A 57,671-nucleotide genomic window follows, 5' to 3' on the forward strand; every position below is an offset into this window, starting at 1 on the left:
AAAGTTCTATAAAAGATTTAATTGTTAAGAATATGGCACAACTAGCACAACGCGTTTACCTAAAGTAAATTTAGCTGGTAATAGCTATACATGGAAGAATCCGTTTATTGGCAAACTGCCACAAGGGGTAGATTACGATCAGACTAAAATTTCTATGTACCCCAGTGAATTTACTCCTTCTCTTGACCTTGATGGCACTAGTTTTCAAGCATTCTTTTATAATGGTGATGTGCCCCTTTATAGTTCAGGAAATTTTGTTTTTAATAATTTGACTAAACAAGTTATTCCCGGACCAACAACGGCAACAATTGATGGTCAAGTACAAAGACTTGTACAAAACCCGTATAAATATTACATGAACTTAAACTATAAAGTAGCAAAACAGATGACATTTGTTTTCTTTTTACCATACCAAGACAATGTCCAAACTATAGCCTATAAAATTATTCCGTACGACAGAGCAACAGGCAAGCCAATTCCAAATTACACGCCTGAAGAAAAGTCGGGAATGCCGGGAGATAAAGTGGATGTTCCAACAATTTCTGGATATACACCAGAAACAAATCAGGTCACAATTCCTGCCGCTGGTGGTGATATCATCGCTTACTATACCAAAACCCCTGCCAGTGAAAGTAAAATTACGGTTCATTATGAAGATGAAGCTGGTCATTCAATTCAGGATGCCACGACGACATCGGGTAAAATAGGTGATCCATATAATGCCAGTCATCCAGCGACGATTACTAAAGACGGCACGGTTTATGAATACGTTGGGGTTAAGGATAATAGAGTATTACCAACCAAGTATGCTGAAACGGATCAAACGATTACGTACCTTTATAAGAAATCATCAAGTGGTGGTACCGGTGGCGGCGGAACGCCAACCACGCCCATTCAGCCTTCAACGCCAACGACTCCAGCAACACCAATCATCCCTGCAACGCCGATTACACCATCAACACCAGTCACCCCAACTAACCCCGATGAACCGGGTGGCGGTCTGATTGCGGCAAAAAGTGCGGCCGTTTATTCAGTTAAACCAATCTATCTGTACCAAGGTAAAAACTTCAAGAAGTCACAACGAATTGCGTTCTACACGAAGAAGCCGCGAATCAATCGGCCAATGTTTGTTGTCACTGGCTATGCCCGTTCCAATACGGGGAAGTTGCGTTATCAGGTTCGTGACGTTAACCATCGCGCTAAAACAGCGGGTAAACGGGGCTATATTACGGCAAGTACCAAATATGTTTTGCCGGTTTATTACCAGAGTAATCATAAGACGTTAACTGTAATTAACCCGCGAGGTGTCAATGAATATCGCCAAAAGAACTTGACCGGTAAAGTTAAGAATTATCGGCAAGGGACAGTCTTGAAAGTTAAAGGATTCGTCCGTCATAACTTAACAACCCGATATCAATTGAGCAATGGCCACTACATTACCGGGAACCGTAAGTTAGTGATTTCCGGTCAGTACAAGCAACCTAAACGAGTTATTGTTAAGCATCGGATTAACCGCTATCAAACTGCCAACTTGACGAAACGTAATGGATCTTATAAACGCGGTCAACGGATGACAATCAAGCATTACACGTTTAGTCACGCGACTAACAAACAGAAACGTGGCACGATGAGATTTGCTGTCAAAGGTGGCTACATCACCGCCAATCAAAAATTTGTCCGAGTTAATCGATAACCTAAGGCTTTGAAATCGATAATTTTGCCTTAGCGATAGTTTTTTTGAAAACTGTTGGATTTATCATGATGAACTGAAAGATGAGGAGATATCAGGCAATTGAATTTTGCCTGATATCTCCTCATCTTTTTTTACATAATTATTATCATGGTAAAAATAAATTTTTAAAATGATTTTGTCACATTACTTCACCAATATTTCACCCTTTATTAATATGAATATGCAGTTCCTTGAATATTTCGGAAGTCGACTGAGTTATTAACTTGGCATTGAGCTGCTTGAATTTATTTTGAGAAAAGTTGGCTTTCTGTTGATCACTTGCAGTTAAGTAATTTTGCAACGCGGTGGTACTTGCCAGTTGTTCGGCAACCTGATCACTTTGGTTTAGAGCCCTTTGCATATGGCTTTCTACGGCTTCTTGAATTGGTTTAATATACTGGGTTGTAAAACTTGTTGGATAAGGTTGAACCAAGGTGCTGGTTAACTTGTAGGTCCAGAATGCTGAATTCGGGTCGTAATGGTCTGTGCCAATCTGGTAGCTTTGCGGTGTCGCGTTGATGTTTGTGTAAAACGGGACATAAACACTAGTATCCGGAGAGGCCATTGCCAACCATTGAATGCCGGCAATGGTTTTAGGAACTGTTTTTCTGATTTGAAGTATATGCGATTCATCATTCATTGGCATGTTAATTGGGCGGTATTTACCAACCCAGCGGCCCTTAGAATCATATTTTGTGCCACTAAAATGGCTGGATAAAACATCACTGACCTTATTAATTGTCACTTTTTTATCAGGTTTCATCAGGAGTGGAAGATGTCTTGATTGAATATTTTGTTTTCTACTTGGGGTTAAGAGTCGTTGACCATCCCAGATTCGTGGCGTATTATCTGTCGCGTCCTGTTTATTGTTGGTTCCAAATGCCCGAGCAAAATTGGCTTCACGCATTTTATACCCAGATAAGTGATGTCTTTTTATAAAAGTGATAAGCCCCTTTGAGATGAGACACTTTTTCGAATTATTCAAGACTAACTTACCAATGCTCAGTTGGTTGGGGATGATTGCATAATAGTTAGCCGGAATTTGGATAGCGGCCCATTGATGTCCAGCACCGATTTCCATATACCAAATTTCATTTTTATCCGAAAAAACAATCCCGTCTGATTCGGCAGCACCAAATTTGCTAATCATCTTACCTAATCTTTGAACACCTTGGCGGGCAGAATGGATAAATGGTAGGGTGACATCTAGCATGGCATCCTCACTAATTCCCTTCTTGATAAATGGATCGGCTTGGGTTGCCCGCTTGTTTGAGTTGGTGGATTCCGTTGCACTCATCGCAACATTTGATTCATTGATACCGTCTTCACCGTATGTGCCATGTTTCGAGGTCCAGTCAGGAGTTGCAGTATATCTCTGCTGCTTTGGGGATAATGTTATTGTGAAACCATTTCCCTTTGAAAGATAGTGGGTTGGCCCTTGACTGGTCTGATTATGAACCACAAAGTGTTTGGCCCAATTTGTTGCATTGTCTTCATTTCGAGCGATAATCGTTGAACCGTCTTTTGTGGCATGATTGCCGATCACCAGTGTTGTGCAGGCTGAAGCTTGAGTTGCTCCGGCGAAAATCACAATGATCGCTAAACCAGCTAGAACGACTTTTTGATATAATTTCATATTTATTCTCCTTATTTTCCAACGTCGATTGACCGAGATTGGTCGTCGATCACAAAGTTAACGTCAACTAATTTAAAAATTGAAATTAATCTTTCCTTGATTGTCCGGATTGATTTGTACAACCCAAACACTGAAAAGCTTTCTTTGGGAACACAATAAATATCAACTTGAAGATGCATGCCTTTCTTAAATGCCAAAATATTGTTAAATTTCCAGCCATCAGGGATGTTGTCTGTCACAATCTTTTTGATTTGGTGCTGGATGGCATTAGATGAAATTGTGCCGTCTAATATTTCCCTAATGGCCTGTTTCATGTAACCAATTGGTTGATTAATAAACAGAATAACCAAGGTAACGGTAATAAAGAAATCGCCAGTGTATAAGAGAAAGGAGAGTGGTGAGCGCGCTGAAATAAACATTAAGCCAATTGCGACGACACCGATTCCAGCAGACAGGGCAACATCAATAAAACTATTCTTTGATTCGACTGATAATAATTCGCTGGTGCCATTTGTATTGGCATTTCCATGGCGATAGACTTTTAAGAGACAAAAACCCAGGATGACCATTGCAATCGAGTAGGCTAAAACGGGGACAGCACTGATTCTGGTTCCTTCACCTGTGGCAAAATAATGGTAGGCCCTAAGACTGACGTTCCATGTTGTAAGTCCCATTAATGTGATCACCAGTATTGATTTTAAGAAGATATAAATTGGCTCTAGATTAAACAATCCTTTGGGAAACCCTCTGATTTTGTTCTGACTGACTTTGGAAATCGTGATGGCAATGATGCCGGAAATAACTTCGATTAAAACAAATGAGGCATCTAAAAACAGTGCTTGGAGGTGAGTCACCGAAAAGATGGCTAGCCCGGTAATACTCATCAGTAAATTAATGATTATTCCGATAGTTAAAGTTCGCTGCTCGGTATTTTTGACTTTCATGTTGGGTGTGCCTCCTTTGAAAGTACCACTTGTTATTTTTGAAAAGAATTGGCATACTGATCTAATAATAGACATCTGTTTATTAATGAATATGTGTTCATTATAAAGAAATTCATTTTTGTGAGAAGATCAGTTTGATACAGACTGTCTGGTAATGGACATAATCAACAGAATTGACCATTAGGAGGAAATCATGGGACTTGATAGACGTCAAAGAAAAACCCAACAGGCCATTGAGCGCGAATTCATTCGTTTGCTTCAGGCCAAGCCGTTAAATAAGATATCAGTTGCAGAAATCGTGAGTGGAGCTGATATTTCGAGAAGTACCTTTTATCTGCACTACACTGATATTTATGAGTTGTATGATCAAATCAACAATGGTTTTTTAGACGGATTGGTTAGCAGTTTTGAAGCTTACTATCCTGCTGTCACTGAGAGTTATTTTGGACTTGCCCAACGATTAATCGATTATATTGTAAAGAATAAGAAACTATCAAAAATCTTTATTAACGAAAATAATGTGTCACTGATTGATAAGCTCTCTAAGATATTTATTGACAAAGTCTTGGCATTTGAAAAAATTGATTCTAATAACTATGAGGAATATTATCTGGTTGTCTGGTCAGTTAGAGGAATGATTGGTGCGATTATTAATTGGATTAATGAAGGAATGGATCCCGCAGAAGGAATATTCGTTGACGTTATGAGAAAAATTCTGGATAGACTTTAGGAGCTATCCAGAATTAAGCAGAATGTGGATCGTTAGTGATAAGTAAAGACAATCAAATTGCTGATCAAAAGTTTGTGAAAGTTAATTAATAGTTTCTCATTTTTAAAAAATATCAAATATTGTCCATATTTTTTAAAAATGTATAAAATGTAATTAGACTGGTCGAAGGATAACAATAAGATTTTTAAAGTGATTAGTTGCCGGAGACTTGTGGTGACTAGGCACGATAAACCTGATGACACATGAGTTTGCCTAGAATTTTCACCTAAATCTATTAATATTTTTTGCCGTTATTCTGAATTTTTGCATAATTTTCCATAAGAAATGTGTTAAAATACTAAGCAATTAGTGTGATTGACATGTGAAATGTAAACAGGAGGATTCTATGCAAAAGTTTATACCTCGTTTTCAATGTAAAAATTTAATTGAGCAGTCATTTGATTTAGCCAGTGAGCATCATTTTAACGCTAATTTAGTTGATGCTTATTCTCGTAATCAAATGAAGTTGCAGGCGATTGATGATTTTGCAATGATTGGTGTCGGCTTCCAAATGGTGAACCTGCCGAATAGCGTTGCAGCAATCGGCGAAGGCGCTTTTGCACGCAATCATCTCAATCGGTTTGATGCTCCTGCGCACTTACAGCGGATTGATAATCGGGCCTTTTGGTATAACCACATTCGCACAATCGATTTTAATTCAGGCATGCAAGTTGCTGACAATGCTTTTGATCATCAAGAAATTGCTTATTCAGATTTTGATTTGTATGGCAGGCTGCATCCTTTCAAACCAGATGAACTGATTAGTATCTATGTCGATCATAAGTTGCTGGGTCCGGATGATGTTCGGGCAGAAATTGACTCGTCAATGATTGATTTTGATTGTATTCAATCGGGCCGCCGGGGTGTGCCATCGTTTCGTGTTGTCGATGATGGGCGATTAATTAAACCAATTCGCGGCGTTAATATGGGCGATTCTGGCTTCTTGAAGATTGCTGGTTATTTTAATCTAAAAATATTACCATTGGATCTAACCATTCACCATGTCTATTTGAGTGTTTAGTGAAAATTTGGGATGATATGGAAAAGAAAGTCACGTGAAGGATACCGTGGCTTTCTTTTTTTGTGGATTTCTGAATAATTGTGAGGGGGATATCGATGGCCTGTATTTGACTATCAAGAAGCCTAAATTGAAGATCATTGTTTAGATGATATTGGAGCCCACTTTATATGATTAACTAGGTAAACTATGTTAAACTGTTAAACAGCTGATCTGTCGTGCCGAATAGAAACTGGAGGACGACTATGGAACAATTTGTACCTCGTTTTCAATATAAGAACTTAAGTAATCACCGGTTAAAGTTAACCAATGTCGACGATTTTTATGGTAATTCGCTGGAAGTTCATACGCCAAAGGGACTTCATTTAGCGGAAATTGGTGATTTTGCTCTAACCGGGCTTGGTTTTCAAAGCGTTAACCTGCCGGATACAGTGACAACGATTGGGGAAGCGGCTTTTGCTCGAAATAATCTGGCTGCTTTCCGATCACCGAAAAAACTTGTTAGGATTGATAATCGAGCTTTTTGGTATAATCATTTACGGTCGATTGAGTTTCCCCAAGACGTGAAAATTGCGGGCAATTCATTTGATTATCAAGAAATTTGGTATTCTGATTTTAAAACACCACATCAGCTTCAATCTTTTAAACCAACCGAAATGATCACGATTTATGTGGCTGGAAGGCAATTAACCGCTGATGATGTTCGCGCAGAATTGGATCCAACGATGGTTGACTTTGAGAAAATTGAGGCTGGTCAACGAGGCGTTCCGTCATTTGAAATTGTGGATGGTGGGCGATTGATTAAGCCGATTGCCGGTGTTGATATCAATGATGGCGGCTTCTTAAAAATCGGTGGTTACTTTAACTTAAAGGTGTTGCCGTTGAATTTTACTATCCGACATATTTATTTAAACTTCGAAGCAGAGTAATCTCAGTCCCTTAACCCCACTAAAAAGGGTCGTGGGAAGGGAATTTGTTATATTTAAGGATTGAATGGCTTTCTGACAGCCATTATTTTTATGAGAATTATTGAAAGCGGTTGCAAATTAAATGATGCCGTTTTATAATGAGGGCATTAAATTACATGTGAAAAAGTTATCGAAATGGAGGCAGTCACTATGGTAGAAAAAGATAGTCAGAAAGTCGAAAAGATGTTGGTTGTACTGGCAGTGGGTCTATTTTTCATCGTTGGTATTGCTGCAAGTTTTGTCCTTTAAAATAAAAAGTACCTACTTTCTATCAGATTATTGGCTGCCTTTAAATCAAAATTTCTATTATAATAGAACCGTTAAAAACAGAAAGGCTGGGACAAAAGTAATTTATCCCAGCCTCTGTTCGTGTAAACACGATTGTTACCGAGCGAAAACGCGGGACAAAAGGCAACTGCCGGCCATGTCACCGAATTATCCAACGGTTCATACTCGGAATATCTCATTGAACTTTTTACTTAGTAAAAAACGTGGACCAACAAGCAAGCACCGGCATAAAAGTCCCCTAACTTAATATTCCAAAATCGGGAATATCGAATTAGGGGACTTATATGTTGGGGCCTAACCGCTTGCTGACCCCCGTTGTTCTTGCTGGCGCTACTTTGCGAAGTAATCGTTAAGCATTGGGATTGCTTCTCCAGTTAATGCTGAGACTTTAAAAATTTGTTGAATGCCGGCTTCACGTAATTGTCCGACCGCGTAGTCAATTTCTGCGGGAGTGGCAATATCGATCTTGTTAATAATCCCAATTGCTTGGGGTTGAAACATCGTGACAAAGCCAGGCGGAAAGATTGGTCGGTTATCAGTGGCACTTTGAATGACTGCAATTATTTTGGCGTTCACCGACGTGGTAATTAACGGCGTGTAAAAATGTCGATTTTCAGTGTACTCTCCCGGAGTATCAATCATGTCGTCGCAGAATTCGATGGACTGAGTTTCACTAGACTGAATCTTTTGATGATGTAATCGCTGAATGAGGGTTGTCTTGCCAGAATTGTGGGCACCGACAAACATTGCTTTTCGCATAACATCGCTCCTATTTATTATTCGCACGATCAGATACTTAACGCCTATTATTTTAACATGATTGGGTTAGCTGATAGTGAGAAATTTCGAAGAATCAATCGCGGCTTTGCAAAAAATCAGATAAAAATATGCAAATGATTAGTCGCCCCATGACAGATTGTGTCACAATGCAAGTAGGGGACTGATGTCGTTGGACAAAAAATAACAACCACGGTCATCCGACAGCGTGGTTGTTATTTAGTCATTATGGATTTATGGGTGGCAAAGGAATTGAACCTTGTCTCCGGAATGATTATTCCGTTGCTCTACCAACTAAGCTAACTTCCCAAAATCATTTAGTGGTTATAAGATAACATAACTAAAATGACGCTTCAACGATATATTTGTTACAAATGTTGTAATAAATACATTGTGAATTAATCATTAAGAGATATCAGCGGTTATTGGGATAAGTAATTGAAACTTTTTTTGAAACTGAATTTAATTAGATTGCTTATCTTTCAGTAAAGAAAGCGGTTAATGAATAGTGAGATGATTATGGCAACCAAGTTAGAATTGAACTGATTTTTATTTTACTTCGTGATATTGATATCAAAATGATATATAATAAAGTTATATTGTGGTATGCAACTTTGGAATTTGAGAGGAAATGGGGTTGTCAATGACAGTTAAAAGTCGAACCGCCCATTTGATGGGTACTGTGATTAAAGTTCAAATTGAACATGATGATCCCGAACCAATCCTTGATGAAGTGGTTCGGCGATTAAAATCTTACGAACAACGGTTTAGTGCTAATGATCGTCGTTCAGAATTAATGCAAATTTCTCAAAAAGCTGGATTCGAGCCTGTCAAAGTTGATCCAGAACTATATCAGCTAATTAAAATTGGAAAACAGATCAGTGTTTATCAAAATGATAATTTGAACATTGCTATCGGGCCACTGGTGAGAACTTGGCGAATTGGGTTCAATGATGCGCGGGTCCCGACCAAGTCAGAAATAAATTCCGCACTTGCTAAAACCAACCCAAACGATATTGAATTGGATGATACGCACCAGACAGTTTTTCTGCGGCGATTAGGGATGGCGATTGATTTAGGATCGCTCGCAAAGGGCTACTTTGCTGATTTGATTGCGGCTTATTTAAAGCAGCAGGACGTTGCCTCGGGATTAATTAATTTAGGTGGTAATGTTGTTGTCTTTGGCCCAAATTTTAAAACAACCTCTGGAAATTGGCGAATTGGGATTCAGGCACCTGGACAGCCCCGTGGCACCCATCGGTTGATCTTGAATCTGCAGGATAAATCGATTGTGACATCCGGAATTTACGAACGACATTTAGAACAAGCTGGTCATGACTACCATCATATTCTTGATCGACGGACCGGATACCCGGTGAAAACAGATCTTGCCAGTCTGACCATTATTTCGGATCGTTCGATAGATGGTGAAATCTGGACCGGGCGACTGTTTGGTCTATCTCAGAATGTGATCATCGCAAAGCTGGCAGTCATGGATGGGATTGATGGTGTCTTAATTAATAAGGATGGCAGTGTCATTTCTACGCTGCCAAAGCAAGCAACAGTTATTTTATAAACTAGATCAGAGTCGTGAATTGCGGCTGAAAATGTGATATTAAAATGGGGGATGACGATAAATGAATAAATATATTGGAATTGTTGGAACAAATACACAGCGATCGACCAACCGTCAACTATTACAGTTTATGGAACGCCATTATCAGGACCAGGCTGAAATTGAATTAGTCGAAGTGGCTGGTTTACCGATGTTTAACAAGCCCGCCGATCGAGTGATTCCAGATCGGGCAGCTGAGATTGGTAAGAAAATTGATGAAAGCGATGGTGTGATTATTAGTACACCGGAATATGATCATGCGGTTCCGGCTGTTTTAATGAATGCCTTAGAGTGGTTATCATATGGGATTCATCCGTTCTTAGATAAACCGGTCATGATTATCGGGGCATCATTTGGGTCACTTGGGACATCCCGGGCGCAGGCTCATTTGCGGCAGATGCTTGATGCACCTGAACTTGGTGCTCGAATTATGCCAAGTTCAGAATATTTGCTTGGCCACGTTTTGGAAGCCTTTGATAAGGATGGCAATTTGAATGATCAGGGTCGAATTGACCGGCTTGATGCTTTATTTGCCGACTTTGAAGAGTTTGTCAAAATTTCCAAGGAACTTTGGCACACGACTGAATACGATAAGCAAGAAATCTCTAAGCTGGATAAAACTGACTTTGGTTCAAATTAGCCAAGTCGGTTTAACTGTGAATTAAGGAAACATAAAGGAGACGCAAAATGATGAAATTAGTTGGAATTGCCGGAACTGTTGAGGACAAGTCATACAACCGGATGCTGCTTGAATTTATTGCAAACCATTTCAGTGGGCTAGTGGATATTGAAATTCTAAGTATTGACGATTTACCAATGTTTGATCAAGATAACGATGTTACAAACAGTGGCGCAGTTCAGTATCTGAATCGGAAAATCAGCAACGCTGACGGTGTGATCATCGCTACTCCGGAACATAATCATACAATTACGGCTGCGTTAAAGAGTGCTCTGGAATGGTTATCATTTAAGGTTCATCCGTTTTCAGACAAACCAGTCATGATTGTTGGTGCGTCCTATTATGAGCAGGGATCTTCACGGGCACAATTGAATTTACGTCAGATATTGGAAGCTCCCGGGGTTAACGCAATTGTTTTCCCAGGAAATGAATTTTTACTGGCCAATGTGAAGGAAGCCTTTGATGACGATGGTAATTTGAAAGACGAAAAGACGGTTGCTTTCCTGCAATCCAATTTGCAAAAATTCAAGAAGTTCGTCAAAGTGATTAATTCGATGAACAAAGCAGCTGGTGGGACTGATGAAGCAGCTCAGGCTGAAGATTTGGATGCGACTGGTAAGATTTCGACCACGGTTGAAGGCGTTGATATGACTGCCGATGACTGGGTTGAACAAGCTGCTAAAAAAGTCAACGCTGTTGATGGTAAGACATACGTTAAGTTAGATCGCGGTCTTTTGACAGTTGATCAATTAAACTATTTCTTAAATTCGATGCCAATTGAGTTGACTTATGCTGATAGTAATAATCAATTTATTTATTACAACAAGATGGGTGGCAAAATGTTGGCACCACGGACACCGGGCCAAGTTGGCGATCCATTGTCAAAAGTTCATCCCAAGCGAGCTATTCGTGGCGTCAAGAGCGTTATTCACGCATTACGAACGGGTAAAACGGATATGGTTAGTATGCCGGTTCCTGGTAATGGTCCTGACAAATATATCATGCATTATTATAAGGCAATGCATGATGAAAAGGGCGAGTACGTGGGAATCAATGAGTTTGTCTTGGATTTGATTCCAATTATTAAGTGGTACTTGAAGAAGACCGGTCAGAAATTGACGGCGGATCCAAACAACAAGGTCGATGCGGACGCGAGTGCTTCGACCAAGGATGATTCATCAACGGATGCGGATGCCAGCGCGTCAGTGGATGATGATGCCGCTGATACCAGTGCTAATGTCGATACGGATGCAAGTGCATCAGTCGACGAGAACGACGAATCAACCACAACCAATGATTCAAAAGGTAAGGATGATGGTGGTTCGGATGCAACGGCAAGCGCGTCGGTGGAGGACTGGGACTAGAACCAGAGTGTGAAAAGTCGCGGTTAGCTTCCAGAATATAACCCCTCTAAGCCAATATTCCTGATTCTGGAATATTGGCTTAGAGGGGTTATATGGCCGGAAGCTGCGACTTTTCACACGTTTCAGCCAAGTAAAATTGGAGACTAACCAAAAGACAAGTCGGGGTTTATATGGCCGGGATCTGCTTGGCTTTGCACGTTTCGGCCAAGTAAAATTGGAGATGAACCAAAAGAATAGTGAGGGGTTATATGGCCGGGATCTGCGACTTTTCACACGTTTCAGCCAAGTAAAATTGGTGATTAACTGACCTACTTTGCCTTATATGGCCGGGATCCACTACGCTCTCAAAATATCACATCAAAGTTGTCCCATTCCAATCAAAATAGGTAGTAAAAGCATGAAACGGCCCGCCAACCAGCGGCCGCTTCATGCTTTTATTATGCTATCGGATTTGGTGATATACTAAATGTAGAATTAAAAAAAGGGCTTTTAGTAATCTGATTTCATTCCGATATTGACATTGGTAAAACCTTAACGGATAATAAAATAATCACTATTTGGATGAAAGGGTTGTTTATTTGATGTTAAATTGGATTGAGCTTGCGGATGACATTATTCACGCAGGTGTTGTGCCGGGTCCACCACATCATTGGTACCAAAATTCGGTCTGGGTGGGAACAAAAGAAATGATTTCACTACTAACGTTACTAGGGGTATTGATTGCCATTGCAACGTTTTATCGAAATTCCAGAGTTAGAAAATTTGATATTACGCTTCAAGCAATTGATTTTTACAATCATGAAATCCGGGATGCAATTAACGATTTTTCGGATTCGTTCAATGAATCTTTGGTTGATAATAAATTTCAAGGGAAAGATATTAATACAGCGATGATAATTGTTGCTAAGAATTTGGATATTCGAAAAGTAATCCATTTATTAGATGAGTTGGGATTCTATTTTACTAATCGAAATATTAACTCTTTTCAGGTTAAAGCGGTCATCAGTTCAGAACTGATAGCCTTTTTGAGAGATAGGAAATATCGTAAGTTGATTAATCATTTTGTTAGTCAGTCTAATTTAATTGGTATCCAAAATTTGTATGAGAATATCGGATTAGAAAATGGAAGTGATCAAAATGGCTCAAAAGATACCCACATATGAAAATCCAAAGGTAATTAAAGCAAAGAAAGAGGCACAGAAAGTTATTCAAGAGATTGATGATGGCAAGATAACGAGGGAAAAGGCTGAACTTGATGCTGTAAATAGCGTTTTAGAGGAATTGGGTCAACCTAAAGTCACCAACTTGAGTGACAAAAAATCAGTTGGATGGCGTAAACGTTCAAAAAGGATTCAAAGAAAGATTGCAATTCAGGATTTTTTAAATGTAATCACCTTTGGCCTTTACCAAGGTAAAGGTCCATACTGAACTTAAAAGTTCGTGACTATTTTTGGAAAAGATTTGTTGATAAAATAAAGAAACGTTGGTGACAGTGAAAATATACTGTCTCCAGCGTTTCCTTTGATACACCAACCATGTTGATTTATTAGCAACGCAATCTGTTCAGGGCGACTTTCAAGTCAACATCATTAAAACAATCGTTAACATGTCTCAAAAGGGATAAACTGGCAAGAATAATCATTTGCAACTAACGGCTGATTTTTGCGATGAAGTAATCGTATAATGAAACTAATCATGCTTGGATTATCTGGAATTTGAAGATAGGCCATCATTAAATTGGAGGCTTTTTATGAAAATCAATCAATTTGGTTACGTGCCAACTCAACACCAACAAATCATTGATGAGTTGCGTGATATTCGGTTTTTAGATTTGGAGAACATTAAAATAAAATCACCATTACACTTATTTCGAAGTTTGTTGCTTAAATCCTTTTCTGTTCATCAGGGTGAAACGACTCGAATCGCAAAAATTGCCAGTATGATGGCAACCGAGACAGTTGATGCTGACAGTTATACTAACGGTTCGGGGACTTTGAGTAAGTCGGCCTTTTATAATGTTGGTCTGCAACTATTAGGCTTCACGGTTGATCTGGATTTTTCACTGACCAACCCATTAAAGATGATGACCGAAGTTGGCCTGCCAATCGCCGAGGTGACTGACCCGCTGACCCGCGATGATGTAATCGATGCCTGGTACCGATTGTTGAATACCCGGACCAAATTTGGTCAATTGTTGATTGATAAACTTGCTGGGGAGGGGTATTATCACCAATTTTTAGCTGATGAGACCTTTAAACGGCCATTAATCTTTAATGGCAAAGCGCAAGCTGTTTTTGACACGGATCATCTGGTTCGTGAAGTTGTTTACGTTGAGTCACCATTAGATATTGATCACGATGGTCGGCGAGATCTTTTGAAAGTGAAACTGATTCGACCGGCTGAAACTGATCGTGGCTTGACCGTCCCAGTTGTCTACACCGCTAATCCATATGGCGAGGGGACGAATGACAAGTGGTCTGAAAGTTGGTCACACGATAATAATCGACCGTTAAAACGTAAACAACCAAACAATTTTACATATAGAGATGTTCAAGATACATATGATCATTCAAAAGTGCCGGTGCCAAGAACGATCAACGGTCATACAAAACAGGCCGAGGAAACATTTACGATGACTTGGATCTATTCTTTAAATGATTACTTTTTGGCTCGCGGATTCGCCGTTGTCTATTCGGCCGGGATTGGCACCAAAGATTCAGATGGTTTCCGAACGACCGGGACGAGGGATGAAACGATCAGTGCCATTTCCGTTATTGAATGGTTACATGGTGATCGGACCGCCTTTACCAATCGGGTTGATCAAATTGCAATTTCGGCCTGGTGGGCAACCGGCAACGTCGGAATGACCGGTCGCTCATATCTTGGGACGTTATCGATCGCCTCGGAATTAACCGGGGTTGGCGGACTTAAAACGGCCGTTGTTGAAGCGGGCATTTCTAATTATTATGACTATTATCGGGAGAATGGCTTAATGGTGTCCCCGGATGGCGACGATGCTGACGTCTTAGCGGAGTTTACGTTTAGCCGCCAGCAATCCGCGGCCGATTATGCCCAAATCAAGGAGCCGTGGCTTGCCCACCTGAAACAGATCAAGCGGGATCAGGATCATGATAGTGGCAGTTATAATCGTTTTGGGGATGCCCGAAATTTATTGAAAGAAAATCACGCGAAGGCCGATATTCTATTGGTTCACGGATTGAATGACGGGAACGTTAAACCAGCTCAAGTTTGGAATCTACGCAAGGCGTTAAAATCGAAATCCTTAACCCAAAAGTTAATTTTGCATCAAGGGCAACATGAGTATTTAAACAATTTCCGGTCATTTGATTTTACCGATATTGTCAATTTATGGCTGACCAATAAGCTGCTGAATGTGGCCAATCAAGCCAACCAAGTGTTACCCAACGTGATTGTGCAGGATAATGCTCACGCTGAAACTTGGCATGGCTATCAGGACTGGGGTGGCCAGGAGGCTAGTATCCAAATTTATCAGTTGGGTGACGATCAGATGATCAATCCAGGGGGTCACACATCGTTTTCGGATCATTTAGATAAGTCGCAGTTCGAGACCTATACGAAAGATATTAATAAGTGGCGCGATGATCTCTATTCACGGGATGGCTCGCCAATGGACGGTCACTGCATCCGGATATTGACACCACCGCTGGTAAACGATCTGGTTATCAACGGTCGGCCGTCGTTGGCATTAACTGTCAAGAGCAGTCAAATGGTTGGAATGATCAGCGTGGCGTTGATGGATTATGGTAAAGCGAATCGATTGACCGCTGATCCACAAGTGCTGGCATCCCAGCAAATTCTAACCGGCTATCATTGGCGAAAAGATGATTTAAAAGAATTTCTGCCAAAGAAAAAGGCGAATGATGTTAAACGGGTGGTTCAGGGACATATCAACATGCAAAACCGGGAAAATGCCTACAAAGTTGATGACCTAGAACCCAATACTGAGTATCAGTTAAACTTGGTTTTGCAGCCAACATTTTGGCGCTTCTTAAAGGGGCATCAAATTGGAATTGTGATTTATGCCACTGATATGGCCTATACTGTTCGGGGAAATCAGGATATTCGATATCAGGTAAATTTGGCGTCTTCAACGTTAAGATTACCAGAGCTAAAATAGTATCAATAATAGCTATACGGCAAGGGTATTCCAGTACGACTGGTTGGTACTGGTACCAGAACCTTTTACTTGAACGTGGCACCGACAGGGTGATCTTTAGGTCATGATATAATAAAACCTAACCGTAAGCGATTTTGCATTTACAGAATGGAGGATTGGTTTAGCAATGGCATCCCAAGAAGAACGCATGTTGGCCGGCAAATTATACAATGTTTATGACAAGGATCTGGCCAAAAAATATGAACGAAAAGATAATCTGCTTCACCGAATTAATTTCCCACAAGAAGGGGTGGATCCACAAGCTGAGTTAAAACGGCTGATCGGGAAAATGGGTAAAAATTCTTATATTGAACCGCCATTTTTCTGTGACTTCGGTGAAAATATTACGGTTGGTGATGATTTTTATTGTAATACCAACGCTATTTTTCTCGATTCCGGTAAAATCACCATCGGCAGTCGAGTATTAATTGGGCCTCGGGTGAGCTTATTTGCGGCTGGCCATCCAATCGACGCGGATGTTCGAAATAAATGGCTGGGATTTGGTAAACCGGTTACCATTGGTGATGATGTCTGGATTGGTGGCAGTACAGTTGTTAATCCAGGGGTTACGATCGGCAGTAATGTGGTGATTGGGTCAGGCTCAGTTGTGACTCACGATATTCCTGACAATGTGGTAGCAGTCGGCAATCCGTGTCATGTCCTTAGGAAGATTACTGAAGATGATAAGCAGGAATGGCAGGCACAATATCGGGACTATCAGGCAGATCAATCATAGACGGTTAGTTAGTATAAATGGTTTCACAAAAAAGTATTCCCAGATCATCATAATCGAGATATAATAATATTCGTGCTGTAATTAAGGAAAGTATGGCGGCTGCTAAAGTCGTTGGCTACTTTCCTATTAATTTGTTTATGAAATGAGGGGTTATGATGAAGAAGGTTTCAAAATTGATTGTGAGTGGGCTTGTCGCAGTGACATTTGGGGGTGCTGTGCTAAGCAGCAATGCAAGTGATGTCTCAGCTAAAGTCAGGTCAGCAAAGGTTCTTGGTTATAACGGCTTATCAAAGACTGCTTACAATGTTAATGGTGGTTATTTGTACAGTAATGCCAAGTTAACTAAGAAAGTCCATAATGCTAAAAGTTTTTTGAACACAACTTTTTATGCGACCAAATCAGCAACTGTCAAACGCACTAATGGTAGCCGAGCAACGTATTATTATATTGCTAACGGTTCAAAATCGGTTAGAGGCTGGATTTGGCAGGGAAACTTGAGCAAAGCAAAATCGTATGCCAAACAAAAGGCTGACATTAAAGCGATGATGGCAATTGTGCGAACAATGAATCCAAGTTCACAAGATGATATTTTGGCTGATTTTAAGGACATGTCACCCAAGGAAGCCTATAGTGCTGGAGAGTACCAAAGCAACGATCTATCTGCTGTCGTTGGTGATATCGGTCAAGCTGCATGGCAGGATGACGCAGCCCCTAGTGATATTCAGGCAGTTGGCCAGGCTTATAATTTGTTTAACGGCCGATTTAGCTCAATGACAAATTCAAAATTAGCAACGTTATATGATCGTTTCAAACAAGCGCAAGATACAGACGGTGCGCCAGATGCTGCCCATAATTTAGCTGATACATTGGCTGACGCGGTGGCGACCTTACAATAATAAAAAGGATCTCCAAAATTTCGTCCTTCGTGGATGTGAAATTTGGGAGATCTTTTTTTATGATGGTTATCTGGAACATCATTCTTTGGATAAAAGTCAAGTTGTCTATCATTATTTAAAAAAACGACTGTTAATTTTCCCATGTTAGTTGAGAAAATTCAGCAGTCGTTTTTCTGCTAATTCGAAATTGATTTGGCAAGGATAGCATGTAGATCAGTTTGTCTGAATTAGTGGCTGATCCGCTCCGCCTCCACACACTTCTGTAAGGTTTGTCGAATACTTTTAACAACATCATGGTCCTTAATGCCTAAGACATCCTTTGTGTCATTGGGATCAAGATACAGATCTTCCGTTTGCATTTCCGCGCTAATTACCATGTGAATGCCGTGTTCCTTTCCCTCGGCTTCAGCTTGTTGATCAAGTTGCTCATAAGTGGGTTTCATTTGTTCGAATGGGACAACCGGTACCTGTGTTTTGTCGGTTTGACCGAGTGCCTCGACGATCATTTGATAAAATTCCTGATATTTCATATTTTTGGCGCTAATTGCGTAAGTCCCACGATGCTTGCCATGAGCCATTGCACCGACCGCTGCCTCGGCCACTTGTTCAACGGTTACCATGGCAGTACCGCCGCGCAGGGCAGGGAAGACCGGTTGATTACGAGCTTGGTCAACAAACATTTTCCATAATGGCATTCTACCGGGCATTGTCCCAAAAATATAAGGTAAGCGCAATGATGAAACTTTCATTGAACCCTCGCCCTCTGCGAATGCGATTTGTTCCTGCAATAATCTTGTGTTGGGATAAGCTTGATCTCTTAAATGATATTGGGGAAGTCGTTCAGCAAATTCAGCGAAGTATGAGCCAAAGACAACAAAGTTTTTAACCCCGGCTTGTTTTGCCAATCGGGCAAGTCGTTGAGTGGGTAGGACGTTAGCTTCATAATAAAATTTCATGGCTGGTTTAGCGGGTACGACCCGTTCGTCTTTGCCGGCCGCATAAATAAACCCATCACAATCTGAAAGCAACGTGATAATGTCTGGATCACTCATTTGGTTGATATCACCCAGCTGAACGTCAACTTCGTGAGGTAAAAGATTATCTGCCGGCATTGGTGGTAATGCCACCGTTTTTACCTGATATCCTTGCGATAATAGTTCCTTAATCGTGTAATAGCCCAAAAATCCAGTGCCACCTAGAACAAATACTTTTGTCATAATAACAGCCTCCTTGTTTGTATCTTCACAAATAAGTATAATAGAGACAAACTTAAAACAATCATCAAAAATCGTTTAAATACTAACTTTTGCGAAGAGGTGGCATGCATGGTTAACCATTTTCCATATATCAGCTCAGATTATTTATCCGAGGCCTTCAAACCAGCGGAACTGGCAATTCGTCAGATCACGATGGCGCAATCAGAACGGGCACACTATCGAAATGAAATTGAATTTATTTTGATCATTAAGGGTCAAGCAAGCATTGAGATTAATCAATTACAATTTGACCTGCAACCGGGCAATCTTATCCAATTAATGCCATATCACGTTCATCGATTCATCATTGAACAAGGCCAATCTCTGGCAATCATTCAGATTCGCTTTTCAATTGGACTATTATTATTAACATCAACTAATCGGCAAACCTATTTAAAATCGATCAAAGAGTTGGATACCAACGTGCCAATCATTAAATTACCTCACCATGCATTTAGCCAATTGCGAGTGCTTTGCCAGGAAGTCATTTACGAGAAACAGGAAGCGGCTGCTACCAATTTTGAAGCGTTGCACATTTCTCTGATTTCATTTATCAGTTATTTATACATGAAATATCAAAAGCAATCTCAAGTGATGCAGTTAAATCCGGCTTGGCGGGTCCTTCAATATGTTCAGGTCCATCATCAGGAAAATTTGACGCCAATTAACGTTGCCCAACGGCTTGGTTTGGCGGCTGCTGAAGTGAAATCGTTAATCCGCCAATTAACCGGTCAATCCTTTAATCAAATTCTCAACCAGGTGCGAATTCGGAATGCCACGGCGCTACTGCAGTTTGAAGAATTATCGGCAAATCAGATTGGCACCATTTGTGGCTATCAAACCCAGGCAAATTTCTATAAGCAGTTTAAATTAATTCATGACATGTCACCGGAAATCTACCGGGAAACCAACTTGGCAGTTAACCAAGCGTCCGGCTCAATCGACGCCTGGTCAATTATTATGGTCATTTTAGAAAACTGTACTCAGGCATTCTCTTTAAATCAGCTGACAACAATGACGCATCTTTCGAGTAGTAAGATTGAGTCATTGCTTAAAAACAGTGTTCTGATGACATTTAAACAATTACTAAATCGCTTTAGGGTTCAAATCGGCCACAATTTGTTAATGGCGCTTGATTTATCAGTGGCGGAAGTTGCGGGCAAAACAGGTTTCACAGATAGCAGTGCGTTTATTCGAAATTATCGAAAGGTTTATGGGGATACACCGGGGAAACAAGTGGTTTAAAAAGGGGACGAGTGAATGCAAAAGCAAAATGATCAACAGAGGCGATTGCCACGCCGGGGGAAACCATTAATTCCCAAAATGGTTGTTCTATTAATGGTTATGTACATTGTCGATGTTAGTCTTGGGTTGCCGGACTCTTTATTGGGATCGGGCTGGCCGAAAATGCATCTGGATTTAAATGTCCCGTTGTCCTATGCGGGATTTGTTACGATGATCATTGCACTGAATACGATTTTTTCAAGCTTAAGTTCTAACATGGTGACCACCAAATTTGGGGCTGGGGTTGTCACTCTGGTGAGTATTTTACTGACTACGGTGGGAATGCTGGGATTTTCGATATCAAGCCAGTTCTGGATGCTTTGCTTATGGGCGATTCCATATGGGCTCGGAGCTGGGGCCATTGATGCCGCAACCAATAATTTTGTGGCGTTAAATTATGATTCACGTCAATTGAACTGGCTGAACAGTTTTTATAGCGTTGGGACAATTATCAGTCCCTATATTATGGGCTCCTGTCTAAGTACCAGTGCTGGGTGGCACTTGGGTTACATTATTGCCGGCTCAATCCAAATGACGATTGCATTGATTGTATTTGCAAGTTTACCCTTATGGAAAAATACTCGGCAAGTCAAACCGATTAATCACCAAACAAAACGACGACTGACTAATTGGCAAATGATGAAAATCCCGGGGATGAGAACGGCACTGATCACGTTTTTTGCCTATTCAACGGTTGAACAAACGGCGGGGCTATGGGCAAGTACATATATGGTGAGAGTCCACGGCATTTCGTTGGCAACTGCCGCAAAATTTGGGTCGTTATTTTATATTGGCATTACCCTTGGTCGATTTTTCGCGGGTGTGATTTCAGATCGAATTGGTGACCAGTGGCTGGTTCGAACCGGCTGTATTGTGATCTTTATTGGAATCGCTATGATTTCGTTGCCAATTTCAAATGACCATTTCGCCATCATTGGCCTGATTACGATTGGGTTAGGCTGTGCGCCAATTTGGCCGGCAATCTTACACGCAACGCCAATCAATTTTGGTGCCGATAAATCGCAGATCGTGATTGGCATTCAAATGGCTGCTGCCTACACTGGGACAACAACGATGCCACCATTATTTGGCTGGTTGGCCAGCCACTTTGGGATGAAACTATTTCCGGTCTTCTTGTTGGGGTTTGCTGTTGCGGTGTTGATTGCTAGTGAACGGCTGGCACGTGTGGCGGGTAGTTAAAGTAAAAAATTCATAAAGAGGGATTACATGAGAACCAATGTTATTAAGGTTGGAACAAATATGTACAATTGTGATTTTTTGAACAAAAGGGTATAATAAAGATACGAATAAAGGGGATTAGTATAACACGTTAGAGGGCTTCATCTATTTGGGGGATTGATTTCCATGAAAATTAATAAGTTTTTAAAAGTATTGTGTAATAAATTACTTGTGTCACAGGTGATTGGAAATAGTCATTTTTTCATAGGGATGGATAAAAATAATCAATCAATAATTCGAGATATTGACGCACTCGTTAAGGTTCAACAAACAGGGGATTTTCAAGCTGCTGAAGCCAACTCTCTTAAGAATAAATGACAGTACACAGTACTAAGTACAGTAACAAATACCCATCATGTAATTATAAAAGCAATATAGCAAGAATGCGCTTCTGCATTACTTGTTATATTGCTTTTAGATTTTATTATTTAGAAAAAGATTTTAATGAATCAATTATCTGCTGTGCAAATAGTTCTCTTTCAATATCAAATAAGACAAATGCATTTTTATTTTTTTTAGTTAAATCATAATAGTCAATGATTGTTTCGCCAGTCGTGAACTCACCCTTTGTTTCAATATCAACGTGGCATTCTTTTCCTGAAAAAATACTTGGATTCATTAACCAGGAGATACAACATGGATCATAGATTGGAATACCCTTGAACGGCCGTGTTCCCTGATCAAATTGAATGCCATAGTTATTTAATAGATCCACAACTGCACGTGAGACTTTATTTTTTATTTTAGACATTTTTTTCATATCCTCATCCAATAGTTGAGCTTTAAATGCAACATTAAGTGGAAAAAGGACAATTTTTATGCCTGATTCAATTACAATTTTTGCTGACTCGGGATCTTCAAGCATGTTAAATTCTGTCGTGGGCATTTTATTTCCAACACCCATACCACCACCTAAAATAACAATTTCTTTAATTTTATATTTCAGTTCAGTGTGTAATGAAAGGAAAAATGCAATATTTGTACAAGGCCCGGTGACGACAATTGTTACGGGGTCTTTTGATGTTTTTACTTTAGTAGCCAAAAGATCGATCGCCGATCCACTATATACAGGGAAATCAGGTTCTGGAAGATCAGCACCGTCTAAACCAGTTAGTCCGTGCATTGCGACATCAGTTTCAAGTTTTCGTAGTAAAGGTTTCTTTAAACCAGGGGCTACAGGGATTTCTGTTTGCCCCAGTAATGTCAAAATACGCATAGCGTTGTTTAGTGTTTTAGCGGGCATTTGATTCCCAGCGGATGTTGTTACTCCCATTAAGTCAATATTACTTGCTGCAACTGCTAGGATGAGAGCAATTGCATCATCATGACCAGGATCGCAGTCTAAGATAATCGGTGTTTTCATAGAAATACTCCTCGTGTTATATATTTAATTGATTACAATTCAATTAGTATTATATCGCCAAAAGCAAAAAGTTCTTTTTGTTTGTCTTTAACATTATGAAATGCTTAGACATATACAAAAAGAACCTTTTATTTAGCAAGCTCAAATTATTAAATTATTAGCCATGTGGTATTAAATTTTTGAGCTACCTGTATATGATTTGTCATATTTTGCACGGAAGAACGTTTCTACATCTTCCAGCTCAACACCTTTTGTTTCAGGAACTCGAGCATGAACAAAGAAGATTCCTAGAATACAACAAGCTGCAAAAATATAGAATGAATTTGCCAATCCTAATCCTGCAAGCATAACAGGGAAGAAGAGACCAACCAAGAAATTAGCAAACCAGAGAACAAAGATTGTTATACCTGTTCCTAATCCACGATATTTTGATGGGAAAATCTCAGAGTTAATCAACCATGTAACAGGTCCCAATGAACCTTGGAAGAACAAAATATAAACAAGGACTAGAATCATAACGGCTGTACCTGTCCATCCTGCACCACCGCCAAAAGTACTAATTAATCCAACGGCAATTAGGCAGGTAGCACACACAACTAGGCCGCTGTACTCTAATTTTTTACGTCCTAATCTATCGACGGTGTACATACCAATAATAGCGCCAATACAAGAAAATAAACCGTTAGCAACGTTGGAAATCAAAGCTGCTCTTTCTCCAAATCCACTTGCTTGTAAAATTTTGGTTCCATAATACATAATTGAGTTAATACCTGCAAATTGTTGAATGACTCCAAGTGTTGCGCCTGTTATTACAATTTGAAGGACCCAGGGTTGTTTTAAATCTTGCCAAGATGATTGTTTTTTTGAACCTTCCTGATCTTTTTTTACAGAGGCTTCAATTTCTTTAATTTCAGAATTGGCTTGAGCTTCACTTCGTATTTTTTTCAAAGAAACAAGAGCTTCACCAAATTTTCCTCTAGATGCTAACCAACGAGGAGTTTCAGGAACAAAATACATACCTAACCATAAAATAATACCAGGAATTGTTGCAACGCCTAACATAACACGCCAGATTGCAGCATTTGAACCGAATTGGCTACCTAACCAGGCATTGACACCAAATGATAGGAATTGCCCAAATACGATCATTAACTGATTCATTGAAACCATCTGACCACGCATTTCAGACGGAGCGATTTCTGCAAGAAACACAGGGACATTAGCTGATGCAGAACCGACTGCTAATCCGAGAATAAAACGAAATCCAAGAAGCATTAAAGCATTTGCCGAAAATGCACATCCAGCAGCTCCAAATGTAAAAATCAATCCTAAAAACAGTAATATCTTTTTACGACCAATTTTATCACTTAGCGGGCCTCCAAATACTGCTCCAAAAGCAGCACCTAAAGTTAATCCGCTCGAAACGACGCCTTGATTAAAGGGTGAAAGTGATAGCTGGCTCTTTAGAGACATAAATGATAATGATCCATTAACTACGGCAGTGTTATAACCGAAAAGCAATGAACCCATACATGTGATTATTGTAATAGTACGCATAAATCCTCTGCGCGTATCTTTATTACTTAAAGTTTTGTCCATGGGTTATACCCACCTTTCATTAATTAAACTGAAAATTACTTTTCGGTATAGAAGTCAGGTGTTTTAGGAAAATCTAATTCTTCGACCTTACCATTATCAGCTAAGGATTTCAGAGCAGCGTCGGCTGTAACAGCGGCAATATACCCATCCCATGCTGAAGGACCGACTGGTGATTTCTTAACTGAAACGTGGTTCATAAAATCGCGGAATTCAATATCGTAGGCACTCTCAAATCTTGCTTTCCAATCAGTTAGAATTGCCGTACTATATTCAGCATCCTTTCTAACTGCAACTTGTGGGACAGTTGGTAATTCTAATACACCTTTTTCCCCAATAACATCACATTTTATATCATATCCGTATTGGCAACGAACAAACACTTGCAAGTAAATATTAATTCCAGATGTTGTTTCCATCATTACAATCATTGGGTCCTGAATTTGGTCGTTTTGAACAGCTCGAGTCTTCTTAACGGGGAGAACACGGATATTTTTATAATCCTCTCCTAACAACCAGTGGTCTAGGTCAATTTCGTGAATAGCTGTTTCGATAATTGAACGTGAAGAATCGTATTCTTCAGGTTGGGTTTGGTTATAATGTCTTTCATCCATCATTAATGGCTTTCCAATGACATCGTTATCAATCATCTGTTTCATTTGGACATATTCGGGTGCATAGTGACGCATGAATCCAACTTGTAACATTCGATGACCGTACTTTTCCTCTTCTTTGATAATTTCCATGCAGTCTTTAGCGTCCAGAGCAAGCGGCTTTTCGCAAAATGTAAACTTTCCTGCTTGCAAGGCTGCCATGACGATCTCATGATGGGCCTCGTTACTTGCTGTACATACAACAACATCGACATTTGGATCGTCGACAAGGTCGTGATAGTCATGGTAATCTTTGGCCTTTAGTCCTTGACGATCTAATTCCTTCTGCGCTTTTCCTGGAATAATATCACAAACCGCTGTCACATCGACGTTTGCAATGGTTTTAGTTAGACGATGTAAATGATCTGATCCAATAAATCCAATCCCCACGATACCTACTTTTGTATTAGCCATAATAAATCTTCTCCCTTCGATTCTTTTTATTGTTGATAAGGTGCAAGTAATTCATTCTTTATATATTTATGTGCAATTTGAGCCATTTCTAATGGGTTAGCCTTATCCGGATCCTGCTCAGCTTCTACAATTACCCAACCTTTATAATCATGATCAACTAATTCTTTCATGACCGGTTTGAAGTCAAGATCTCCATCCCCGGGAACTGTAAACATACCATTTAGAAATGCTTGTTGGAAAGTCAAGCCACGTTTGCGAGAATCATCTTCCTGTTTCTTTCGTACGTCTTTAAAATGAACGTGCACAACTCTGTCGATGTGATCTTTTAGCAAAGACATGTAATCGCCATCGGAGACGTAAATATGGCCTGTGTCGTATAACAAACCGACAAGTTTTGGATCTGTATGTTCCATTAAACGGTCTGTTTCGGCTTTTGTTTGAATTCCAGTTCCCATATGGTGGTGATAGGCCACTTTGATACCATATTTATGTGCAATTTCACCATATTTATTTAGTCCTTCACAAACTTTATCCCATTCTTCGTCAGTGAAATGAGGTTTATCCGTGAATATATCTGCACTGTCAGAACGTTGGATTGTATATGTCTGCTCGGACACAACAGCAATAGGCGCATGAACAGCGGAAAGATATTGACAGTGTTTTTCAAAAGCTTCGCAAGCCTTTGAAATGCCATCTCTAATGATGAAACTACTGAACCATTGGCCAGCGATTTGCAAGTTACGTAGTCCAAGTTCGTAGTTTAATTGTTTAGGTCCTGGGAAAAAGCCACCGACCTCTGTTCCTTGAAATCCCGCTAAAGCGGCATCACTTAATAATTGTTGCAAATTATTATCTTTTCCAATAGAAGGGATGTCATCGTTTCTCCATCCAATTGGGGCAATCCCCCATTTAATATCTTTATTAACATCGTATGCCATAATTAAAACCCCCTAGTTTTGATGATCAATCAATATGAATAAATATCTCTTACTTCTACAGTGGTTCCGGTGTTGTATGACTTTTTGGCAGCTTCAGCCAATCTAATAGCTTTAATACCATCTGTAAAAGTACAAACCACTTTGTGTTTACCTTGAACAGCGCCAAAGAATGAACGCAATTCATTGAAATATGCTTCATTATATCTTTGCAGGAAAAAGTATTCCGGATTATCCCTGGTTGTACCATTGCTGGATGCATATGTGAGCTCAGACTCGGGAACATTTCCCGCGAGGGCTACACCGTTTGATCCAAACAATTCAATTCGTTGATCGTAACCATAAACGGCTTGACGTGAATTATCAATTACGCCTAACATTCCGTTACTAAATTTCAGATTGATGATAGCTGTGTCAATATCATTGTATTTTGATATTTTATCGTCAATTAATATATTTCCACTCACAAAAACAGATTTAACTTCATTGCCACTTATGAATCGAGCCATATCAAAGTCGTGAATTGTCATATCCATGAATATTCCACCAGAATGAGCAACATAATCATAAGACGGTGGCTCTGGATCACGGGATGTGATTTTTAGAATTTGTGGACGACCAATTTTTCCTTCATTTCTACAATCAACAATACGCATAAAACTTTTATCAAAACGTCTATTGAATCCAACTTGAAATTTGACAGCCTGATCGGTAACTGTTTTAAAGGCATCGATGATATCTTTATTGTTAAACCCCACAGGTTTCTCACAAAAAATATCTTTACCGGCTAAGGCTGCATCTTTAATCATTTGTGGATGTAAATCTGTTGGAACACAAATCAAGACTGCTTTGATGTTTGGATCCGACAAAACTTCTTGATAGTTCGTAGTAAAGTTTGAAACATCTGGATATTTTTCTTTCCAACTATCGTCAAAACGAATATCACAAATTGTTTTTAACTGAACATCAGACATTCTTCGCAGATTCTTATAATGAACATTACCAATTCTCCCTGCACCAATTAATCCAATAACAAGTTTTTTATTGTGAAAATCCATACATTAGATCCTCCTTTCTTCTTAGAGCTTATTTGGATGGAGACGAAATTAATTAGTGAGCAATCAAAAGTGAAAAACGGATTTTTGATTTGAAATAGTTGTCATTTAGTTATCGTCTTCACAAATGCATGATAACAGCCGTAACGAGGTTTGTAAAGAGAAAACTTGTTTTTTATTTTTAAAATGAAATCGCTTTCTACCTTTGATTTGACTTTCACATGCAGTTGTGAAATAATCGCATCGTAGAGTTAGCCTATCTCTAAAACTACATTTTTGTTATTTTATTTATGGATACATGTGCGGATGATCACTTTTGAAAGGGGAAGCTTATTATGAAGAATATTGATGCTGGAATAATTGGTCTTGGACGTTTAGGGTCGGTTCATGCAAAACATTTAATTGAGAAAATTCAGGGGGTTAATTTAATCTCAGCGTGTGCGTTAGACGATGAACAGCTTAAATGGGCTCACGATTCCTTGGGAATTCCAGGTATCTATAAAGATTACAGAAAAATGATAGATACAGAAGATCTAGATGCTATTTTTATTGTTGCCCCAACAGGGTTTCATCCAGAGATGACTGAATATGCACTTAACGCTGGATTGCATGTTTTTTGTGAGAAACCTTTAGGTCTCGACATGACAGAAGTTAATGGTATGACGCAAGCAATTAAAAATCATCCTAAACAGATATTTCAGACTGGATTTATGCGACGATTTGATGCTTCATACCAGTACGCTAAACGCATGGTAGATAATGGAGAAATCGGGAAAATCATTTATATGCGTGGCTACGGCATTGATCCAATTTCAGGAATGGCAAGCTTTACTAAATTTGCAAGTGAAGCTGATAGTGGTGGAATATTTGTTGATATGAATATTCATGATGTGGACTTAATTAGATGGTTTACAGGGCACGAACCCATCAAAACATGGGCGTTGGGCAGTAATATTGCTGCACCCGAATTAAAAAAGATTGGAGAATATGAGACGGGTGTTGCCCAATTGCAGCTCGACAATGGAGTAATAGCAACCTTGCTTGGCGGCAGACACGCGGCACATGGCAATCAGGTTGAATTGGAAATCATGGGTTCAAATGGCTGGATTCGGGTTGGTGAAATTCCTGAGAAAAATTTGGTTACTGTTTTTAACGAACATGGTGTCGTTCGTCCGGCAATGCAAAGCTTTTCCGAAAGATTTAATACAGCATTTACTGTTGAGCTACAAGACTTTATTAACAATATTCAAAATGGAACACAACCCGAAGCAACAGTCAACGATGGAATTAGAGCATTAACAATTGCAAAAGCTTGTCAACAATCTGCTGACTCAGGTGAAATTGTTGATATTCCTTAATAAGTTTTAAATTATTAAAGATTGAAAAAGGATTTGAATCATAGCTGAATATAGGGAAGAAAGAGGACAATGTGATGAATAATTCAAACGACAAAAGTCCATCATCCTATAATTCTTCGGCGGTAGGCAATTTAAAAAAAATTGCACTGCTTTCGACTTTTGGGGGACTTTTATTTGGTATTGATACAGGTGTAATTAATGGTGCGTTAACCTTTATGGCATCACCAAACGAATTAAATCTGACCTCAACTGATGAAGGCTTAGTGACTAGTGGGATTACATTAGGTGCTGCATTTGGAGCAATTTCCGCTGGAAGATTGTCAGATCACTATGGACGTCGGAGAGTTTTACGATATTTGTCGATTATTTTTATTGTTTTTACAACTGCTTGTGCGCTTGCTCCCAATGCTGTGACGATGATACTTTTTCGCTTTTGCTTGGGCCTTGCTGTGGGGGGAGCGTCGGTTATAGTTCCAACATTTTTATCTGAATTGTCAACACCATCTACTCGAGGAAGACTAGTTACACAAAATGAACTGATGATAACTGGTGGACAATTAACCGCATTTACAGTCAATGCTGTATTAGGAGTCATGCTAGGAGATAATCCACACATTTGGCGTTGGATGATTGCATTCGGTATAATTCCTTCTATTTGTTTATTGGTTGCAATGTTTATTGTCCCTGAATCACCACGATGGTTAATTATGAAGGGGAATACACAAAGAGCCTCCACTACTTTACGAAAAATTAGATCGACTGGTGACGAAGTAATCAAAGAAATTAGTCAAATCAAGATGGTGATTAAAGAAGAAAAACAAACAAAACAGGCGAAATTTCGTGATTTGAAAACACCATGGATTCGTAAATTAGTTTTAATTGGTACTGGTATTGGAATTATGCAACAAGTTATAGGCATTAACATTATGATGTATTATGGCACAACTATTTTAGTGCAGTCTGGATTCGGCCATCAGGCTGCCTTAGTTGCAAACATTTTTAATGGATTAGTTTCAACTATTGCAACGTATATTGGGATGACGTTAATGAACCGTGTGAACAGACGGAAAATGTTGCTTGTTGGTATCACCGGAACGGGATCTGCGCTACTAGCAATTGCGGTTATTTCTAGGATGTTTGCAAACTCAGCGATTTTGCCATTTTTGGTTATTATTACGACGATGATCTTTCTTGGATTTTTTCAAGGATGTATTTCTCCAACGACATGGTTATTAATGTCGGAGATCTTTCCACAAAACATTCGAGGACTAGGAATGGGGATTTCAACTTTCTTCCTCTGGATGGGTAACTTTGTAGTTGGATTTATTTTTCCAATTTTATTATCTAAAATTGGACTTTCGGCAACGTTTATAGTTTTCGTTTTGTGTAATATAGTTTCGTTTTGGTTTGCGTGGAAATTTGCACCTGAGACGAGAGGAAAATCTTTGGAGCAAATTCAGATGGAATTTAAATATGATAAATAACTATATAAAATAAAAGGGGATTTTTAATTATGGAAACAATTAAAGCTGGAGTAATTGGTTTAGGAAGAGCTGGGCAGATGCATTTGCACAATTTGATGACAATTCCAGAAATTGATATTCTTCAAGTGGCTGATGTGTTTATTGATAAATTTTCTGACAAAATTAGTGATTTAGGATTTACTAACCAGACATCAGATTACCATGATATATTAAACAATCCTGAAATAAATACGGTTTTTGTTTTTACTTCAACTGATACCCATGAGCAGATTGTAACTGATGCAGCAAATGCTGGGAAAAATATTTTTTGTGAAAAGCCTCTTAGTATGGATACTAATGAGGAAGCAAGTGCTAATGTTTTAAAAGCTGTTAAGGAAAACCACGTAAAGTTACAAATTGGATTTAACCGTAGAATGGACCCTCAATTTCATAATATCTATGAGCAGGTACGTTCTGGTAAAATTGGAACCCCCCAAGTTGTAAAAGTAACGTCTAGAGATCCTGATTTATTACCTCATGATTTAATTCAACGAATTGGCGGTCTTCTATTTGATTTTACAATGCATGATTTTGACATTGCACGATATATGATGGGCTCAAATATTACAGAAGTATATGCTAAAGGAGGAACGTTAATTGACCCAACATTGAAAGAAATAAATGATATTGATACATTAGCTTTAGTCGTTCAATTTGAAAATGGTGCTTATGGTTTAATTGATAATAGTCGAAAAGCGGTCTATGGATATGATCAACGAGTTGAAGTATTTGGGTCTGCAGGAATGTTAAAAGCTGAAAATGTTTCTAATTCAACTGTTGAACTATATACAAAGGATAATGAAACGAAGAAAAATCCATTACCTATTTTTACACAACGATACAAGGAAGCATACACAATTGAAATGAAAGCATTTGTTCAATCATTGCTGAATGGGGCACCACTGGTTGCGACAGGTGAAGATGTAATTATGGCACAGCGAGCAGCAATTGCAGCTCAAAAGTCGATAAAATCTGGCAAGCCAGTTAAAGTTGACCCGGTATTTAAATTATAATTATTGATGTAATAAAATTACTAATAAATTGATAAAGGAGAATATGTAAAATGGCAATGGATAAGATTAATGTTGGTTTAATTGGTGTGGGTAGACAAGGAACAAATCATTATAATAATTTATTATCGATGCCAAATGTTAATTTGGAATATATCTGTGATTTAAAAGTCGATGAAAGTTGGAAAAAGAAATTTCAAAATATTCCTCATGTGGTAAAAGATTATCATGAGGTTTTGAACGATCCTAGCATTCAAGCGGTTATGGTTGTGACATCGACCGACTCACATGCACAAATTGTTCTTGATGCTGCAAAAGCACATAAAAATATTTTTTGTGAGAAACCCTTTAGTATGAATACACCTGAAGATAAAATTCGTGATATTTTACATGTTGTAAAAGATAACGGTGTAAAATTACAAATGGGGTTTAATCGACGAATGGATCCACAATTCCAAGAAGTTTATCAAGGGGTACGTGCTGGTCAAATCGGTGACCCTCAGATTGTAAAAACAACGTCTCGAGATCCATTCGTCTTAGATAAAGAATTAATTAAGCGGATTGGTGGACTGCCATGGGATTTTACAATTCATGATTTGGATTTGGCTCGATATATGATGGGATCAAACATTACAGAAGTGTATGCAAAAGGTGGAACTTTAATTGATCCTACTCTAAAAGAAATTGGTGATGTCGATACGATTGCGCTCGTATTAGAATTTGAAAATGGTGCATTTGGACTTATTGATAATTCTAGGCAAGCCGTGTATGGGTACGATAATCGTGTGGAGGTCTTTGGATCAAAAGGAATGCTTAAAGCAGAAAATGTGTCAGGATCAACGGTTGAATTATATACTAAGGAAAATGAAACTCAAAAAAATCCATTACCAATATTTACTCAACGTTATCACCAAGCATATGTAGATGAAGTTAATAGCTTCTTTAAATCAATTATTGAAAATAAGCCAGTAGTTGCTGATGGTGTTGACGCAATTATGGCTCAACGTGCTGTTATTGCGGTTGATGAATCGATCAAGACTGGAAAGCCTATCAAAGTTGACCCACATTTTACATTGTAACTATTTATGATAATGGGAAAAATAGTAGCATGAAAAAAAGGAACACTCAGGATGAAATTTCTGGGTGTTCCCTTTTCAACTTTAAGGGTATTATCGTTTGAAAATATTGATTTATGAATTCAGTGATACTACAACTTTTCCGTTATGTTTGCCAGTTGCGACATAGTCTTGACCCATACGAACGTTTTCGAGTGTAAAATCTAACGTTTTATCAATACGGGTGTGTAATTGATTATTTCTAATCATTAATGTAATTGCAGCAAATGCGTCACTATCATAATATTTTTTCTCCGGAACGTATTCTTTCAAAATAATATTTTTAGGAATTTTAGTCAGAGTTGGAACGTGAGTTAATGTAACAAAAGTACCGCCATCGTGGACTAAATTTACACCGGTCACTGCGCCTTTACCAAAATTAGATGCATCAATAACTATATCCATTTGACTAGTTAGCGGATGCATTACTTTTGGACTAGATATTTCATCAATCGAGATGAACTCATTGGCACCAATCGATAACACATATGCTTTTGTGTCTTGTCTATCGATTGCTACAACATCTAGGCCATAAGCCTTTGCCATCTGAACAACCATAGATCCAACACCACCTGAAGCTCCAAAGACAGCAATTTTTTGGCCAGAACGAGCCTGGGCAGAATGAATTAAGACGTTGTAGGCAGTAATACCAGATAACGGTAACCCTGCAGCTTCGTGAAGACTATACTGACTTGGACGAAGGCCAATATGATCACTCGAAACACGAAAGTATTCAGCATAGGTACCATAACCGGCATGAGCAATTATTTCATCACCAACGTGAAAGTTATTAACGTTGGTGCCAACTTTAACAATTGAGCCTACTGCATCTGTTCCCAGTATCATCGGAAACAATAGAATCACCGAGTTCTTAAATTGTCCTTCTCTAATAGCAACGTCAAGTGGATTAATAGCAAATGCTTCAGTTTTGACTAACACTTCATTTGTAGCGATTTGTGGGATGTCAGTGTTGAGTTCTTGTAGCATTTTTGAATCACCGTATTGATTAATTCCGATTGCTTTCACAATAAGTTTCCTCCTTAATTTGCTAAGGCACATTTTATAAATATGAAAAGAGGTTATACCATGCTCTCAGTCTTTTTAGTTTCAATCCGTAGTGTGCTTATTATTATAACTATAATTGTAATCGGTTTCATTTTAGAAAAAATAAATATGTTTAATGCAAGCTTTTCTGGTAACATATCAAAACTAATTATTAATATTGCCCTGCCACTATCAATATTTTTGTCCACCCAAAAGTATATAACACACGATAACATTGTTATTCTTTCATATGGAACTGGATTAATAATGATTGCAATATTGATTTGCTTTTTATTATCAGCTATAGTTTCTAAATTATTAAATTTACCTCCCCAAAGAACTGCTTTGTTTATTAATGGATTTGTCAACTCAAATACATTATTTGTTGGATTACCTCTAAACATAGCCTTATTTGGTAATTCAAGTTTACCATACTTTTTAGCATATTTTATTGCTAACACAATAGCAACATGGGGAATTGGAGTTAAAATCATTAATAATTCTTCTTTAAGTAAAAGCGTTTCAAATAATGAAGGAGATTCTAAATCTAACCGGTTTCTAAAAATTTTGACTCCTCCCATGTGGGGATTCATGCTGGGATTAATATTCTTCTTATTTAATTTATCATTGCCAGATTTTTTGACAACATCATTTGGCTACCTATCAAATCTGGTTACGCCACTCTCTCTTTTGTTTTTGGGCTTGGTTCTTGGGAATACTAAATTGAGTAAGTTAAAGCTTGAAAGTGTCGACCTGTTTGCACAACTTGGGAAGTTTGTTATTTCCCCATTAATTATGTTTTTGATAATCTTTATAAGTCAAAAACTCGGGTTCTTTTATCTGAACACAACCTTTAAAGAGACACTAATCATTCAATCTGCCACGCCAATGCTGACATTATTGCCGATGCTAGCAGAACAAGCCAAATTAGATGTTTCATTTTCTACACGAATTTTAACAGAAAGTATTCTAATCTTTCCAGTAATAGTTGTGTTACTTATGACTTGCTTTGAGGTAATACCATTTTAATAGTGCTTCTATACACAATGTCTAAAAAATATCATTTAAATTCCCTTGTTATTTCAATAAAATACTGTTATGCCAGGTGCTTACCGGATGGAAATATTGTGATTAAAATAATTAGCCCCAAACCCATTGCATTTTGTAAACGATTTCATTTATAATGGTCACAGTTTTAAAAACATGTTTTGCAAAACGGATTTATAAAATGCAATTGTTAAATTAGATAAATGAACGGGGTGTAGATTTTGAAGCAATATTTATCATATGCGTTTGGAACCTTTGGTCACGATGCATTTTACAATACATTGAGTATTTATTTTATGATGTTTATTACCAGTCAATTATTTACAAATTCCAGTGATGCCGGTATGGTCAGCATTGTCACGACAATTATCGTCTGTATTCGAGTTGGGGAAATTATGTTTGATCCAATGATTGGGGCTGCTGTTGATAATACCAAGACCCGTTGGGGGAAATTTCGACCTTGGATTATGATCGGTTCTGTCGTTGCGTCGATTGGGCTTGTCTTCTTGTTTTCAGATTTCTTTGGATTAAGTTACAGCAATCCATTAATTTACTTGATTCTCCTTGGGGTTACGTTTGTTGTGATTGATGTCTTTTATTCATTTAGTGATATCGCAATTTGGTCAATGCTACCAGCCTTGAGTATCGATAATAAAGTTCGGACACGCTATGGTACCGCTGCCCGAATTGGATCAACGCTTGGCGCTCAAGTGGTTATTATCATTATCACACCAGCCATTATGCTGTTCTCACACTTGTTTTCCAAAGTGCCGTTTGGCCAGCAAACTCACGCGGGTTGGTTAGGGTATGTTGTCATCGTTGCACTATTATGTTCGGGCGGTGCGTTAATTACCTGTTTAACGATTAAAGAAAAAGATAGTTTGATTCGAAGCAATGTGAAGCATACTAAATTTACGGATGTCTTTAAGGTGATTGGTAAAAACAAAGTGTTGTTATGGATTGCCTTATCCTATTTCTTATTCGCTTTTAGTTACGTTGTGACTAATTCACTGTTGATGTATTACTTCAGGTATCGACTTGGCAACGCTGCTGCCTATACTTGGGTCGGTGTTATCACTTGTGTCTTGGGAGTAGTTTCAGTTGCGTTGTTCCCAGCTCTTGATGCTTGGATTCATCGAAAAGCTATCTATGTCGGCGGAATTGCGTTCATGCTAATTGGCTACATTATCTTTTTGTTCGCCGGTTCAAGCTTACCATTGGTATTACTTGCAGTTGCCTTTTATTTCTTCCCATACCCACTGATTTTCTTGGCCACTTTGATGGTTATTACTGACAGTGTTGAGTATGGTCAATTAGTGAGTGGCGTGCGAAACGAATCAGTTACGTTGTCTGTTCGACCGTTAATTGATAAATTGGCGGGAGCGGCTTCTAACGGAATTGTCGGAATTGTTGCGGTTGCCGCGGGGATGACTGGGAATGCCAACCCATCTGACATTACTGCCCATGGTGTCTTTCAGTTTAATATGTTTATGTTCTATATTCCAATTGCTTTACTGATTATTGCGGCTTTGATTTTCTTTGCTAAAGTTAACTTATCAGAAGCGCAACATGCCGAAATCGTTAAAACGTTAAATGCCAGATTGGAAAAAGAACAGCAGGTTAGTTCTTTAAAAGATGGGGTGCAGACTCCTGTTAGTCATCGCGATCTTGGAACCTCTCCAACCAGCAATTCACAGATTTAACTTAATTTAAATTGTAAGCGTTTAATAATGATGTAGATTCTGAAAATAAACAAACGACCCAGATATTCTTCTTTTGAATATCTGGGCCGTTTATTTATTTTGAACCTTAATGATTAGACACTTTCCACAAATGATTCAATCCTCGGAATTGCTGCGCCAATCGCAACTGGTCGAGCGGTGACCATTCCCAGGCTCAAGTAAGAATGATCCTCTGGAAAGGCAGTAATGTTTCGAATCCGTTGGTCAAGGTCCTTGATGACTGAACTGTCTAAGTAACGAATTAATTCTCCGGCGATGACTAATCGATTGTCCAAAAACATATGAAGATTATTGATTGCCTCGGCCAGAAAATTCAAATAGATGTGCCAGCGATGCTGCGTTTCTTCGTCACCAGCTTTTAAGCTCGCCATAAAATCTTCAATCGATTCATCTTCATTTAGCAACGAACTCATTGAACAGTAGGTCTCGATGCAACCATGACGGCCACAGTAACACTTTCGGTCGCTCTGCGTATTTAAGGTAATGTGTTCCATTGTCCCGCTGCGACCATTTTCCCCTGAATAGATTCGATTATTAATTACAATGGCGGTCCCCAGATGCTCGCCAATAGAAAGATAAGTGGTGTCCTGGTGGCTATTCGTTAGGAACTGTTCAGCTGCCGCAACACAGTCGGCATCATGGTAAAAAGAAACCGGATATGGCAGATACTTGCCTAATGACTCGGTGGTTAGACCGGTAGATTCCAAAATCTTACCCCAAAGGACAGTTTGACCATCATGGGAAACAAGTCCTTGAACACCCATTCCAATTCCCAGAATATGTTTATCAGCTAATTTATTTTTGTCAGTAAACGAGTTGATCCAGGTCGCGAGTTTCTTAAAGTAGGCGTCATCATTTGAATATGAAAGTTTTTCAGTTGCCGTCGCCGTTTCCTTGCCGTTTAAGTCTAACGCTGAGATGGTGACGTGTTCTTTAAAAATTTCAATGCCAAGTGACACATGAGTATTGGCAGAAACGGAATAGGCTTTTGCGCGCCGGCCCACCTGCGATTCAAATTTGCCACCAATTCGAATGAGCTTGTTTTTCTTTAATTCAGTTAAATTTGAACTGACGGTTGGTAAACTAAGATTTAATTCCAGTGCGATTTCCTGTTTTGAAATTTTCTCGCGTTGGTAAATTAAATTGAAAATCCGTGAATAATTATCGTTACTATTCCTATCCATAATGCCACCCATAACCCCTCTATTAAATGTTTGTCTAGTACAAAAATAGCATGTCACAAAAGAAAAAGCAATTTTGTAAATTAGGGTTAAAAATCATTTTAGAAAATAGTTTTATAAAACTATTGACAGCGCTATCATTTTGTTTTAGTATTTATGTTGCATTAAGATAAATCGTTTTGCAAAACTAATTTATAAAATGTGTCTAAGATTTACAATATGCAACTATTTCAACACACTAGGAGGCACCAACATGGGTATTTTAGATAGAATGTCCCTCAAAGGAAAAAGCATTTATGTTACCGGCGGCGCGCAAGGATTAGGCAAAGCAATGGCAACAGGTTTGGCGGAAGCCGGCGCCGATGTCGCAATTGTCGATATCAACGAAGACAAGGCTAAAGCAACTGCTAAAGAGATTGCCGATGCAACTGGTCAAAAGGCAATTGCCATTAAAACTGACGTGACTGATCCTGATCAAGTTCAACACATGGTTGACACCGTTGTTTCAGAGCTTGGTGGTTTGGACGCTGCGTTTAACAATGCCGGCATGTGCTTGAACATTCCTGCTGAAGACATGTCATATGAAGATTGGTTAAAAGTCGTTAACTTGAACTTGAATTCAGTATTCCTTTGTTCACAAGCAGCTGGTCGTTACATGATCAAACAAGGCAAGGGCTCAATTGTCAACACTGCTTCGATGTCGGCTCACATTGTTAACCGACCACAACCACAATGTTCATACAATGCAACTAAGAATGGTGTCATTCAACTTTCAAAATCATTAGCCATTGAATGGGCTAAAAAGGGTGTCCGGGTTAACACAATCAGCCCAGGTTACATGGGAACTGATTTGACACTTAGCTCACCAGACTTGAAGCCATTAATTAAGACATGGAATGACTGGGCACCACTTGGTCGTTTAGGCCGTCCTGATGAATTGCAAGGAATGGCAGTATACTTGGCCGGTGATACCAGCAGCTTCTCAACGGGTGATGATTACTTGGTTGATGGTGCGTTTACGGCGTGGTAAAAACCAGAGTGTGAAACCAAGCGCTTAGCTCCCAGAATATAAGGGTCCCGAATCAAATATTCTGGGTTTGAATATTTGATTCGGGACCCTTATATTCTGGGAGCTAAGCGTTTGGTTTCACACGTTTTAGCTCATGACCATACTATATCGAGAAATGGAACTAGCCGCTCTCACTGTAATTTTCAGCTGAGCAAGTCACTAAATTATGAACCAAACACAAACTGAACGTGCGTGAACCATTGATCTTTTACTGAAGTCTTCTCGATGGTCGCTACACAGTTTTGAACTGGTTATTCGAAGGGCTGTCGTTAGCTTTTATGTCTAATGAGGTTTTAAGACAGCCATACTCTAGGAAGAAGAAGGAATATATCATGAAATATCTTATTGGTACCGACATTGGTACATCGGGGACAAAAAGTATTTTGATGGACACGGATGGTCATTTAATTGCCCAAGATTTGGAAGAATATGATGTGTTAACGCCTCATCCACTTTGGGCTGAACAATGGCCAAACGTTTGGGTTGATGCGGTAAAAACATCAATTCGTAAAACAGTTGAAATTGCCGGCGTCGATCCAAAGCACATTGTTGGCATTGGAATTAGTGGCTTATATGGCGGTTCTGGTGTGCCATTGGATGAAAATATGGAACCGGTTCGACCAGATTTGATTTGGATGGATCGACGAGCTCAAGAAGAAACAGAATGGGTCAAGGAACATGTTGACGGCAAACGCCTTACCGAAATTACCGGTAACGACGTGGTCGATCCTTATTATGGTTATACGAAGATTCTTTGGATTAAGAATCATGAGCCTGAAAACTGGCGTAAAATTCGGATGTTCCTACCACCAAGCAACTATGCCATTTATCAACTAACCGGCAAGGTCTCAATTGATCATTCTGCTGCGGGTAACTTAGGCGGATTATACGATGTCAATACAAATACCTGGTCAAAAGAAATGCTGGATGCAATGGGGATTCCCGAATCAATGATGCCAGAACCATTGGTTGATTCAACCACCATTGTTGGTGGCTTGACCAATGACGCGGCAGCTGAACTTGGCTTGGCTGCTGGAACACCAATTATTTCCGGTGGGGTTGATGTGGGTGCTGCCAACGTTGGTATGGGTGTTTTCAAGCCTGGTAAGTACGTTGCCGCAATTGGTTCATCAATGAATGCCGCTTTGGTGAGCGAAGAACCCATTAAGGGACAAGGACTCATCGTTTGGCCATATCCTTACAACTCTGAGCATTTAGTTTATAATTTCTCTGGTTCTGCAACTGCCGGCGCAATTACCAAATGGTTCCGTGATAATATTGGCGACTTGGAAGTTCACAATCAACACAACGGTGGAGATAACGCATACGTGGCGTTGAATAAGGAATCCAAGAATATTGGTCCAGGTAGTGAAGGTTTGGTGGTTCTACCATATTTCATGGGTGAACGGGCACCAATTTGGAACTCGGATGCTAAAGGGTTAATCTTTGGTCTCTCGCTGGTTCACACTAAAGCACACCTATATCACGCTTTTCAAGAGGCAGTTTGTTATGCTTTACGTCATAGTATCGAAAGCACTGGTCGCAATCTTGGTGAGTACATTGTGATTGCCGGTGGGGTAACCAATTCACCTGATTGGGTTCAAATGTTTGCCGATGTCACTGGGTACGCAGTTCGAACACCAATTGAAGATGCTGAGGCCAACCTTGGCGATGTTATGTTAGCTGGTATTGGTACGGGGACTCTGACGGTGGAAGATGTGCAAAAGTGGCAAGTCTTAGGGAACCCAGTTAAGCCTGATCCCGTTCGTCACGATATTTATAACAAATACTATCAGCTTTATCGCAAGTTATACCAAGACCTTGAAGGCGATATGCACGAATTAAGCGAAGTAGAGAAAGCTTCCGAAAAAATGTTAGGAAGTACAGTTGAAGCATAGTTAGAAATTGATTACAAAGGTTTAAGATAATCACTAAATTTTATGTCACAAAAGGGATCGCTTCTAAAAATAAATAAAATAAAATTCTGCTCGAATTAAACCGACCAACCATTAGATTTCCTAGTCTAGTGGTTGGTCGGTTATTTTTGTAAGCATATTAATAAGTTAGTGTACTTTTGGGCGCTTGAATTTATATCCAGCTAACTTGCTTTTTGATTGTAAGTCTCTCCATTTTTTCTGTTCAACGCCGTCTCCCTTTTGGAAAATAGTTATCTGAGCTATTTTTTAAGGATTGCCAATGATTATTATCGTCAGCGAGGCGAACGAGATTTTTAGCAGTATTTCAGAGAACAGAGATTAAAGTAACCGGGGAATCTCTATCGATTTTTAATACCTGTTGACATTTTACTTGGATGTGCGTTATTGTAATAACATTAAGAATTTATGAGAACAAAATGTAACGACGAAGAAAGTAGTCAATTTCAATTTTGGTCAGCGAACCCGGTCTAGTGAAAGCGGGGGCAAAATGCGATTGGTGAAAATCACTTTTGAGCTGTGGGCTGAATATAGTAGGCAACCACCGGTACGCAACCGTTAGAAATGCGGCAAATCGCAATTTGGCGTCTCACTTTGATCCTAGCTTAGTGAGTAACGTTCTAGGACAAGTTGCCGTTTGTGTGAGGCTTTTTTAGCAAACAAAGGTGGTACAGTGCGAGAGTGCCCTTTCAGAATTAATTTTCTGGAAGGGCGCTCTTTTTGTCGATACAGATTAATTTCTCATTAAATTCTCAAAAAGCTAGGAGGATGAATCATGAAACATAAACTATTAACTTTAGCAATGACAATTTTAATGGCTGGATCTTTGGCAGCCTGTGGCAAGAGTGCCGCGCATTCAGGCAAAACTTTAAATGTGACGCTGCCAGATGAACCAGCAACCGTTGATCCCAATACGGCATATGATACCAATAGTGCCAGCCTGATCACTCAGACGATGGAAGGGCTGTACAAGTATGATAAAAACAACCGGATTGTTGCCGGGGTTGCGACAAAAGTTGTTAAACCAACGAATAATGGTAAAACGTATCGGTTCCAGTTACGCAAAAATGCCAAATGGAGTAATGGGCAACCCGTTACGGCAAATGATTTTGTGACGTCATTTCGGCGAACTGTAAATCCAAAGACGAAGGCACAATTTGCCAGTGTTTATGATTGCTTCAAGAACTTTGATGCCGTTCAAGCTGGCAAAATGTCACCAGATAAATTAGGTGTTAAAGCTTTGAATTCACGGACATTACAAATTCAATTGACCCGGGCGGTGCCGTATTTCAATGACTTGGTAACTAACAAATATTTACCAATTAATTCAAAATCAGTTAGTAAGTATGGTAAGCAATTTGGAACCAGTTCAACTAAGTCGGTTTATGACGGCCCGTATAAGCTGGTCGGCTGGTCTGGCAGCAATTCATCTTGGCATTATGTCAAAAATCCTTATTATTGGAATGCACACAATGTGAAAATTCCTAAAGTGAACGTGACGGTTACTAAAGAGCAGAATACAGCCGTTAACCTGTTTAAATCCGGAAAAATTCAAGTCACTTCGGTAACCGGCCAGTATGTGCGTGAGAATAAAAATGATCCGGAAATGCATACACATTTAACCGGACGTGAAAACTATCTTTACTTCAATAATAAAAAGCCACAAACTGACTCTGAAAATTTGCGGCAAGCAATTTCAGCGGTTATTAATCGCAAGGAATTAGTTAATAATGTTCTCCAAGACGGTTCGAAGCAAATGCTAAGCGCGGTTCCGGAAGGTGATCAAAAGGATCCGGCAAATGGTAAAGACATGGCTAAAGAAGTGGGGAACTTGTTACCTCAAAATGTCGCCAAGGCTAAGCAATATTGGAATGCTTATTTGAAAGAAGTCGGTAAGAAGCAGGTAACTCTTAACCTATTGACTGATGATACGGATCAGGATAAGCATACGGGTGAATATATCCAATCGGTTGCTCAAAAGAACTTGAAGGGCTTAAAGGTTACGATGACTTCGATTCCGCATGCGCAACATGTGTCACGGGATTTTGCCGGTAATTTTGAAATGAATTTAACTGGCTGGTCGACCAACTGGTTGGATGCTTCGGACTTCTTAGGATTGGGAACGTCAACGAATCAAGTTAACTTTACGCATTTGAAGAATGCAAAATTTGACAGTCTGATGAATCAGTCAAATCATCTGAGTGGCCAAGCCAGATACAATAAGTTGGTCCAAGCGGATAAGTACTTCACTGCATTTAAGGGGTATGTCCCGTTGTATCAACCGGCTCAAGCAAATTTAATCAGTAAGCATGTGGGTGGATTGAAGTATTCGTTGTTGAATGACGCGCAGTATCAGTATGCGTATTGGAAATAACAGAGTGTGACAAAAAGCGGTTAGATCCCAGAATATAAGTCACTTAAGCTTAATATTCCGGGCCTGAATATTAAGCTTAAGTGGCTTATATGGCCGGGATCTGCTTTTTGTCACACATTTCAACCAGGTAGCCAGTCCAAATCGAATATTCTGGTTTTGAATATTTGATTTAGTGACTTATATGGCCGGAAGCTGCTTGCTGTCACATGTTTCAACCAAGTACCCAGCTCAAAACAAATATTCCGTTCCTAAATATTGAGTCTAAGTGATTTGTATGCCCAGAATCTGCTATTGATCACAATCAAAAATTTAACAAATTAAAACATAGTTGCAAAATAACTGGAGGAAACAACATGACAAAAACATTATTCCATAATTTCACATTATTTGATGGTAAAAGCACAGAGAACGAATCAGACGCTTGGTTTGTTGTCGAAGATGGTAAATTAGTTGATCGTGGCACCGGCCATACACCATCTGGAACAGACGAAGAAGTTAATTTAAAGGGACAATTTGTAATGCCAGGCTTCCTTAATGTTCATTCGCATTTAACTTCCAGACCGGATACATTTGATGGTGGCTTTGGCATGTCTGAGACAGAATCAGCCGTGTTGGCCCAACAGCATTTACGACAATTACTCAAATCTGGTGTGACTTATGTCCGTGAATGTGGCGATTCCTATGATGTTGATATTAAATTAAAGAAAATGATGAAAAATGGCTTGCTAAAGCACGTTCCAGAATTGCAACCTTCTGGTAGAGCAATGTCAATGACGGGGGGCCATGGCGATGCACCCCACGCGGCTTACTTAACGGATTCTCCTGATGAAATGCGCAAAGCAGTTCGAACGGCTTTAAAAAACGGCGCTCGGGTGATTAAAATGATGGCGACTGGTGGTGTTATGACGCCCGGTGATTTTATGGCGGATCCACAGCTCTCAGTTGAAGAAATGCGAACGGGAGTTGTTGAAGCCCATCACAAAGGCATTCGTGCATCAGCTCATGCAGAAGGGAATCCTGGTATCCAAAACGCGCTTGATGCTGGCATGGATTCAATTGAACATGGATTCTATGTCACTGAAAAAGAGTGCCAGCAAATGGTTAAGAATGGCACCTTCCTAACACCAACGTTGATTGCGGAAATGAATATCCCCAAGTATGGTCATGGTGTTTTGCCGGAATGGGAGATCAAAAAATGTGAAGACGCGTTGGATGATACATACCGGAACTTCAAGCGGGCCTTTAAGTTGGGAGTTAAATTTACTTGTGGAACTGATGCTGGAACACCATTCAATGGATTTGATAAGACACCTGAGGAGTTTGAATATCTTACAAAGGTGGGAATGACGCCTGCTGAGGCTTATCAATGTTCTTCACTAAATTCTGCGACATTATGTGATGTGGCTGAAGATCATGGTACCTTGGAAGTCGGCAAAGTTGCTGATTTTCAAGTGCTTAAAGCTGATCCATTACAAGATGTGACGGTAGTTCAGCAAGTTGATAAACAAGTCTATCTGAAGGGAAAACGAGAATTTTAAAAATCGTTTGCCAGATCATATTACTGAGAAAACCGTTACGATTTGATTGATTATTAGAAAAAAACTTATCTTTTCTTGAAATATTCATTTAACGTGGTATGATTTACTATAAATTGAATCGTTCCGTTATGTAAAGAAGAGAAGAGTAGCAGTGATCATTCCTTATAGAGAGCCGGGTTGATGGAAACCGGCAGGAGAGATTACGGTGAAGATGAGCTCTGAACATTGACGCGTGTTCACGCACAAGTTACGGCAGGATCCGTTACCATCCCAGACATTAATCAGTGTCGTTGAGGTAATTCATGTAAGTGGATTACGAATTTGGGTGGTAACGCGAAGCTTTCGTCCCTTAGCTACAGTTTATTTGGTAGCGGGGAAGGAAGCTTTTTTATTTTCCGAATGTTCAAATTACTTCATTATCATAACGGACATTATTCTAGAGGGGGTACGGTAATTTCATCATAACTGGATCATTTGAGTGAGATCAGATATTGAATCATGTTTGCAATTATTTCTAATTATTTATTTAAAAGATGAAGGGAAGTTCGTAAAATGAAGAGAAGTACAAAATGGATCATTGGAATCGTTGTTGTTTTAGTCATTGTGGTTGCTGGATATTTTAGTTTTGGCGGAAACAAGAAATCAACGAGTAGTCAAACGGTGACTGTCGGAATTATGTCAGGAACCAGCAAAGATGACAAGATTTGGAATGCGGTTGCTAAGATTGCTAAAGATAAATACAAAGTGAATGTTAAATACAAGAAATTTACTGATTACACCCAGCCTAACAAAGCTGTTGCCAATGGTGATGTTGATATCGATGCCTTTCAACATTACGATTTCTTAGCTGATTGGAATAAGAGCAACAAGGGAAGCATTGTGCCAATTGGTAAAACATTTATCACGCCAATCCGGGTATATTCCAAGAAGGTTAAGAGTTTGAATGATCTTAAGACTGGTGCAACAATTGCCGTACCAAACGATGCGACTAATGAATCACGAGCATTATTTGTTTTGAAGAACGCTGGGTTGATTACCTTTAAACCGGGTACAACACAGGCAACGCTTAGTGCCATTGCCAAGAACCCTAAGAAGATCAAGATTAAGGAATTGGATGCCAGTCAAACTGCTCGAGCACTTTCAGATGTTGACGCTGCGGTCATCAACACGAACTTTGCGCAAACTGCCGGGTTGAACTACAAGTCAGCTATTTACGTTGAACCAATTAACAAGGATTCTGAGAAGTGGATCAACATTGTTGCCGCTGAAAAGAAAGACAAGAATAAGAAAGCTTATAAAGACTACGTTAAAGCCTTCCAGACCAAGAAGATTAAGAACTTGATCAATAAAGAATATGGTCAAGCTGAAATTGCCGCTTGGGATCTTAAAATCAAGTAGGCCGAAAATGATCAAGAATAATGAGGTGTTATGATGGCTGACAGTGTCATTGACTTAGAGAATATTAATGTCTTTTTTGAACAAGAAGGACAAACAATTAAAGCGGTTAATGATGTGACAATCCACGTTAACAAAGGTGATATCTATGGGGTTGTCGGTTATTCCGGTGCTGGGAAATCGACATTGGTCCGCGTCATTAACTTGCTGCAAAAACCAACAGCCGGCAAAGTTGTTGTGAATGGGGAAACGTTGTTTGAAAAAGACGATCAAACAAATGCTAAAATCGTCGATACTAAGCAACTGCGAACAAAGCGACGCCAAATTGGCATGATCTTTCAACATTTCAATTTATTGGAAGAACGGACCGTGATTCAAAATATTGAATTTGCGTTAAAACATAGTGACCAAAAGGAAAAAGAAATTGTGGCCCGGGCTCAGAAACTGCTTGATTTGGTTGGCTTGGGAGATCGTGGTAAAGCTTTTCCCGCTCAGCTCTCTGGTGGTCAACAGCAACGGGTTGCAATTGCCAGAGCTTTGGCAAATGATCCGGAAATCTTGATTTCTGACGAGGCCACTTCTGCTTTGGATCCTAAAAACACGATTCAAATTTTGGACTTACTAAAGCGAGTCAACGAAGAATTGGGCCTAACCGTGGTTCTGATTACACATGAAATGGATGCGGTTAAGCGAATTGCCAATAAAGTGGCCGTGATGAGTGACGGTAAAATTATTGAACGTGGCAGCATTGTTGATGTCTTTACCAATCCGCAATATCCATTGACTAAGGAATTAATTGGGACGGCCGGTGAGTCGGAAAAGGCGCGCAAGATTTTGGCAACGCATCCTGTTCAATCGGCAGACGATCAATGGGAGTTATTGCATTTAACTTACACTGGCCCATCTGTTATTGACCCGGTTGTGACCGAGTTATATCAAAAATTCGATGTTGAAGTCAGCATTATTTTCGGTAACGTGGATGAGCTGCAGGGTGTTCCGGTTGGGACATTGTTTGTCACGATGACTGGTGCTGCGGCCAACCGCCAAAAAGCGATTCAGTATTTACATGATCAAAAGATTGGTGTTTCAAAGATTGAAAAGGAGGCGGCTAAATAATGGCATGGTTTGCAAAGTACTTTCCTAATGTTGTCACCCTTGGTTGGGGCGGCGATGATGGCTGGTTGACAGCAATTGGCCAGACCATTTACATGACTTTTTGGTCCGCTTTGTTTGGTGGCATTCTTGGATTGATCTTTGGAATTGGACTGGTATTGTTCGATAAGGGCGGGATCAAAGAAAACCGGGTCTGGTTTAATATCTTTGATAAAGTGGTCTCGTTTTTCCGAGCCATTCCATTTATCATCTTATTGGCCTTTATTGCACCGGTAACCCAACAAATTGTTGGCACTCAGATTGGAACTACCGCTGCGCTTGTACCGTTGTCACTGGGGATGTTTCCGTTTTATGCCCGTCAAATTCAAGTTGCCTTGGAAAGTGTTGATCACGGGAAGATTGAAGCTGCCCAATCAGTCGGCGCAACCTTTTCAGATTTAATTTTTGATGTTTATTTACAAGAAGCCCGTTCTGAAATTGCCAGGGTCACGACAGTCACCTTAATCAGTTTAATTGGATTGACTGCCATGGCGGGCGCAATTGGTGCCGGTGGTCTTGGAAATACAGCGATTGCATATGGCTATAATCGATTTGATAATGATGTGACATTGGTGGCCACGTTCCTGGTCTTAATCTTCGTGTTAGTTATCCAGTTGGTTGGTGACTTTTTGGCAAAACATTTAGATCATAAGAGTGTTTGACAATCATTAATTAATTGAAGCTTTGTTTGGTAATCATGGTTATTATTGTGTAGGAAGGTCCGTTATCTAGAATGCAAAAAGATGAACAGTTACAAATTCTCAAAGATTTAATTCAAATTCAAACGCCGAATGGCAATGAATTGGCGGTTTCGGAATACATCGGCAAATTATTTGATCGGTACCATGTCCCTTATAAAATTGATCGCTTTGATGATAATCGTGCCAATCTGGTTGCTGAAATTGGTGAAGGAAAAACTGACCAAGTATTGGCCTTTGAAGGTCACCAAGATACGGTTGCCGTTTCTGATCCTGATAAATGGGAGCATCAGCCATTTGAGCCATTTATCACTGACGGTAAGCTTTATGGTCGTGGTTCCGCTGATATGAAGAGTGGCTTGGCTGCCGAAGTCATTTCATTGATTGAATTGGTGGCGGATAAGGTACCGATTAAAGGGAAAATTCGCTTAATTGCCACGGCTGGTGAGGAATACGGAACTCCTGGCGCCAACCGTTTGGCAGCCAACGGGATTGCCAAAGATGTTTCGGCAATGGTCGTTGGTGAGCCCACCAGTGGCCAAGTGGTCTACGCACATTCCGGTAGTTTGAATTATCAAATCAAGAGTTATGGCAAAGCTGTTCACAGTTCCATTCCGGAAAAAGGAATCAATGCGATTGTTGGCTTATCAAAATATATTGATGCTGAAGCTGGTTTATTTGATCAGGCGCCTAAGGATCCTTTCTTAGGAACAGTCAAGCACAGTGTGACGTTAATTAAGGGCGGCGAGCAGGTTAACATTATTCCTGACTACGCGGAATTGGCTGGTAATATTCGACCAACCTTGAGCTTTGACAATGATCATGTGATTCAGACAATTAAAACTGCAATTGATAAAATTAACAACGAGACTGATTATCATCTGGAATTCTCATTGATTCATAATTTCCATCCAGTCGAGACGGATCCTAAGAATCAGTTTGTTCAATTGGCCGAAAATGTCGCAAGTGACAAGTATCAGGATCGCAACGTTAAGTTAACTACCATTAATGGTGCCACGGACGCCAGTGTCTTCATTAAAAACAATCCCGATATGGCGGTGGTAGTTCTTGGCCCCGATGCTTGGAAGGTGGCTCACCAGACCAATGAGTATACGACTTTGGATAGCTTTTATGAGACGATTCAGGTTTACCAAGCGATTGCCAAGCGGTATTTTGGCTGATCACTTGGCGGGTCATTATGCGGGAATTGCGTTAAAATCGTAAGAACTAAAGCAGCCGCTAACTTTGTTGAAATTGAAAACAAAGTTAGCGGCTGTTTTTTTATGTGGCTTTTCTGCTGACATTGTTATTTGGTTAAATCGACACGCCAATCATTCTTGTTGTACAAGCGAGGGATCCTTTTGAAAATCAGATAAGTGATAATCGAATATCCGATTGGTAAAATAAAATAAATCAGTGCTAAAACGGTCACATTTAACCAAGTTGATCCGTTCATGTATGTAAATGAATTAATCGGGCCAACTGGCTGACCAAATCCGGCAAAAGCCGGCCCGGCCTTGATACCGATAAATGAATCGGTTAATCCGGTTAAAGCACCGACGACGGCAATCGGCAACAGCATCCGGGGATGTTTAACAAAGTTGGCGAGCATCATTTTGACCGAACCCCAGAACATTGCGAAGGAAACACCTTTCCCATTCATTTGATACGTGGCCACGGCAACCATCATAAAGCACGCCGTTACGCCAACTGAGGCGGCCCCACCAGCAATGCCATCGATCCCGATAGCATAAGCAAGGCCAACTGTTGATAGTGGTGTTGCAATAATAACGGCGAAAGACATTGCAATTAAAGTGCATAATAGGATTGGCTGAAGGGTGGTAAACAGGTTCAAAATGTGACCAACCCCCATTGAGATCATATGGACATATTTGTAAGACCATATGCCAAAACTGCCAACAATAGAGCCACATAGAATTGGTTCCCAAATAATCGAGAAGCTGCCGACATGATTTCTAATTAAAAAGATTAGGACAATCGCAACTGCAATGATGATAATCGTATTGATTAAGTCGCCCATGCCAACTAAGGTCCAAGTGCCGTTTGAATACTTCACAGCACCACTTCCAGCCATTGCAGCTAAAGAAACACTGGCCTTTTCGATCATTGTAAAACCAAATTGATCAGCTGCCAAGATGGCTGCAGCAACCGGGACGATGTAGATTCCCATACTTGTTGCAGTGCTTACAGTTGCCCAAAAACTGTTGCTTTTAGCTAATCCGCTGATAAAGGGCGCAATAATTGCCCCTGGGGTAACAGCAACGACAATTGCCATTGCCACACCAGATAAAAGCATATTCCAAAATTCACCAAATTTATATTTTCTCAATTCCTGCATCGTGTTTCTCCTCGTATTATGTCCAATTAGTGGTGGTAAACTGGTATTTTGTTCATGCAAATATTATCGATCATAATGAATAATTATTCAATACTTATCCGGATAGAAAACCAATTATTAGAACCTGGATTACCAATTAGAATTATCAATTGGTCGGCTTAATAATTTGTAAGCTGATTTATTGTGAAACGCCTCAATTAAATTTATAATTTGAGTATTATAACTTGTTTCCTTGGTTAATGAATGGAAGGTGGCATGTTGAATGGCAATTTTTAACAATAATAAAGTCCAGGGACTCCTAATAGACCGGGGCCTAAAGGATTTAGATGATCAGACGGTTGAGCATGTTGAAGCAATCCTTAGCGAACTGGATGAAAATAAATTACTCAATAAGAGTAATACCGGCAACTTTACTGATCGTTCGAATCAAGAGAAGGTCGGTTTTTTAAGAGCACTTGTTGAACAGAATTGGATTATTATTTCTCAGAATCAACGAATCTTGGATGAAATGAAAAAACACCACTAGTTAGCAAGGTGGACTGTGACAAATAAGCTTTTGTTTCGGTCCTTTTTTTGTGGTCGCAATGATGTGTGGCAGGAGATTGGGGGGATTGCGATCATGCTTATGTTTACAAAAAAAGACTCATCCAGTAGTTATTGAAACGACATTTTAATCGAATAAGTTAGTAAAAAGTGCCAATATCAGTAAGTGGCAAATTAAGCATTTCAATATTATAATAATAATTATGAATCCGCTTACGGTGTCGAATCAAACATGAAGGACGTTTATGATGAAAAATTATCTACCAGTAATTAATACTCATTTCACATTGTTTGGCGGTCATGTGGAAACTGTCAGACCAGGGTGGAAGTGGAAGCCTGAAGAGCATCCAGCATTTGAACTGATGTATGTTATCCGTGGTAGTCAACGAACGATAACTGAAACCGGGGAGATGATTCTTAACACGGGTGAGTTTACCATTATTCCTGTTGAGACGCGCCATACTAATTATGCTGTTGGAAATGAAAAAATGACCTATTTTTGTATGCATTTTGACCTAGATGATCCGACACTTAAATATTTATTAATTCGAAGCTATGCGGATCGAATTATTACATCACGAGATGCAGAATATCAGGACTTGAAGGATCAAGTTGAAGTTGTCATGCAACTATTTAAGTCAAAGTACGATTTAGAGGATCAATTGGATATTCAGATCGATGTGCTAAAAATTATTAAAATACTTGTTAAGGTTTTGAAACGTGATCACCATCTACAGGACTATCAAAATGATATTAATCAATTTATGCTATGTCAAAAAATTGCGAGTGACTTAAAGCATCGTTTAGATTATGAAATTTATCATGCGAGTGACCCAAAGTCAGTATCAATTTCAAAGGTCGTGAAGTCTCATCACGTTAGTCAAAGTTATGTTCTTAAACTTTTTAATCGGTATTATGGCGAATCACCGCAGGAATACTTAATTGACCTTAAATTATCATCTGCAAAGGGATTGTTGCTGCAACCAAGGGTTCAAATTAATGAGGTTGCCGATAAATTAGCATATTCCGCACCAAGTCACTTTTCGCGGGAATTCAAGAAACATTTTAATATAACACCGCGTCAATATATTCAGGATGTTAGCAAATAACTGTACGAATTAGGGATAGTTCTAAACGAATTATCCTCTTTTTTATTCTCAAAAATAGAATAGAATTTATAAATGTAAGCGTTATCTTCGCTTGACGATAAGTCTGGATAATTGCTTTACCATGCAGGATCGGTTTGCCCAAACTTATTTTGCAACAAATAAAATTGGTTACTTCTATTTATTCTCGAGAAAAAATAGTGGTGGGTTCCTAAATTGATGGAGGTCATTTTATGATTGATGAAGTAGAAATTAAGGCTAATAAGTCGAAGATGCCGTTGAAATTAAGCTTGGGTCTTCTCATTGGTTGTGCAGGTTGGATGGGTCCTTATATTGGGTTGGCAGTAACGCTGTTGCCGGCCAAAATTGGTCAGTTGGCGCCCAGCAGCAAGGTGTCATTAGTTGCTACGTTTTCGGCTGTCGCGATGGTTGTTGCAACTATTGCAAATATTGTGAATGGTGCGCTATCTGATCGAACCCGCTCTAGGTTTGGAAAGCGAACACCATGGATTGTTGGTGGGTCGCTAATATCCGCGGGGTTATTTTATACCATATCTGTGGCACCAAACATCCCAGTTCTACTAACGCTTTGGGCACTATATCAGGTTTCCTTGAATGCGGTTGTGGCACCATTAGTTGCGATCATTGCCGATAAAGTTAATCCTAAATTCCGGGGAACGGTTTCATCATTCTATGGTGTTGGTGCGGCAATGGGAAATTATGGATCGGGAGTTATTGCTGCAAGGTTTCTTGGCGGCATTCAAATTGGAATTTGGGTGTTTGCACTCATTGGGATTGTCTTTGCAATTATTTCCGTTATTTTAATCAAAGAACCTTCCAATAAGGATGAGCCTCGTGAAACGCTTCATGGTAAAGAATTATTGCAGGCTTTTATTTTTCCGATCCATGATGCTCGTGATTTTTACTTAGCCTTGGTTGGTAAATTATTGATGGTAACTGGTCAATATGTGATTGTTGGCTATCAGCTTTATATTTTTACAGATTATATGAAATTGAATCAATCAGAGACGGCCAATAGTATCTCCGCAGTTTCGATGATTTTGATGGTAACGGGGATTGCCTTTGCGGCATTTGCGGGTCCGTTGGTTGACAAAATTGGTCGGCTCAAATTGCCGGTTGCATTAACCACAGTCATGCTCGGAGTGGGGGCGTTCTTCCCATTCTTCGAAGCCAAGCCTTGGACAATGATTGTATATGCTGTAATCGCGGGAATTGGCATGGGGGCTTATAACTCCGTCGATCAGGCACTTAATGTGGCGGTGCTGCCTGATCCGAAAACAGCAGCTAAAGATTTAGGCGTTATTAATTTGGCGAATACATTAGGCCAAGTTGCCGGGCCAATTATTTCTGGCATTATCATCTCGATGGTCGGCTATCACATGATTTTCCCAGTCGAGACTATTATTTGTGTCATTGGCGGTGGTTTGATCATGATGATTAAACGGGTTAAATAAAAGAAAGGACAATTGATATGAAAATAAAAGGTGTTAATTTAGGCGGTTGGTTAGTGCTTGAGAAGTGGATGGCACCTCAGGTCTTTCGGGGGACTCAAGCAGATGACGAATATTATCTTGCTCAGGATTTACCCAATGATATTTATCAGGATCGAATTGCAGGACACCGATTAGAATTCATTTCCGAACGTGACTTTGTTGAAATTGCGGCTCGCGGATTTAATATGGTTCGAATCCCGGTCCCATACTTTATTTTTGGTGACCGGCCACCATTTATTGGCTGTATTGATGAGCTTGACCGGGCATTTACTTGGGCGGAGCATTACGACCTTAAAATATTGATCGATTTGCACACGGTTCCAGATAGCCAAAATGGTTTTGACAATGGTGGGATTAGTGGTGTTTGTAAATGGGCACAGGAACCTGAAGAAATTGACTTTGCATTGACGGTTTTAGAAAGGCTAAGTCAACGTTACGGGCAACGATCCGGATTGTTTGGCATTGAGGTACTGAATGAACCGATTGGTAAAAAAATGTGGAAAACTATGGATGTGCCTGACCGATATCCGGCACGAGATCCACAAAAGGCAGCAGGGAGTCAACCCATTTCTCTTTCATTTTTATCTGATTTTTATCTGAAGGCCTATCAGAGGATTTCAATAAATTTAGCAGCAGATAAGATCGTTGTTTTTCATGATGGTTTTGAATTAAATGCTTGGGAAGACTTTTTCAAACAGCATCGTTTTAACAATGTGATGTTAGACACGCATCAATATCTGATGACCGCAGAAGCAGATGGGATTACCCAAACTGTTGATTCATATATTGCTTATATTCAGAAGTTGAAATCACAAATTACCGAAGTTCAAAAGTACGTCCCGGTTTTTGTTGGTGAATGGACATTATTTAATTCATATGCAGTTGGGACAGACACCCAGGGTGGTCGAAATGCGTTACAAGTTGATTTTAATCATTCTCACAAACTGACGGCATCTGAATTGCGGGAAGTGTATCAAACATTATGGCAAACTCAAACGGAAGCTTGGGATGAAGGTGTCGGGTATTTTTACTGGACCTATAAGTTGCTCATTGACACAGTTAACGATTCCGGTTGGTATGGCTGGGATAGTTGGGATGTGAGCCGGGCCTTCAATAAAGGCTGGATTACAAAAAATAAGGAGATTTGAAATGGCATACGAAATTAAAAATCCAATTATTCCGGGATTTACGCCAGACCCATCTATTTTAAGAGTGGGCGATGACTACTATATTGCAACATCCACTTTTCACTGGAATCCCGGCATTCAAATTTTTCATTCAAAAGATTTAGACAATTGGCATTTATTGACACATGTTTTAGATAAAAATGCTGGAATTGATTTGAGGGGGACAGACACACCGGCTGGGATTTGGGCACCCCACCTTTCCTTTGATAACAAGACCGGATTATATTGGATTGCACTGAGCAAAATGAATAATATGAATGGCCGAATGTTTGATGCAGATAATTATGCGATGTCTGCCAAGACGATTATGGGACCTTGGTCAAAACCAATTTATCTCAATTCGATTGGGTTTGATCCATCATTATTTCACGACGACGATGGTAAGCATTATGTTGTGACGCTTGAATGGGAAACTCGTGAAGGATTTGAACATCCTGGTGCAATTGTACTGGATGAATTTGATCCACAAAAAGGCCAGCTGGTTGGTGAAAGCATCAGAATTAGTCGTGGCGGAACCGATCGTGGTTGCTTAGAGGCACCCCATTTGTATAAACATAAAGGCTGGTATTATCTGATGACAGCTGAAGGGGGAACCGGCTATGGACATGGGGTTGTTCTACAGCGTTCGAAAAATATTGCGGGTCCATATGAGTCTGATCCTAAAAATCCAATTGTAACGTCAACCCCATATTACTTTTATAGGCGCGGAGACCCTGATGCAACCCGGCCGGATCTGTATAATCCGGATGCACCCTTACAAAAGGCCGGGCATGGTTCGTTAGTTGACACGCCAAATGGTGAATGGTATTTAGCTCACCTATGCGCCCGACCATTGCCAGGCACGCTTGATTGTACCTTGGGAAGGGAAACGGCCATTCAGAAGATGAGTTGGACCGACGAAGGTTGGTTACGAATGGCAGACGGTACAACTTTGGCAAAGAAAACAACTCCAGGGATTACGGGAGTTCATCCAGAAAGTATCAATGATGTTGGGATGCGGGATGACTTTGATCAAGAAACGGTTGATCAGCATTTACTCACACCGTATTGTGTTCAGGATGAAAGTTGGATGAGTTTATCTGATCGAAAGGGATGGCTACGACTCCACGGCCGCCAATCTTTCTACTCCAAACGAGATGTTTCAATCTTGGCGGCCAGAGTAGATGGCTTCCGAGTAACAGCTGAAACAAAGCTGTCTTTTCATCCAAAGCATTATTCGGATTCTGCAGGATTAATTCTCTACTATGATAATAGTAATTGGATTTTTGCGAGGATGACTTATGACGAGCTTGGAAAGCAACCCGTTATTGATATTGTTCAAGCAGTTAAAGGTGCTAAAAAAGAGTTAATGAAAGTTAAAATTCCGGTAAATGATGGGCAAGTATCATTTAGAGCAACTGTTAGTTATGATAATGTGCAGTTTTATTATCAAGTTGATGATTCGGACAGTTGGACGACTCTCGGCCCTCAGCTAGAGATTAAGTATTTATCGGATGAAGAGCTTGACGGCTTTACTGGTCTAATGGCGGGTATCGGGACTTGGGACGCTAACCGACGGACATCTTACGCTGATTTTGACTATTTTAGTTTAGACCACAATGAATAAAGATTGGCAGGCAGGAAGCTGGGAAATTAATCATTTCGCCCAGTTTCTTTTTAGCATAAACACGATTGTTATCGAGCAAAAATGCGGGACAAACGGCAACTTATGATCACACGACCAAATCATCTTCATATTTAGGATTGAAATATCGAGATAATTTAGTTGTGCCTGAGAAAGTGTCTTTGTCCCAATTTTTGCAATAAGTCTAGGCTTTTAAAAAGTTTTGAAGGTGCCAGTTGTTGGCCAGGTTTGGATGACGCCGGACTTCTCCAGGTGAATGGGCCACAATTTTAGAAAAGACGCGGGTGAAATAAGGCTGATCACTAAAGTTCAAATTAGTCGCAATTTCAGTAATGGATTGGTCAGTTGTGGTCAGCATTTGAATGGCGTGTTGGATTCTGACCAGTGTTCGGAAGTTAATAATGGAAACGCCGACTTCCTTATTGAATAATGAAGCAAGATATCTTAGGGATAATTGAACTGATGCCGCATAGTCACTGATCGTTTTAAGACTAATCGGATCATTTAGAATCGTTTCATAGATCTGTCTAACGGGGTGTGATAAATCGCTGACATATAGGTGATTAACGGTTTCGGCCAGTTCAATGACACAATTGAAAATATAATGAATGACAGCTTCGGTTGAAGTCAGTTGATCCAACTTTCTGACATATTGGTCGTTCAAAGAATAGCCCTGATCAGGGTCAACGCCACCACGAATGGCTGATCGAATAAAGACAGAAATGCCAATGATTCCCCAATTTTTAATGCTTCGCAAATCGCCTTCATCTGATAATTTGCCGATCCTTCCTGAGCGAATGAGACTGGTTAAATATTTTGGAACTTCGCGAACCGAACCTGTCTCAATTGCTAAGCTAATTGCCCGCTCAAAATCATAACTGACATGAGTACCGTGTTCAAAGCTTTTTACTGCCAAGATTTCAAAATCATTGATTGGGCATTTAAGCCGACTATCGAATATTTGTTTTAAATCAAAATTATCAGGCGTATCAGTGAGATTACCTAATAGTGTCACTAAATATTTTAGACGGTCATATGAAATATTAATTGTCGCTCGATTTTGTGATAGGGCAATTAAATAATGGCCAGCAAATGATTGGTCACTTAGGTTGATCCCAAATGGGCCAACAATCCAAAAATCTGGAGTGCCCGGTACAACAATTGAATACATTCGGGGACTATGTTCAATTAACATCACTTTGATCACTTTTTTGGGAACAATTTGGCAAATATCCTGATAAAGTTTGCTTGAGAGATGACCAATTTGTTGAGTTGGACATCTTGTTAAGTCGTTAGCGTTAAATCTAGCTGCTGGAAAGCCGGTTGCTTCTAAAAATAATGTCATTGAATCCAATATTGTCACCTTTTTTCTTAGTCGTGCAGAAAAGTCCAAAAATTTGTTGGTTAGTTCAATCTTTAAACTATCCGTGCTTATATAATAACATTGTAGTCTAAATAAAGCGCTTACATTAAAGGTAATTAATCTGCTGCTTAATATTGCGCGATAAGTTGATGCATTTATTAGTAAATTGATAAGCTGATAAGGTGTCTGGGAAGTGTTGAAATGATTTAATCTAAGCTAATCATCAAACCGACCAGCATTCACGTTGATAGTAATTACAGCTGAAGCTTGAAATATGATTGAATCGCGAAAATGATGTGGGCGATTCACGTGAGTACCAGCCATTTTGGGAGGTGGTTTGCCAGGTTCCTGCAAATTTAATGTCATATATTGTGAAATTA

Annotated in this window: 47 protein-coding genes and 1 other annotated feature; of the genes, 34 read left to right on the top strand and 13 right to left on the bottom strand. The window is 39.6% G+C overall.

Annotated elements, in window-relative coordinates; genetic code table 11:
• Positions 1-154: 154 nt before the first annotated feature.
• Positions 155-1,693, top strand: coding sequence for a DUF5776 domain-containing protein (locus tag FC85_RS16175; protein WP_057864166.1), 1,539 nt, complete (start codon positions 155-157; stop codon positions 1,691-1,693).
• Between the two features lie 199 nt (positions 1,694-1,892).
• Here the strand turns inward: FC85_RS16175 and FC85_RS03425 are convergent, their stop codons facing one another.
• Both FC85_RS03425 and FC85_RS03430 read right to left on the bottom strand, forming a co-directional pair.
• Positions 1,893-3,368: a C69 family dipeptidase gene (locus FC85_RS03425; RefSeq protein WP_057864167.1), complete on the bottom strand. Its 1,476-nt coding sequence runs from the start codon at positions 3,366-3,368 to the stop codon at positions 1,893-1,895.
• 11 nt (positions 3,369-3,379) lie between these two features.
• A complete protein-coding gene (locus FC85_RS03430; RefSeq protein WP_057864168.1) occupies positions 3,380-4,312 on the bottom strand; it encodes a cation efflux transmembrane domain-containing protein in 933 nt (310 codons plus the stop codon).
• A 193-nt stretch (positions 4,313-4,505) separates the two neighbouring features.
• On the opposite strand from FC85_RS03430, the gene FC85_RS03435 reads away from it, so the two are divergent.
• The 3 genes from FC85_RS03435 to FC85_RS03445 all read left to right on the top strand — a co-directional run bounded on the left by FC85_RS03435 (position 4,506) and on the right by FC85_RS03445 (position 7,028).
• Entirely contained in the window at positions 4,506-5,042 is a 537-nt protein-coding gene (locus tag FC85_RS03435) for a TetR/AcrR family transcriptional regulator (RefSeq protein WP_225427548.1), read from the top strand.
• Positions 5,043-5,427: 385 nt separating this feature from the next.
• On the top strand, positions 5,428-6,102 hold the full coding sequence (locus tag FC85_RS03440; RefSeq protein ID WP_057864169.1) for a leucine-rich repeat protein: 675 nt from the start codon (positions 5,428-5,430) through the stop codon (positions 6,100-6,102).
• Positions 6,103-6,344: 242 nt separating this feature from the next.
• Positions 6,345-7,028, top strand: a complete 684-nt coding sequence (locus tag FC85_RS03445; RefSeq protein WP_057864170.1) for a leucine-rich repeat protein — start codon at positions 6,345-6,347, stop codon at positions 7,026-7,028.
• A gap of 657 nt (positions 7,029-7,685) precedes the next feature.
• Here FC85_RS03445 and FC85_RS03450 read toward each other — a convergent pair.
• On the bottom strand, positions 7,686-8,114 hold the full coding sequence (locus tag FC85_RS03450) for a EutP/PduV family microcompartment system protein (RefSeq protein WP_083484924.1): 429 nt from the start codon (positions 8,112-8,114) through the stop codon (positions 7,686-7,688).
• Between the two features lie 661 nt (positions 8,115-8,775).
• Between FC85_RS03450 and FC85_RS03455 the strand changes: the two genes are divergently transcribed.
• The 8 genes from FC85_RS03455 to FC85_RS03490 all read left to right on the top strand — a co-directional run bounded on the left by FC85_RS03455 (position 8,776) and on the right by FC85_RS03490 (position 17,620).
• The gene (locus FC85_RS03455) at positions 8,776-9,708 is read left to right on the top strand and encodes an FAD:protein FMN transferase (protein ID WP_057864171.1); all 933 of its coding nucleotides are present in this window, start codon (positions 8,776-8,778) and stop codon (positions 9,706-9,708) included.
• Positions 9,709-9,769: 61 nt separating this feature from the next.
• A complete protein-coding gene (locus FC85_RS03460) occupies positions 9,770-10,387 on the top strand; it encodes an NADPH-dependent FMN reductase (RefSeq protein ID WP_057864172.1) in 618 nt (205 codons plus the stop codon).
• Positions 10,388-10,437: 50 nt separating this feature from the next.
• Positions 10,438-11,790, top strand: a complete 1,353-nt coding sequence (locus tag FC85_RS03465) for an NAD(P)H-dependent oxidoreductase (RefSeq protein WP_083484926.1) — start codon at positions 10,438-10,440, stop codon at positions 11,788-11,790.
• Between the two features lie 581 nt (positions 11,791-12,371).
• Entirely contained in the window at positions 12,372-12,953 is a 582-nt protein-coding gene (locus FC85_RS03470) for a hypothetical protein (RefSeq protein ID WP_057864173.1), read from the top strand.
• Positions 12,928-13,218, top strand: coding sequence for a hypothetical protein (locus tag FC85_RS03475; protein WP_057864174.1), 291 nt, complete (start codon positions 12,928-12,930; stop codon positions 13,216-13,218). Before FC85_RS03470 ends, FC85_RS03475 begins: the two co-directional genes overlap by 26 nt.
• 322 nt (positions 13,219-13,540) lie before the next feature.
• Positions 13,541-15,949, top strand: coding sequence for a Xaa-Pro dipeptidyl-peptidase (locus FC85_RS03480; protein ID WP_057864175.1), 2,409 nt, complete (start codon positions 13,541-13,543; stop codon positions 15,947-15,949).
• A gap of 166 nt (positions 15,950-16,115) precedes the next feature.
• On the top strand, positions 16,116-16,724 hold the full coding sequence (locus FC85_RS03485) for a sugar O-acetyltransferase (RefSeq protein WP_057864176.1): 609 nt from the start codon (positions 16,116-16,118) through the stop codon (positions 16,722-16,724).
• Positions 16,725-16,879: 155 nt separating this feature from the next.
• Entirely contained in the window at positions 16,880-17,620 is a 741-nt protein-coding gene (locus FC85_RS03490) for a hypothetical protein (protein WP_057864177.1), read from the top strand.
• Between the two features lie 227 nt (positions 17,621-17,847).
• On the opposite strand, the gene FC85_RS03495 is transcribed toward FC85_RS03490, so the two are convergent.
• Positions 17,848-18,837, bottom strand: coding sequence for an NAD-dependent epimerase/dehydratase family protein (locus tag FC85_RS03495; protein ID WP_057864178.1), 990 nt, complete (start codon positions 18,835-18,837; stop codon positions 17,848-17,850).
• 108 nt (positions 18,838-18,945) lie between these two features.
• Here FC85_RS03495 and FC85_RS03500 point away from each other — a divergent pair, with 108 nt between their 5' ends.
• From FC85_RS03500 to FC85_RS03510, 3 genes are all read left to right on the top strand, one after another.
• The gene (locus FC85_RS03500) at positions 18,946-20,121 is read left to right on the top strand and encodes an AraC family transcriptional regulator (protein WP_057864179.1); all 1,176 of its coding nucleotides are present in this window, start codon (positions 18,946-18,948) and stop codon (positions 20,119-20,121) included.
• Positions 20,122-20,136: 15 nt separating this feature from the next.
• Positions 20,137-21,360 carry an MFS transporter gene (locus tag FC85_RS03505; protein ID WP_225427547.1) on the top strand — a complete coding sequence of 408 codons (1,224 nt, stop codon included), beginning with the start codon at positions 20,137-20,139 and terminating at the stop codon, positions 21,358-21,360.
• Between the two features lie 165 nt (positions 21,361-21,525).
• Positions 21,526-21,717, top strand: a complete 192-nt coding sequence (locus tag FC85_RS03510) for a hypothetical protein (RefSeq protein ID WP_057864180.1) — start codon at positions 21,526-21,528, stop codon at positions 21,715-21,717.
• Between the two features lie 106 nt (positions 21,718-21,823).
• Here FC85_RS03510 and FC85_RS03515 read toward each other — a convergent pair whose 3' ends face one another.
• The 5 genes from FC85_RS03515 to iolG (FC85_RS03535) all read right to left on the bottom strand — a co-directional run bounded on the left by FC85_RS03515 (position 21,824) and on the right by iolG (FC85_RS03535) (position 27,418).
• Positions 21,824-22,762, bottom strand: coding sequence for a nucleoside hydrolase (locus tag FC85_RS03515; RefSeq protein WP_057864181.1), 939 nt, complete (start codon positions 22,760-22,762; stop codon positions 21,824-21,826).
• 171 nt (positions 22,763-22,933) lie between these two features.
• Complete coding sequence (locus tag FC85_RS03520; protein ID WP_057864182.1) at positions 22,934-24,361, bottom strand: sugar porter family MFS transporter; 1,428 nt, start codon at positions 24,359-24,361, stop codon at positions 22,934-22,936.
• Positions 24,362-24,396: 35 nt separating this feature from the next.
• Complete coding sequence (locus FC85_RS03525) at positions 24,397-25,425, bottom strand: Gfo/Idh/MocA family protein (protein ID WP_057864183.1); 1,029 nt, start codon at positions 25,423-25,425, stop codon at positions 24,397-24,399.
• Positions 25,426-25,451: 26 nt separating this feature from the next.
• The gene (gene iolE / locus FC85_RS03530) at positions 25,452-26,363 is read right to left on the bottom strand and encodes a myo-inosose-2 dehydratase (RefSeq protein ID WP_057864184.1); all 912 of its coding nucleotides are present in this window, start codon (positions 26,361-26,363) and stop codon (positions 25,452-25,454) included.
• A 29-nt stretch (positions 26,364-26,392) separates the two neighbouring features.
• Positions 26,393-27,418: an inositol 2-dehydrogenase gene (gene iolG / locus FC85_RS03535; protein ID WP_057864185.1), complete on the bottom strand. Its 1,026-nt coding sequence runs from the start codon at positions 27,416-27,418 to the stop codon at positions 26,393-26,395.
• A 332-nt stretch (positions 27,419-27,750) separates the two neighbouring features.
• On the opposite strand from iolG (FC85_RS03535), the gene FC85_RS03540 reads away from it, so the two are divergent.
• The 4 genes from FC85_RS03540 to iolG (FC85_RS03555) are packed head-to-tail and all read left to right on the top strand — an operon-like array spanning position 27,751 to position 32,385.
• Positions 27,751-28,773: a Gfo/Idh/MocA family oxidoreductase gene (locus FC85_RS03540; RefSeq protein ID WP_057864186.1), complete on the top strand. Its 1,023-nt coding sequence runs from the start codon at positions 27,751-27,753 to the stop codon at positions 28,771-28,773.
• A 50-nt stretch (positions 28,774-28,823) separates the two neighbouring features.
• Positions 28,824-30,257 (top strand): sugar porter family MFS transporter, encoded by a 1,434-nt coding sequence (locus FC85_RS03545; protein WP_371862941.1) that lies wholly within the window; start codon positions 28,824-28,826, stop codon positions 30,255-30,257.
• Between the two features lie 29 nt (positions 30,258-30,286).
• Positions 30,287-31,309, top strand: coding sequence for an inositol 2-dehydrogenase (gene iolG, locus FC85_RS03550; protein WP_057864188.1), 1,023 nt, complete (start codon positions 30,287-30,289; stop codon positions 31,307-31,309).
• A 50-nt stretch (positions 31,310-31,359) separates the two neighbouring features.
• Complete coding sequence (gene iolG / locus FC85_RS03555) at positions 31,360-32,385, top strand: inositol 2-dehydrogenase (RefSeq protein ID WP_225427546.1); 1,026 nt, start codon at positions 31,360-31,362, stop codon at positions 32,383-32,385.
• A 111-nt stretch (positions 32,386-32,496) separates the two neighbouring features.
• Here the strand turns inward: iolG (FC85_RS03555) and FC85_RS03560 are convergent, their stop codons facing one another.
• Entirely contained in the window at positions 32,497-33,447 is a 951-nt protein-coding gene (locus FC85_RS03560) for an NADP-dependent oxidoreductase (protein ID WP_057864189.1), read from the bottom strand.
• Between the two features lie 60 nt (positions 33,448-33,507).
• Here FC85_RS03560 and FC85_RS15430 point away from each other — a divergent pair, with 60 nt between their 5' ends.
• Positions 33,508-34,494, top strand: a complete 987-nt coding sequence (locus tag FC85_RS15430) for an AEC family transporter (RefSeq protein ID WP_162255411.1) — start codon at positions 33,508-33,510, stop codon at positions 34,492-34,494.
• A gap of 239 nt (positions 34,495-34,733) precedes the next feature.
• A complete protein-coding gene (locus FC85_RS03575) occupies positions 34,734-36,215 on the top strand; it encodes a glycoside-pentoside-hexuronide (GPH):cation symporter (RefSeq protein ID WP_083484930.1) in 1,482 nt (493 codons plus the stop codon).
• Between the two features lie 113 nt (positions 36,216-36,328).
• On the opposite strand, the gene FC85_RS03580 is transcribed toward FC85_RS03575, so the two are convergent.
• Entirely contained in the window at positions 36,329-37,438 is a 1,110-nt protein-coding gene (locus tag FC85_RS03580) for an ROK family transcriptional regulator (RefSeq protein WP_162255412.1), read from the bottom strand.
• A gap of 250 nt (positions 37,439-37,688) precedes the next feature.
• Here FC85_RS03580 and FC85_RS03585 point away from each other — a divergent pair, with 250 nt between their 5' ends.
• From FC85_RS03585 to FC85_RS03620, 8 genes are all read left to right on the top strand, one after another.
• Positions 37,689-38,465 (top strand): SDR family oxidoreductase, encoded by a 777-nt coding sequence (locus FC85_RS03585; protein WP_057864193.1) that lies wholly within the window; start codon positions 37,689-37,691, stop codon positions 38,463-38,465.
• Positions 38,466-38,836: 371 nt separating this feature from the next.
• The gene (locus FC85_RS03590; RefSeq protein WP_057864194.1) at positions 38,837-40,402 is read left to right on the top strand and encodes an FGGY-family carbohydrate kinase; all 1,566 of its coding nucleotides are present in this window, start codon (positions 38,837-38,839) and stop codon (positions 40,400-40,402) included.
• Positions 40,403-41,213: 811 nt separating this feature from the next.
• Complete coding sequence (locus FC85_RS03595) at positions 41,214-42,812, top strand: peptide ABC transporter substrate-binding protein (protein ID WP_057864195.1); 1,599 nt, start codon at positions 41,214-41,216, stop codon at positions 42,810-42,812.
• A gap of 353 nt (positions 42,813-43,165) precedes the next feature.
• On the top strand, positions 43,166-44,350 hold the full coding sequence (locus tag FC85_RS03600) for a metal-dependent hydrolase family protein (protein ID WP_057864196.1): 1,185 nt from the start codon (positions 43,166-43,168) through the stop codon (positions 44,348-44,350).
• Between the two features lie 124 nt (positions 44,351-44,474).
• Positions 44,475-44,703, top strand: a binding site (T-box leader).
• Positions 44,704-44,902: 199 nt separating this feature from the next.
• Complete coding sequence (locus FC85_RS03605) at positions 44,903-45,748, top strand: MetQ/NlpA family ABC transporter substrate-binding protein (RefSeq protein ID WP_057864197.1); 846 nt, start codon at positions 44,903-44,905, stop codon at positions 45,746-45,748.
• A gap of 33 nt (positions 45,749-45,781) precedes the next feature.
• Complete coding sequence (locus tag FC85_RS03610; protein WP_057864198.1) at positions 45,782-46,861, top strand: methionine ABC transporter ATP-binding protein; 1,080 nt, start codon at positions 45,782-45,784, stop codon at positions 46,859-46,861.
• Positions 46,861-47,559: a methionine ABC transporter permease gene (locus FC85_RS03615; protein ID WP_057864199.1), complete on the top strand. Its 699-nt coding sequence runs from the start codon at positions 46,861-46,863 to the stop codon at positions 47,557-47,559. Before FC85_RS03610 ends, FC85_RS03615 begins: the two co-directional genes overlap by 1 nt.
• Before the next feature lie 71 nt (positions 47,560-47,630).
• Positions 47,631-48,776: an ArgE/DapE family deacylase gene (locus FC85_RS03620; protein ID WP_057864200.1), complete on the top strand. Its 1,146-nt coding sequence runs from the start codon at positions 47,631-47,633 to the stop codon at positions 48,774-48,776.
• 125 nt (positions 48,777-48,901) lie between these two features.
• Here the strand turns inward: FC85_RS03620 and FC85_RS03625 are convergent, their stop codons facing one another.
• The gene (locus FC85_RS03625; RefSeq protein ID WP_057864201.1) at positions 48,902-49,954 is read right to left on the bottom strand and encodes a PTS sugar transporter subunit IIC; all 1,053 of its coding nucleotides are present in this window, start codon (positions 49,952-49,954) and stop codon (positions 48,902-48,904) included.
• A 262-nt stretch (positions 49,955-50,216) separates the two neighbouring features.
• On the opposite strand from FC85_RS03625, the gene FC85_RS03630 reads away from it, so the two are divergent.
• From FC85_RS03630 to FC85_RS03650, 5 genes are all read left to right on the top strand, one after another.
• Positions 50,217-50,480 carry a hypothetical protein gene (locus tag FC85_RS03630; protein ID WP_057864202.1) on the top strand — a complete coding sequence of 88 codons (264 nt, stop codon included), beginning with the start codon at positions 50,217-50,219 and terminating at the stop codon, positions 50,478-50,480.
• A gap of 262 nt (positions 50,481-50,742) precedes the next feature.
• Positions 50,743-51,606 (top strand): AraC family transcriptional regulator, encoded by an 864-nt coding sequence (locus FC85_RS03635; protein WP_057864203.1) that lies wholly within the window; start codon positions 50,743-50,745, stop codon positions 51,604-51,606.
• 230 nt (positions 51,607-51,836) lie between these two features.
• Positions 51,837-53,078 (top strand): MFS transporter, encoded by a 1,242-nt coding sequence (locus tag FC85_RS03640; RefSeq protein WP_057864204.1) that lies wholly within the window; start codon positions 51,837-51,839, stop codon positions 53,076-53,078.
• 17 nt (positions 53,079-53,095) lie between these two features.
• Entirely contained in the window at positions 53,096-54,265 is a 1,170-nt protein-coding gene (locus tag FC85_RS03645; RefSeq protein WP_186825059.1) for a glycoside hydrolase family 5 protein, read from the top strand.
• A gap of 1 nt (position 54,266) precedes the next feature.
• Positions 54,267-55,910 (top strand): glycoside hydrolase family 43 protein, encoded by a 1,644-nt coding sequence (locus FC85_RS03650; protein WP_057864206.1) that lies wholly within the window; start codon positions 54,267-54,269, stop codon positions 55,908-55,910.
• A gap of 202 nt (positions 55,911-56,112) precedes the next feature.
• On the opposite strand, the gene FC85_RS03655 is transcribed toward FC85_RS03650, so the two are convergent.
• Positions 56,113-57,273 carry a helix-turn-helix domain-containing protein gene (locus FC85_RS03655; RefSeq protein WP_147008461.1) on the bottom strand — a complete coding sequence of 387 codons (1,161 nt, stop codon included), beginning with the start codon at positions 57,271-57,273 and terminating at the stop codon, positions 56,113-56,115.
• Positions 57,274-57,671 lie beyond the last annotated feature (398 nt).

It is taken from the genome of Lentilactobacillus diolivorans DSM 14421 (assembly GCF_001434255.1).
Classification (GTDB): Bacteria; Bacillota; Bacilli; order Lactobacillales; family Lactobacillaceae; genus Lentilactobacillus; species Lentilactobacillus diolivorans.

Bases quoted from the DNA above. Each gene is read 5' to 3' on its own strand.
- FC85_RS03430 (WP_057864168.1), bottom strand. From the start codon at position 4,312: ATGAAAGTCAAAAATACCGAGCAGCGAACTTTAACTATCGGAATAATC.
- iolG (WP_057864185.1), bottom strand. From the start codon at position 27,418: ATGGATTTTCACAATAAAAAACTTGTTATTGGATTAATTGGTGCAGGG.
- FC85_RS03480 (WP_057864175.1), top strand. From the start codon at position 13,541: ATGAAAATCAATCAATTTGGTTACGTGCCAACTCAACACCAACAAATC.
- FC85_RS03615 (WP_057864199.1), top strand. From the start codon at position 46,861: ATGGCATGGTTTGCAAAGTACTTTCCTAATGTTGTCACCCTTGGTTGG.
- FC85_RS03425 (WP_057864167.1), bottom strand. From the start codon at position 3,368: ATGAAATTATATCAAAAAGTCGTTCTAGCTGGTTTAGCGATCATTGTG.
- FC85_RS03445 (WP_057864170.1), top strand. From the start codon at position 6,345: ATGGAACAATTTGTACCTCGTTTTCAATATAAGAACTTAAGTAATCAC.
- FC85_RS03525 (WP_057864183.1), bottom strand. From the start codon at position 25,425: ATGGCTAATACAAAAGTAGGTATCGTGGGGATTGGATTTATTGGATCA.
- FC85_RS03510 (WP_057864180.1), top strand. From the start codon at position 21,526: ATGAAAATTAATAAGTTTTTAAAAGTATTGTGTAATAAATTACTTGTG.
- FC85_RS03500 (WP_057864179.1), top strand. From the start codon at position 18,946: ATGGTTAACCATTTTCCATATATCAGCTCAGATTATTTATCCGAGGCC.
- FC85_RS03600 (WP_057864196.1), top strand. From the start codon at position 43,166: ATGACAAAAACATTATTCCATAATTTCACATTATTTGATGGTAAAAGC.
- FC85_RS03620 (WP_057864200.1), top strand. From the start codon at position 47,631: ATGCAAAAAGATGAACAGTTACAAATTCTCAAAGATTTAATTCAAATT.
- FC85_RS03605 (WP_057864197.1), top strand. From the start codon at position 44,903: ATGAAGAGAAGTACAAAATGGATCATTGGAATCGTTGTTGTTTTAGTC.
- FC85_RS03650 (WP_057864206.1), top strand. From the start codon at position 54,267: ATGGCATACGAAATTAAAAATCCAATTATTCCGGGATTTACGCCAGAC.
- FC85_RS03475 (WP_057864174.1), top strand. From the start codon at position 12,928: ATGGCTCAAAAGATACCCACATATGAAAATCCAAAGGTAATTAAAGCA.
- FC85_RS03655 (WP_147008461.1), bottom strand. From the start codon at position 57,273: ATGACATTATTTTTAGAAGCAACCGGCTTTCCAGCAGCTAGATTTAAC.
- FC85_RS03645 (WP_186825059.1), top strand. From the start codon at position 53,096: ATGAAAATAAAAGGTGTTAATTTAGGCGGTTGGTTAGTGCTTGAGAAG.
- FC85_RS03580 (WP_162255412.1), bottom strand. From the start codon at position 37,438: ATGGATAGGAATAGTAACGATAATTATTCACGGATTTTCAATTTAATT.
- FC85_RS03640 (WP_057864204.1), top strand. From the start codon at position 51,837: ATGATTGATGAAGTAGAAATTAAGGCTAATAAGTCGAAGATGCCGTTG.
- FC85_RS03610 (WP_057864198.1), top strand. From the start codon at position 45,782: ATGGCTGACAGTGTCATTGACTTAGAGAATATTAATGTCTTTTTTGAA.
- FC85_RS03540 (WP_057864186.1), top strand. From the start codon at position 27,751: ATGAAGAATATTGATGCTGGAATAATTGGTCTTGGACGTTTAGGGTCG.
- FC85_RS03635 (WP_057864203.1), top strand. From the start codon at position 50,743: ATGATGAAAAATTATCTACCAGTAATTAATACTCATTTCACATTGTTT.
- FC85_RS03495 (WP_057864178.1), bottom strand. From the start codon at position 18,837: ATGACAAAAGTATTTGTTCTAGGTGGCACTGGATTTTTGGGCTATTAC.
- FC85_RS03595 (WP_057864195.1), top strand. From the start codon at position 41,214: ATGAAACATAAACTATTAACTTTAGCAATGACAATTTTAATGGCTGGA.
- iolG (WP_057864188.1), top strand. From the start codon at position 30,287: ATGGAAACAATTAAAGCTGGAGTAATTGGTTTAGGAAGAGCTGGGCAG.
- FC85_RS03490 (WP_057864177.1), top strand. From the start codon at position 16,880: ATGAAGAAGGTTTCAAAATTGATTGTGAGTGGGCTTGTCGCAGTGACA.
- FC85_RS03625 (WP_057864201.1), bottom strand. From the start codon at position 49,954: ATGCAGGAATTGAGAAAATATAAATTTGGTGAATTTTGGAATATGCTT.
- FC85_RS03435 (WP_225427548.1), top strand. From the start codon at position 4,506: ATGGGACTTGATAGACGTCAAAGAAAAACCCAACAGGCCATTGAGCGC.
- FC85_RS03630 (WP_057864202.1), top strand. From the start codon at position 50,217: ATGGCAATTTTTAACAATAATAAAGTCCAGGGACTCCTAATAGACCGG.
- iolG (WP_225427546.1), top strand. From the start codon at position 31,360: ATGGCAATGGATAAGATTAATGTTGGTTTAATTGGTGTGGGTAGACAA.
- FC85_RS03585 (WP_057864193.1), top strand. From the start codon at position 37,689: ATGGGTATTTTAGATAGAATGTCCCTCAAAGGAAAAAGCATTTATGTT.
- FC85_RS03455 (WP_057864171.1), top strand. From the start codon at position 8,776: ATGACAGTTAAAAGTCGAACCGCCCATTTGATGGGTACTGTGATTAAA.
- FC85_RS16175 (WP_057864166.1), top strand. From the start codon at position 155: ATGTACCCCAGTGAATTTACTCCTTCTCTTGACCTTGATGGCACTAGT.
- FC85_RS03460 (WP_057864172.1), top strand. From the start codon at position 9,770: ATGAATAAATATATTGGAATTGTTGGAACAAATACACAGCGATCGACC.
- FC85_RS15430 (WP_162255411.1), top strand. From the start codon at position 33,508: ATGCTCTCAGTCTTTTTAGTTTCAATCCGTAGTGTGCTTATTATTATA.
- FC85_RS03505 (WP_225427547.1), top strand. From the start codon at position 20,137: ATGCAAAAGCAAAATGATCAACAGAGGCGATTGCCACGCCGGGGGAAA.
- FC85_RS03515 (WP_057864181.1), bottom strand. From the start codon at position 22,762: ATGAAAACACCGATTATCTTAGACTGCGATCCTGGTCATGATGATGCA.
- FC85_RS03465 (WP_083484926.1), top strand. From the start codon at position 10,438: ATGAAATTAGTTGGAATTGCCGGAACTGTTGAGGACAAGTCATACAAC.
- FC85_RS03440 (WP_057864169.1), top strand. From the start codon at position 5,428: ATGCAAAAGTTTATACCTCGTTTTCAATGTAAAAATTTAATTGAGCAG.
- iolE (WP_057864184.1), bottom strand. From the start codon at position 26,363: ATGGCATACGATGTTAATAAAGATATTAAATGGGGGATTGCCCCAATT.
- FC85_RS03450 (WP_083484924.1), bottom strand. From the start codon at position 8,114: ATGCGAAAAGCAATGTTTGTCGGTGCCCACAATTCTGGCAAGACAACC.
- FC85_RS03520 (WP_057864182.1), bottom strand. From the start codon at position 24,361: ATGGACAAAACTTTAAGTAATAAAGATACGCGCAGAGGATTTATGCGT.
- FC85_RS03590 (WP_057864194.1), top strand. From the start codon at position 38,837: ATGAAATATCTTATTGGTACCGACATTGGTACATCGGGGACAAAAAGT.
- FC85_RS03470 (WP_057864173.1), top strand. From the start codon at position 12,372: ATGTTAAATTGGATTGAGCTTGCGGATGACATTATTCACGCAGGTGTT.
- FC85_RS03485 (WP_057864176.1), top strand. From the start codon at position 16,116: ATGGCATCCCAAGAAGAACGCATGTTGGCCGGCAAATTATACAATGTT.